This is a genomic window from Treponema sp. (assembly GCF_051883275.1).
GTDB lineage: Bacteria > Spirochaetota > Spirochaetia > Treponematales > Treponemataceae > Treponema_D.
The window spans coordinates 1-57671 of sequence record NZ_JBJETK010000036.1; the positions used below are offsets into that span (position 1 = coordinate 1).

At 43.6% G+C, this 57671-nt stretch carries 52 protein-coding genes (1 of these 52 running past the window's edge); 43 read left to right on the forward strand and 9 right to left on the reverse strand.

Annotated features, from left to right (window positions below; translation table 11 throughout):
• Window positions 1-503: 503 nt before the first annotated feature.
• From ACI4L0_RS05260 to ACI4L0_RS05330, 15 genes are all read left to right on the forward strand, one after another.
• Window positions 504-803: an ArsR/SmtB family transcription factor gene (locus tag ACI4L0_RS05260; protein ID WP_439799116.1), complete on the forward strand. Its 300-nt coding sequence runs from the start codon at window positions 504-506 to the stop codon at window positions 801-803.
• A gap of 1 nt (window position 804) precedes the next feature.
• On the forward strand, window positions 805-1806 hold the full coding sequence (locus tag ACI4L0_RS05265; protein ID WP_439799117.1) for a permease: 1002 nt from the start codon (window positions 805-807) through the stop codon (window positions 1804-1806).
• 93 nt (window positions 1807-1899) lie between these two features.
• Window positions 1900-2097 carry a hypothetical protein gene (locus tag ACI4L0_RS05270; protein WP_439799118.1) on the forward strand — a complete coding sequence of 66 codons (198 nt, stop codon included), beginning with the start codon at window positions 1900-1902 and terminating at the stop codon, window positions 2095-2097.
• 149 nt (window positions 2098-2246) lie between these two features.
• Window positions 2247-3203 (forward strand): COG2958 family protein, encoded by a 957-nt coding sequence (locus tag ACI4L0_RS05275; RefSeq protein ID WP_439799119.1) that lies wholly within the window; start codon window positions 2247-2249, stop codon window positions 3201-3203.
• Between the two features lie 63 nt (window positions 3204-3266).
• Window positions 3267-3524, forward strand: a complete 258-nt coding sequence (locus tag ACI4L0_RS05280) for a thioredoxin family protein (protein WP_439799120.1) — start codon at window positions 3267-3269, stop codon at window positions 3522-3524.
• A gap of 102 nt (window positions 3525-3626) precedes the next feature.
• Window positions 3627-4841 carry an ATP-binding protein gene (locus tag ACI4L0_RS05285; protein WP_439799121.1) on the forward strand — a complete coding sequence of 405 codons (1215 nt, stop codon included), beginning with the start codon at window positions 3627-3629 and terminating at the stop codon, window positions 4839-4841.
• A gap of 5 nt (window positions 4842-4846) precedes the next feature.
• Window positions 4847-5266 carry an arsenate reductase ArsC gene (locus ACI4L0_RS05290; protein WP_439799122.1) on the forward strand — a complete coding sequence of 140 codons (420 nt, stop codon included), beginning with the start codon at window positions 4847-4849 and terminating at the stop codon, window positions 5264-5266.
• A gap of 202 nt (window positions 5267-5468) precedes the next feature.
• Window positions 5469-7235, forward strand: coding sequence for a methyl-accepting chemotaxis protein (locus tag ACI4L0_RS05295; RefSeq protein WP_439799123.1), 1767 nt, complete (start codon window positions 5469-5471; stop codon window positions 7233-7235).
• Window positions 7213-7836, forward strand: a complete 624-nt coding sequence (locus ACI4L0_RS05300) for a chemotaxis protein CheW (RefSeq protein ID WP_439799124.1) — start codon at window positions 7213-7215, stop codon at window positions 7834-7836. Before ACI4L0_RS05295 ends, ACI4L0_RS05300 begins: the two co-directional genes overlap by 23 nt.
• A 31-nt stretch (window positions 7837-7867) precedes the next feature.
• Complete coding sequence (locus tag ACI4L0_RS05305; RefSeq protein ID WP_439799125.1) at window positions 7868-8881, forward strand: chemotaxis protein CheB; 1014 nt, start codon at window positions 7868-7870, stop codon at window positions 8879-8881.
• Entirely contained in the window at window positions 8871-9704 is an 834-nt protein-coding gene (locus ACI4L0_RS05310) for a CheR family methyltransferase (RefSeq protein WP_439799126.1), read from the forward strand. The genes ACI4L0_RS05305 and ACI4L0_RS05310 overlap by 11 nt, the downstream gene beginning before the upstream one ends.
• The gene (locus ACI4L0_RS05315) at window positions 9701-11668 is read left to right on the forward strand and encodes a response regulator (protein ID WP_439799127.1); all 1968 of its coding nucleotides are present in this window, start codon (window positions 9701-9703) and stop codon (window positions 11666-11668) included. The genes ACI4L0_RS05310 and ACI4L0_RS05315 overlap by 4 nt, the downstream gene beginning before the upstream one ends.
• Window positions 11669-11684: 16 nt before the next feature.
• Window positions 11685-13529 carry an adenylate/guanylate cyclase domain-containing protein gene (locus ACI4L0_RS05320; RefSeq protein WP_439799128.1) on the forward strand — a complete coding sequence of 615 codons (1845 nt, stop codon included), beginning with the start codon at window positions 11685-11687 and terminating at the stop codon, window positions 13527-13529.
• 137 nt (window positions 13530-13666) lie between these two features.
• Window positions 13667-14422 (forward strand): VUT family protein, encoded by a 756-nt coding sequence (locus ACI4L0_RS05325; RefSeq protein ID WP_439799129.1) that lies wholly within the window; start codon window positions 13667-13669, stop codon window positions 14420-14422.
• Window positions 14423-14452: 30 nt separating this feature from the next.
• The gene (locus ACI4L0_RS05330) at window positions 14453-15142 is read left to right on the forward strand and encodes an SDR family NAD(P)-dependent oxidoreductase (protein ID WP_439799130.1); all 690 of its coding nucleotides are present in this window, start codon (window positions 14453-14455) and stop codon (window positions 15140-15142) included.
• Between the two features lie 48 nt (window positions 15143-15190).
• Here ACI4L0_RS05330 and ACI4L0_RS05335 read toward each other — a convergent pair whose 3' ends face one another.
• The gene (locus ACI4L0_RS05335) at window positions 15191-16258 is read right to left on the reverse strand and encodes a YeiH family protein (protein WP_439799131.1); all 1068 of its coding nucleotides are present in this window, start codon (window positions 16256-16258) and stop codon (window positions 15191-15193) included.
• A 159-nt stretch (window positions 16259-16417) separates the two neighbouring features.
• Between ACI4L0_RS05335 and ACI4L0_RS05340 the strand changes: the two genes are divergently transcribed.
• Window positions 16418-17341 (forward strand): M15 family metallopeptidase, encoded by a 924-nt coding sequence (locus ACI4L0_RS05340; RefSeq protein WP_439799132.1) that lies wholly within the window; start codon window positions 16418-16420, stop codon window positions 17339-17341.
• A 19-nt stretch (window positions 17342-17360) separates the two neighbouring features.
• Here ACI4L0_RS05340 and ACI4L0_RS05345 read toward each other — a convergent pair whose 3' ends face one another.
• Window positions 17361-19445 carry a [Fe-Fe] hydrogenase large subunit C-terminal domain-containing protein gene (locus ACI4L0_RS05345; RefSeq protein WP_439799133.1) on the reverse strand — a complete coding sequence of 695 codons (2085 nt, stop codon included), beginning with the start codon at window positions 19443-19445 and terminating at the stop codon, window positions 17361-17363.
• A gap of 125 nt (window positions 19446-19570) precedes the next feature.
• Here ACI4L0_RS05345 and ACI4L0_RS05350 point away from each other — a divergent pair, with 125 nt between their 5' ends.
• The gene (locus tag ACI4L0_RS05350; protein ID WP_439799134.1) at window positions 19571-20128 is read left to right on the forward strand and encodes a hypothetical protein; all 558 of its coding nucleotides are present in this window, start codon (window positions 19571-19573) and stop codon (window positions 20126-20128) included.
• Here ACI4L0_RS05350 and ACI4L0_RS05355 read toward each other — a convergent pair.
• A complete protein-coding gene (locus tag ACI4L0_RS05355; protein WP_439799135.1) occupies window positions 20125-20853 on the reverse strand; it encodes an ABC transporter ATP-binding protein in 729 nt (242 codons plus the stop codon). The genes ACI4L0_RS05350 and ACI4L0_RS05355 overlap by 4 nt on opposite strands.
• Before the next feature lie 557 nt (window positions 20854-21410).
• Window positions 21411-22058 carry a hypothetical protein gene (locus ACI4L0_RS05360; RefSeq protein ID WP_439799136.1) on the reverse strand — a complete coding sequence of 216 codons (648 nt, stop codon included), beginning with the start codon at window positions 22056-22058 and terminating at the stop codon, window positions 21411-21413.
• Window positions 22059-22195: 137 nt separating this feature from the next.
• Here ACI4L0_RS05360 and ACI4L0_RS05365 point away from each other — a divergent pair, with 137 nt between their 5' ends.
• The 8 genes from ACI4L0_RS05365 (at window position 22196) to ACI4L0_RS05400 (ending at window position 32738) form a co-directional block, all read left to right on the forward strand.
• Complete coding sequence (locus ACI4L0_RS05365; protein ID WP_439799137.1) at window positions 22196-22591, forward strand: helix-turn-helix domain-containing protein; 396 nt, start codon at window positions 22196-22198, stop codon at window positions 22589-22591.
• A 717-nt stretch (window positions 22592-23308) separates the two neighbouring features.
• The gene (gene gltX / locus ACI4L0_RS05370) at window positions 23309-24889 is read left to right on the forward strand and encodes a glutamate--tRNA ligase (RefSeq protein ID WP_439799138.1); all 1581 of its coding nucleotides are present in this window, start codon (window positions 23309-23311) and stop codon (window positions 24887-24889) included.
• Between the two features lie 328 nt (window positions 24890-25217).
• Window positions 25218-26489 (forward strand): bifunctional glutamate N-acetyltransferase/amino-acid acetyltransferase ArgJ, encoded by a 1272-nt coding sequence (gene argJ, locus ACI4L0_RS05375; protein WP_439799139.1) that lies wholly within the window; start codon window positions 25218-25220, stop codon window positions 26487-26489.
• Window positions 26490-26548: 59 nt separating this feature from the next.
• Window positions 26549-27448, forward strand: a complete 900-nt coding sequence (gene argB / locus ACI4L0_RS05380; RefSeq protein ID WP_439799140.1) for an acetylglutamate kinase — start codon at window positions 26549-26551, stop codon at window positions 27446-27448.
• A 21-nt stretch (window positions 27449-27469) separates the two neighbouring features.
• Window positions 27470-28639, forward strand: coding sequence for an acetylornithine/succinylornithine family transaminase (locus tag ACI4L0_RS05385; RefSeq protein WP_439799141.1), 1170 nt, complete (start codon window positions 27470-27472; stop codon window positions 28637-28639).
• A gap of 97 nt (window positions 28640-28736) precedes the next feature.
• Window positions 28737-30455 carry a DUF5312 family protein gene (locus tag ACI4L0_RS05390; RefSeq protein WP_439799142.1) on the forward strand — a complete coding sequence of 573 codons (1719 nt, stop codon included), beginning with the start codon at window positions 28737-28739 and terminating at the stop codon, window positions 30453-30455.
• Window positions 30452-31225, forward strand: a complete 774-nt coding sequence (locus ACI4L0_RS05395; protein WP_439799143.1) for a polyphenol oxidase family protein — start codon at window positions 30452-30454, stop codon at window positions 31223-31225. The genes ACI4L0_RS05390 and ACI4L0_RS05395 overlap by 4 nt, the downstream gene beginning before the upstream one ends.
• Window positions 31226-31385: 160 nt before the next feature.
• Window positions 31386-32738, forward strand: coding sequence for an argininosuccinate synthase (locus tag ACI4L0_RS05400; RefSeq protein WP_439799144.1), 1353 nt, complete (start codon window positions 31386-31388; stop codon window positions 32736-32738).
• A gap of 96 nt (window positions 32739-32834) precedes the next feature.
• Here the strand turns inward: ACI4L0_RS05400 and ACI4L0_RS05405 are convergent, their stop codons facing one another.
• Together ACI4L0_RS05405 and ACI4L0_RS05410 are read right to left on the reverse strand one after the other, a co-directional pair.
• On the reverse strand, window positions 32835-33716 hold the full coding sequence (locus ACI4L0_RS05405; protein ID WP_439799145.1) for a methyl-accepting chemotaxis protein: 882 nt from the start codon (window positions 33714-33716) through the stop codon (window positions 32835-32837).
• 1 nt (window position 33717) lies between these two features.
• Entirely contained in the window at window positions 33718-34857 is a 1140-nt protein-coding gene (locus ACI4L0_RS05410; protein WP_439799146.1) for an FIST signal transduction protein, read from the reverse strand.
• Window positions 34858-35120: 263 nt separating this feature from the next.
• Here ACI4L0_RS05410 and tpiA point away from each other — a divergent pair, with 263 nt between their 5' ends.
• The 12 genes from tpiA (at window position 35121) to ACI4L0_RS05470 (ending at window position 47788) form a co-directional block, all read left to right on the forward strand.
• Window positions 35121-35870, forward strand: a complete 750-nt coding sequence (tpiA, locus tag ACI4L0_RS05415) for a triose-phosphate isomerase (protein ID WP_439799147.1) — start codon at window positions 35121-35123, stop codon at window positions 35868-35870.
• Window positions 35871-36011: 141 nt separating this feature from the next.
• Window positions 36012-36569 (forward strand): chromate transporter, encoded by a 558-nt coding sequence (locus tag ACI4L0_RS05420; RefSeq protein WP_439799148.1) that lies wholly within the window; start codon window positions 36012-36014, stop codon window positions 36567-36569.
• On the forward strand, window positions 36566-37129 hold the full coding sequence (locus tag ACI4L0_RS05425; RefSeq protein ID WP_439799149.1) for a chromate transporter: 564 nt from the start codon (window positions 36566-36568) through the stop codon (window positions 37127-37129). The genes ACI4L0_RS05420 and ACI4L0_RS05425 overlap by 4 nt, the downstream gene beginning before the upstream one ends.
• A complete protein-coding gene (locus ACI4L0_RS05430) occupies window positions 37130-38461 on the forward strand; it encodes an ASKHA domain-containing protein (RefSeq protein WP_439799150.1) in 1332 nt (443 codons plus the stop codon).
• A 78-nt stretch (window positions 38462-38539) separates the two neighbouring features.
• Window positions 38540-39619: a peptide chain release factor 1 gene (gene prfA, locus ACI4L0_RS05435; protein WP_439799166.1), complete on the forward strand. Its 1080-nt coding sequence runs from the start codon at window positions 38540-38542 to the stop codon at window positions 39617-39619.
• A 10-nt stretch (window positions 39620-39629) separates the two neighbouring features.
• Window positions 39630-40559: a peptide chain release factor N(5)-glutamine methyltransferase gene (prmC, locus tag ACI4L0_RS05440; RefSeq protein ID WP_439799151.1), complete on the forward strand. Its 930-nt coding sequence runs from the start codon at window positions 39630-39632 to the stop codon at window positions 40557-40559.
• Window positions 40537-41868, forward strand: a complete 1332-nt coding sequence (locus ACI4L0_RS05445) for an O-methyltransferase (protein ID WP_439799152.1) — start codon at window positions 40537-40539, stop codon at window positions 41866-41868. Before prmC ends, ACI4L0_RS05445 begins: the two co-directional genes overlap by 23 nt.
• A 76-nt stretch (window positions 41869-41944) precedes the next feature.
• The gene (locus tag ACI4L0_RS05450; protein WP_439799153.1) at window positions 41945-42877 is read left to right on the forward strand and encodes a metal ABC transporter substrate-binding protein; all 933 of its coding nucleotides are present in this window, start codon (window positions 41945-41947) and stop codon (window positions 42875-42877) included.
• A 56-nt stretch (window positions 42878-42933) separates the two neighbouring features.
• The gene (locus ACI4L0_RS05455) at window positions 42934-43710 is read left to right on the forward strand and encodes a metal ABC transporter ATP-binding protein (protein ID WP_439799154.1); all 777 of its coding nucleotides are present in this window, start codon (window positions 42934-42936) and stop codon (window positions 43708-43710) included.
• 7 nt (window positions 43711-43717) lie between these two features.
• Window positions 43718-44563, forward strand: coding sequence for a metal ABC transporter permease (locus ACI4L0_RS05460; protein WP_439799155.1), 846 nt, complete (start codon window positions 43718-43720; stop codon window positions 44561-44563).
• Window position 44564: 1 nt separating this feature from the next.
• Window positions 44565-45212 carry an HAD family hydrolase gene (locus ACI4L0_RS05465; protein ID WP_439799156.1) on the forward strand — a complete coding sequence of 216 codons (648 nt, stop codon included), beginning with the start codon at window positions 44565-44567 and terminating at the stop codon, window positions 45210-45212.
• Window positions 45209-47788, forward strand: coding sequence for an endonuclease MutS2 (locus ACI4L0_RS05470; RefSeq protein WP_439799157.1), 2580 nt, complete (start codon window positions 45209-45211; stop codon window positions 47786-47788). Before ACI4L0_RS05465 ends, ACI4L0_RS05470 begins: the two co-directional genes overlap by 4 nt.
• 50 nt (window positions 47789-47838) lie before the next feature.
• Here ACI4L0_RS05470 and ACI4L0_RS05475 read toward each other — a convergent pair whose 3' ends face one another.
• On the reverse strand, window positions 47839-48309 hold the full coding sequence (locus ACI4L0_RS05475; protein WP_439799158.1) for an arginine repressor: 471 nt from the start codon (window positions 48307-48309) through the stop codon (window positions 47839-47841).
• 119 nt (window positions 48310-48428) lie between these two features.
• Window positions 48429-50867 carry a hypothetical protein gene (locus tag ACI4L0_RS05480; protein ID WP_439799159.1) on the reverse strand — a complete coding sequence of 813 codons (2439 nt, stop codon included), beginning with the start codon at window positions 50865-50867 and terminating at the stop codon, window positions 48429-48431.
• An 88-nt stretch (window positions 50868-50955) separates the two neighbouring features.
• Here ACI4L0_RS05480 and ACI4L0_RS05485 point away from each other — a divergent pair, with 88 nt between their 5' ends.
• The 6 genes from ACI4L0_RS05485 to ACI4L0_RS05510 all read left to right on the forward strand — a co-directional run bounded on the left by ACI4L0_RS05485 (window position 50956) and on the right by ACI4L0_RS05510 (window position 57088).
• Entirely contained in the window at window positions 50956-52545 is a 1590-nt protein-coding gene (locus ACI4L0_RS05485; protein WP_439799160.1) for a glucose-6-phosphate isomerase, read from the forward strand.
• A 417-nt stretch (window positions 52546-52962) separates the two neighbouring features.
• On the forward strand, window positions 52963-53364 hold the full coding sequence (locus tag ACI4L0_RS05490; protein WP_439799167.1) for a rhomboid family intramembrane serine protease: 402 nt from the start codon (window positions 52963-52965) through the stop codon (window positions 53362-53364).
• Between the two features lie 65 nt (window positions 53365-53429).
• Window positions 53430-53696, forward strand: a complete 267-nt coding sequence (locus ACI4L0_RS05495; RefSeq protein ID WP_439799161.1) for a hypothetical protein — start codon at window positions 53430-53432, stop codon at window positions 53694-53696.
• Window positions 53697-54095: 399 nt separating this feature from the next.
• Window positions 54096-54329 (forward strand): hypothetical protein, encoded by a 234-nt coding sequence (locus ACI4L0_RS05500; protein ID WP_439799162.1) that lies wholly within the window; start codon window positions 54096-54098, stop codon window positions 54327-54329.
• A 44-nt stretch (window positions 54330-54373) separates the two neighbouring features.
• On the forward strand, window positions 54374-55057 hold the full coding sequence (locus ACI4L0_RS05505; protein ID WP_439799163.1) for an ISAs1 family transposase: 684 nt from the start codon (window positions 54374-54376) through the stop codon (window positions 55055-55057).
• Window positions 55058-55642: 585 nt separating this feature from the next.
• Window positions 55643-57088: a hypothetical protein gene (locus ACI4L0_RS05510; protein WP_439799164.1), complete on the forward strand. Its 1446-nt coding sequence runs from the start codon at window positions 55643-55645 to the stop codon at window positions 57086-57088.
• Window positions 57089-57247: 159 nt separating this feature from the next.
• On the opposite strand, the gene ACI4L0_RS05515 is transcribed toward ACI4L0_RS05510, so the two are convergent.
• On the reverse strand, window positions 57248-57671 hold the final stretch of the coding sequence (locus ACI4L0_RS05515; RefSeq protein ID WP_439799165.1) for an NADase-type glycan-binding domain-containing protein. Its footprint extends 908 nt past the window's final position; only the last 424 of its 1332 coding nucleotides appear in the window; its start codon lies beyond the right edge, outside the window — the gene reads right to left on this strand; its stop codon occupies window positions 57248-57250.

Here is a 57671-nt window from a genome sequence, read left to right on the forward strand (position 1 = left end):
CGAGTCAGAGTACCACATTTCAGATATTTATATCATGACATCTTGTTTCGGAATCCATGCAGTTACAAGACACAGATGCTGAAACGAGTTCAGCATGACAAGGGTGCACAGACAGCGTGGCGGTGGGCATTGGGTGGGCACAGTCATTCCGAACTTGTTTCTGAATCCATGCGGTTACAAGACACAGATGCTGAACAAGTTCAGCATTGACAGGGGTGGGGCAGACAGCGTGGCGGTGGACATTGGGTGGGCACAGTCATTCCGAACTTGTTTCGGAATCCATGCAGTTACAAGACACGGATGCTGAAACGAGTTCAGCATGACAGTGGGCTTTTCGGCATTACAAAAAGGGTGTATTTATAAAATTCTAAGGGCAGTTTAAAGACAGCATACAAAACATATTGACATTCATCTATGTATTCCGCTATTCTTACCTCAACATATAGACAAACATCTATATATAAACCACCGCAGGACGACACTGCGGTTTTTGAGGTAAAACTATGACGACACAAAATGCGGCGGAACTTTGCCGGGCGTTGGGCGATGAAAACAGGCTTAAAATCATCGAACTTCTGACACAGGGCGAACAGTGCGCGTGCAGGCTTCTTGAAAAATTCAACATAACGCAGCCGACGCTTTCACACCATATAAAAATTCTTTCCGAATGCGGACTTGTAAAAAGCAGGCGCGACGGAAAATGGACTCATTATTCGATAAACTGCGAAACGTTCAGGGAATTCAAGCGGTATTTTGAGGCGGTGGAATGTTGTAGAAATTCTGACTGCCAGTGCGGAGATTGATATGTGGGATTTTATTCAGAACGAGATTTTGGGGATGAAGTGGCTGTATGCGCTTATTCGGCGTGGTGTGGAGGCGGTCGGGCTTTCGGCTGAGTCAAAAATTGGAGGGGCGGCGGCGTTTTTTGTGTTCGACATCATCAAGATTTCGCTACTTTTATGCGTGCTGATTTTTTTGATTTCGTTCATTCAGTCGTTCTTTCCGCCTGAGAAAAGCAGAAAGATTATGGGGAGGTTCGGCGGTATGGGCGCCCGGATTATTGCCGCGCTTTTGGGAACTGTTACGCCGTTCTGCTCGTGTTCGTCAATTCCGATTTTTATGGGGTTTACGGCAGCAGGGCTTCCGTTGGGAGTTACGTTCAGCTTTTTAATTTCATCGCCGATGGTCGATTTGGGTTCGCTTGTGGTTCTGATGAGCGTGTTCGGGTGGAAAACTGCCGTTTTGTATGTCGTGTTCGGGCTTGTGATTGCGGTGGCTGGCGGTTCGCTGATTGAAAGGCTTCATCTTGAGGGCGAGATTGCAGATTTTATTCGGAACGCAGGGAATTGTCCGCAGGCTGAACTTCCAGAGCAGAGCCTTGCGATGAAAGAACGCGTAAAGTCCGCTTTTGACAAAATGCGCGAAACGCTCTGGAAACTTTTTCCGTATATTCTGGCAGGAGTTGCGCTCGGTGCGTTCATTCACAACTGGATTCCTGAGGGGTGGATTTCTGCGGCGCTAGGAAACAAAAATCCGTTCGGCGTACTTCTGGCGGTTGCGTGCGGCATTCCGATGTACGCGGACATTTTCGGCTGCATTCCCATTGCGGAGGCACTTCTTTTTAAGGGCGCGGCGCTTGGCGTGGTCTTAAGTTTTATGATGGCGGTTACGACACTGAGCCTTCCAAGCCTTGTGATGCTTTCAAAGGCAGTAAAGCCGCGGCTGCTTGCGGTTTTTACGGCAATCTGTATTGTGGGAATTGTTGCGGCGGGGTATGTGTTCAATGCGGTGCAAGGGGTGATGTAGAAGGGTAATGTGGGAAATTAAAAATTCGGGAAATCCTGTTTTTATGGTTTTTCGCTAGAATATGATATATTATATATATGACGGAGGTACAATATGTCAGATGCAGCCTTTGAAGATTTTACAAAACAAGTTCTCAATCTTTCTTACGAACAGACACTTACTTTAATGGAAAAAATGCTTGAATCATTAAAGACAAAACGAAGGGAAGAAAATTATCCTGAAATGGAAAAAAATATTGCCAGAAGTTCAATGAACACGATGTGGGAGGAACTGAAAAATGACACATGGTGAAATCTGGACAATAGATTTTGGCATTCCGGCCGGAAGCCTGCCTTCAAAAATTCGTCCTGCGGTTATGTTGTAAAATTAATTGAAAATAAATAGGTTAAACCGACACATAGTTATTTTGACTGTACATTTGGCAGTCTAGGAGATAAAACATGATTCAATTTTTAGAATTTGCAGAAAAAGTACTTGAAACTTCTGAAACACCTTTAATATATCAAGATATATGGAAAAAAGGTATAGAAATGGGTTTGGACAAAGTATTGTCTACAACAGGAAAAACTCCTTGGCAAACTTTAGGTGCAAGGCTTTTTTGCGAAGTGAGAGATAATTCAAATTCAAAATTTACTAAAGTTGGAAAAAGACCTGCCAAATTCTTTTTAAAATCTAAAATGCATCTTCTATCTTCTGAAATGATTGAAAATATTGATAAAGAGGAAAACATTCTAATAAAAAAAGAGAATACCTCATATACAGAAAGACAATTACACCCATTGTTAAATTATTTTGCATATACAAATACTTCATTTAATAATGGGAAAGCGATTCTTACTAAAACTATTTTTCATGAAAAATCAAAAAAAGACGGTTTAAATGAATGGATTCATCCAGATATTGTGGGTGTATATATTCCTATAGAAGATTGGAATTCTGAAATAATTGAATTAAATAAAATCATCAATTCAAACTCAATAGAATTGCTTTCTTTTGAAATGAAAAAAGAAATAAATCGTTCGAATTATAGAGAATATTTTTTTCAGGCAGTATCAAATTCTTCATGGGCAAATGAAGGATATTTAGTTGCTGCTAAAATAACAGATGATGATGAGTTAATGAATGAATTAGAAAGGCTGTCATCTGCTTTTGGCATAGGTATTATAAAATTGGATTTAGATGATATAGATTCTTCCACAGTTCTATTTCATTCTAAAAAGAAAAAAGAATTAGATTGGGAAACAATGAATAAACTTTGTGAAATAAACTCAGATTTTAAGAAATTTATCCAAGATGTAAAAATAGATTTTGATTCAAAAAGGATTCACAAATCTGAATACGATGAAATTTTATCAGAACCAGAAAGTTATATAAATAAAATAAGAAAAAGCACATAACGAGGTTTTAAAACCAATAAAAATCGTTTTTACCTTATTTTGAAATATTCAGGAGCAACAAAAATGCAAATAAACACTATCGAAATCTTAGGGCGGGAAGGCTGTCGGACTTGCAGTACGATGTATCAGACTGTCATCGACATTATGGCAGAAAAGAACATTCCGGCGGACATCCGTCACACAACGGACTTGGAAAAAATTATGTCGCTCGGCGTGATGAGCCTTCCCGGAGTCGTGATTAACGGCAAGGTCGTTTCGTACGGAAAGAAGCTTTCAAAAGAGGAACTGGAACGGCTGATTGACGGCGTGATTGAAGAGTAAAATTACATTGCAATGCAAAAACTTCCGATTTTTACAGACTTTTCGCATTACAATGCGAAAACTTATTGATTTTACAGACTTTTTGCATTACAATGCAAATAAATGGAAAATTCGATAAGCATAACACGGCAGAATGGTCTCAAAAATCTTCTTCTTTTCAAGGACAAGGAAGTTATAAAGGTAATTACCGGAGTAAGAAGGTGCGGAAAGTCCACTCTGCTTGAACAGTTTAAAAATCATCTTCTGGAAAACGGCACAAAAGAAAGCCAGATTGTCTATATCAATTTTGAGGACTACGAAAACCGCCTGCTCTTGGAAACTGATAATTTTTACGCATACATAAAAGCAAGTATTATCGAAAATAAAAGAATGTACCTTCTGTTCGACGAAATTCAGCAGGTCAGGGATTTCCAAAAAGTCGTGGACAGTTTTTACATCAAAAAAAACATAGACATTTATCTTACAGGCTCAAATTCAAACCTGCTTTCCGGGGAACTGGCAACACTTCTTACAGGGCGCTATGTTGAAATAAAAATGCAGCCGTTCAGCATTCGGGAATTTATGGAAGCGGCGAAAATTACCTCAAGACAGGAAGCGTACCGCAAATACATCGAAACAAGTTCGTTTCCTTACACTGTTCAGCTTCTTGAAAATCCCGATGCCGTAAAAATATATCTTGAGGGCGTTTACAATTCGATTATCGTAAAAGACATTCTGAACAGAAAAAAAATCAACGACATAAAAATTCTCACAAGCATTACGCAGTTTGTTTTTGACAACATCGGGCTGGAACTTTCTTCAAAGCGGATTGCAGACACGCTCACTTCAAACGGGCGCAAGATAGATTCACGGACGGTGGAAAACTACATTTCTGCTCTCACCGACACTTTTATCATCTACAAAGCAGAACGCTACAATATCAAAGGAAAGGAATACTTGAAGTCGCTTGAAAAATACTACATCTGCGACCTGGGCTTGAGAAATGCACTTCTCGGGAAAAAAGCGATAGACACAGGGCATATTCTTGAAAACATCGTTTATCTTGAACTTGTACGGCGCGGCTATGCTGTTTATGTTGGAAAAATTGACAGCCTTGAAGTTGATTTTGTCGCCCAGAATGAAGACGGAAACCTGTACATTCAGGTTGCGGCAAGCGTAAGGGATGAAGCAACGCTCCAGAGGGAACTGAAGCCGCTTATGGCAATCCGCGATTCCTACAAAAAAATCATTCTCACTTTGGACGACGACCCCGAAGCCGACTACAACGGCATAAAGCGAATGAACGCAGTAGACTGGCTTTTAGAGGACGGAAAATAAGAACAATGAACTCAAAAGACACCACAACTCCGCCAAAACTAACCGCCGCATTTATCTGTGTTCACAATTCATGCAGAAGCCAGATTGCAGAGGCGCTCGCAAAGCAATTTGCCTCAGACCGCTACGAATTTTATTCTGCCGGAACTGAAACAAAACCGCGCATAAATCAGGATGCAGTCCGTCTTGTAAAAGAACTGTACGGAATTGATATGGAAAAGAACGGTCAGAAAAGCAAGCTTCTTTCCGCGCTTCCACCGGTAGATATTGTGATTACGATGGGCTGTAACGTCCGCTGTCCTTTTTTGCCGTGCAAAACCCGAGAGGACTGGGGACTTGCCGATCCCACAGGCAAGAGCGACGAAAAATTCATCGCGGTAATAAAGGAAATCGAGCGCAAGGTTCGGGAGCGGTTCTGCGAAAACTGACGGCGACTGCGTGTGTTTCAGACCTTGATTTTGCACATTCAGATTATTCAATGGTTTTATAGTTTCTTTTTATTTATTCGTGCGGAGGCTTAATCCCCCCCCCGATTCTTGCGGAGAGGTGTTGATTGAAAAAAATCCGCGCGGCAGATATACTTTATAAATCTATTTATCTATTCTAATACCTACAGGGGATTTGTCGTCTATGAAAAAAAATCACAGCGCGGTGAAAAATCTGTTTCTTATCGGCATTGTTCCGCTTCTTATCGTTGCTCTTTTCTCAAGCCTTTCTTCCCGTTTTATTACTAATTCGCTCATCAATCAGAAAGTCAAGACAGAAGCTTCCAATGGAATTCAAAAGCTTTGCGGCGAAATTATGGCTGTTCTTGCGCCGGACATTGCGAACATCAAGACGCTTGCTTCTCTTGGAAGCCGCTCCGACGATTCCGCCCTTATTCATACGGTGATAAAATCGCTTGATCACAGTCCTTACACTGATTCCGTATATTACGCTACAAAAAAATCACGCTTTGAGGGCGGCGTTTATGCGGACAGTTCAGACTGGATTCCTGACGAGGACTACGAGCCTTCCGAAGAGGACTGGTTCAAGGATATTTCTGCAAGAGGTTCGGGCGGAAATTTTGTCTACCAGGAACCGCTTTATGACGAGGCGACCGGCTTTATCACGCTGACTCTTGCAAAGGCAGTGTTCAGCGCCGGTCAGCTTAAGGGCGTTGTGGGCGCGGATTTTACGATAGATGCTTTCTGCGACCTTGCAAATTCTATGAACATTTCAAAAAACGGCATAGTGCATATAATCAACAGGCAGGGCATTCTTCTTACAAGCACGGAGCGCGAGGAAATCCTAAAGCGCAATTATTTTGACAGGAACAAGATTGCCGGCGGTTCTTTTGACCGCAAGGAGTATCTTGACGGAACTCCAAAGTCGATTATAAAGGGCGACTCCTACTACGCCGTTGCTCCTCTGGGCGATACTCCGTGGTTTGCGGTTGCGCAGGGACCGATGAGCGACTTTACCGGAAAAATCCGCCTGTACAGCCTTCTTATAACTGTCCTTCAGATTGTTCTGTGCGTTGCAAGCGCGGTGTTCATTTCGTACAAGATTAACAAAAATCAGGAAAAGGAGCGCGTTCTTGGCGCAAGGCTCTTTGAGGAAACGCAAAATCTTGTTGTTGCGGCAAAGGAAAATTCCGCTACTTCGCAGGATCAGTCTGCGGCGGTAAAGGAAATTGTTGCCACGATGGAAGACTCCAATGCTCTTTCGGAAAATATTTCTTCAAAAATCAAAGACGTTTCTTCCGTTGCAAGCCGTACTTCTTTGTCCGTAAGCGAAGGCAAGGTGTTCCTCCAGAGCAATGTAGAAAAGCTCCTTGAAATTTCAGACACGAACCGCCGCACTATTGCGGACATTCAGGCTCTTTCTGCAAAGATAGACAGCATCTGGGAAATCGTAACGTTCATTACGAATGTTGCTGACCAGGCAAAAATCATTGCGTTCAACGCAGACCTTGAGGCAAGTTCAGCCGGAGAAGCCGGAAAGAATTTCTACATCGTTTCGTCGGAAATCAGGCGGCTTGCTGACGGAATTATCGAGGGAACGCGCGAAATCAAGGAAAAAATCAGCGAAATACAGCAGTCCTCGGATAATCTCATTCTTGCAAGCGAAAGCGGTACTGAAAAAATCAACGAAGGCTGCAACACTGCAAAAGACCTTGAAAAGAAATTTGAGGACATCCGCATTGCCGCAGAGATTACCGCTGATTCTACCAAGGACATTACGACTATTATCCGCCAGCAGACTGTTTCTTCCGAGCAGATTCTTGTTGCGCTGAAGCAGATTTCCGCCGGCGTTGAAAGTTTTACTTCCGCAACGGAAAACATTTCTTCCTCGTCTGCGAACATCAAGATGATTGCAGAGGATTTGAACAATGAGCAGTCAGGAAATGCCTAGAGTGTCGGGGTTTCTTAAAAAAGCGGAAGAATGTAAGCGCGCAGAAAAAGCTCCTGGAAAGTCAGGAGTTCCACTTCCGGCTTCTGTTCCTTCTTCCCTTTCAGAAAATGCGGACTGTTCCGGCGGCGTCGAAATCACGGAAGTTCCCGAAGTTCCTGATATTCCTGATGTGCCGAAGGAAAAATACATTCTGTTCGAGGTTCTGCCGGGGATTACGTATGCGCTTTTGTCTGCAGACTGCGCTGAAATTCTAAAATCCTGCGCCGTCTATCCGCTTCCGTTCGTTCCGCCTTACGTTGAAGGCATTGTAAACAGGCGCGGAAGTCCGTATACGGTCATAAACGCAGGAAAACTTCTCTGCCCTTCTTCCGCTTGTGATGAGGAACAGAAAAATGTTCTTCTTGTTACGGCAGGTGAAGGTCAGATTGCGCTTGACATTCACAAAATCGCAGACTATGCGGAAATTCCGGCAGACTGCTTTAAGCCGGATGAGTCCGAAAGCTTAAGGCGCGGAACTATTACGGTTGATGAATCGGCTGTTGCCGTTCTTGATATACAGGCGCTTGAGTCAATGCTTGAAAAAGATTTAGCCCGGCAATAGCGTTTTTGGTGTTTTGGTATTTGGAGCGATTATGAGAATTCTGATTGCAGATAATTCTGCGGTAATTCGTACTCTTCTTGAAGAATATTTTGCACAGGACGGCGGAATTACGACTGTTTCGTCTGTTCCGTGCAGTGCCGATGTTGCAGGAATTATCCGCCGCAAGTTACCTGATATTGTGCTTTTCGGTGCGGAAACAGATTTTCCGGGCGGTTTTTCAGAGGCGCAGTCGGCTGCATTTTCGCTTCATATTCCTGTCGTTCTTTTTCTTAAAGACGGCGTCTGCGTTTCTCCTGCTGTTTCTTCCGCGGCGGCGGACTGTATTGTAAAGCCGGATCTTTCTAAAAATCAGGATTCTTTCTTTTTTGAGCTGTGCAGAAAACTAAAGGAAATAAGCAGCCGTTCTTCCGTGCTCAAGCCGCACGGTGAGGAAAAAAACGTTTTGAAAGAAAAGTTTAAGGTTGTGTGCATAGGCGCTTCTACAGGAGGTCCTACTGCGGTTGCGGAAGTTCTTGCCGGTCTTGGCGAAAATTTTTCGCTTCCGGTGCTTTTCGTTCAGCATATTGAAAAAGGCTCGGACATAAAAATGGCGCAGTGGTTCGCCTCTGTCTGCCGGAACATTCGTTTCTGCCTTGCGGAAGACGGAACTGTTCCTGAGCCGGGAACTGTGTATATGGCGCCTGCGGACAGGCATCTTGCCGTTGTTCAGGAAAAGCCGGACTCTTCACCTGTCCTTCGCCTTTCTGACGAACCGGAGGAACTTTTTTTGCGCCCTGCGGTGAACAAGCTTTTCCGCTCCTGCGCAGAAGTTTACCGTTCAGCGTGCCTTGCTGTCATTATGACAGGAATGGGGCGCGACGGTGCAGACGGATGCAGGAAAATCGTTGAGGCCGGCGGTTATACTATTGCGGAAGACAAGTCTACGTGCGCCGTATTCGGAATGCCGGCTGCGGCAATAGAAACTGGCGGTGCTACGGAGGTTCTTCCGCGCGGAGAGATTGCCCAGCAGATTTTGTTTTTGACAGGGAGCTATAATGACCGCTGATGAAAAGACTTTACGGACAATTCTTTCCCGGATTACAGGCTGCTCCGGCATAATTCCTTCAGGAAGCCATCTTGACGGAATAAAAGCGTATATCGAAAAACGCTGCCGTGCGCTGGGCTTTTCATCTGCGGAGGATTTTCTTGCGCTTCTTGAAAAAGACGGCGGAGAATTTACTGCCCTTGTAAATGAAGCTACGATAAACGAAACTTATTTTTTCCGCGAAGAAAAACAGTTCGACCTTCTGCGGGGCTTTTTTACGCAAAAGTTTTTTTGCCGCCGTCCGGTGCGTATATGGTCTGCGGCGTGTTCAAGCGGAGAAGAAGCCTGGTCTCTTGCGCTTCTTGCCCGTTCGTGCGGCACGGAATGTATTGTTCACGGAAGCGACCTGAACACGCAGAAAATAAAAGAAGCGGAAAACGGCGCATACAGTAAAAAATCCCTGCGCGGCATAGACGGAAAGAAATTTCATTTTATGCTTGAACCGTTTATGCGTTCCGACGGAACAATTCATCTTGACAAAGCCGCTTTTCCGAACGTTTCGTTTTCTGCCGTAAACCTGCTTTCTCTTGCAGACGGCGCGCAGACAGTCAACGTTTCTGAAAAGCAGGACATAATTTTTGCGCGTAACGTATTTATTTATTTTTCGCGTGAGGTGCGTGCGCGCATTATTGCGACTCTTGCGGAGCGGCTTTCGGACGAAGGGATTTTGTTCCTTTCGATTGGCGAAATCGCTTCGTTCGATGCGGCTGTTACACCGCCCTGTCTTGAAAAATGCAGCTTCGGGGACATTTATTTTTTCAGAAAGAAAAAGGACTTGCTATGAGCGAAACGATACGGATTTTCAAAGAAAGCTGCGCTAAAAAAACGGCTGAACTTCAGAAACTTCTCCCTGAAATAAAAAAAGACGAGTCAGGAACGCTTCTTCTCCAAAGCCTTAACCTTCTGAAATCAATCAGCCTTGATTGCAGGCTGCTTTCGTTTAATTCGCTTCACCGCCTTTTGGAAGCTGTTTTTGAGATTTTCTATGCGGTTAAGGAAAAGACGATTTTAATGACAGCGGCAACAGAGCAGTTTCTTGGCAGTATGCTCCAGAGCATTGCGGAACTGAATGAGTCCGCCGGAAAAAATACAGATGATGAAACCTGCACTGCGCTTGTAAGAAAATGCAGCCGCTTTCTTTCCGGCGAAATGATTACTGACGGAAAAACTCAGCCGGTGGAAGACGACGTCAATTTGACTGAAAAAGTAAACCAGAATGTTGAAATCAGCATAGAGTCGGTGAATGCGCTTGAGTCTGCCCTTGATTCGCTTGCCGTTCAGAAATCACGGTGCAGGACGCTTGCAGAATCGTTTTCGCCGGACGAAAAAAGCGCACTTTTCCACAGCCAGGATATATTGAAAAAACAGCTTCTTCACGAACTTTACGGAATTGAATACCAGATACGCCAGCTTCAGGATATGGTTTTTGCATTGCGAAGAATTCCTGTTCAGAATGTCCTTGACGGACTTAAAAAACTTTCCGTACCGGGAAAGAACATTGAATTTTCAATAGACCGTTCCGATGTCTGCGTGGACAGGGATTTAATTCTTCCGCTTGAGCACATTCTTGAACTTCTTTTGCAGAATGCCGTTTCGTTCGGCTTAAAGGACTCTGAGCGCGGCGTTATTTCCGTGTCCTGCGAAAAAAACGGAAGCAGTGCTGTCCTTACTTTTAAAGATGACGGCTGTGGAATTGACGTTGAGCTTTTGGAAAAGCAGATTCTTGCCGCGTACCCGGAACGTGCCGCAGAAATTGCGGAGATGGGGCGCGATGAAATCCTTGCGTTTCTTTTTCAGCCGGGATTTACAGGCGAACACGGACTTGATGAAGTCTGGAGCCGTCTTGAAAAAATCAAGGGGCATATAAAAATCGAATCTTCCGTTGCGGAAGGCACGTCGTTCATCCTTCAGTTTCCTCTTTCTATCCGTATGGAACCGGGATTTTTTATTTTTGACTCCGGCGCTTCGTATTTTATTCCGTCGCAGTTTGTCGTTGATACGGTTTACCGTGCGCAGTCTGAATTCAAGACTGACTTTGACAGAACGTACATCACTGTTGACGGTCAGGATATTCCTGTGTACGCGCTTTCTTCCCTGCTTTCTGCAAATCATTCTTCCGCAGGAATTTCTGGAGAGCCGCCTATTGTCATTGTGGAATATCTTGAGCTTCGGCTTGGAATTATCGTTGAGCGGATTACGGGATTTGTTGACGTAACGGTGAAACCGCTTCCGCCGTCATTCAAAAAGTCGCTTGCGCTTCAGGGCGTTGTTCTTAATGAGTCAAATGATTTTGTTCCTGTCCTTTACGTTCCTGATTTAATCAGAAGGTTCCGCGAACTCAGGGGATATAACCTTAAAAAGAAAAAGGTTCTTGCCGGCAAAAAAATGCGGAGCGCCCTTGTGGTCGATTCAAGCAGTGCAACAAGGCAGATTTTATGTTCCGCGTTCAAAAAAGAAGGCTTCCTTGTTGAAGAAGCTTCCGATGGAATTGACGCGCTTGAAAAACTTAAAGTGTCGCCGTTTGAACTTATCGTTTCTGCGCGGAATATGCCGCGTATGGACGGAATTACGCTTCTTGACAACGTAAAGCGTCTTGAAAATGCCCGGAATACTCCGTTTGTTATGCTTCTTCCTGACGATGAATTTTCTGCCCGGAACGAGGCGCTTCAGGCCGGTGCAAAAGCCGTCTTGAGCAAAAAGAAATTCAGCAGAAATGACCTGATGCAGTGCATAAGCACGATTTTATAATTTTACTGGAGATTATATGAAAAGAAGAATTCTGATACTTGAGCAGTCGGATGCCGTTCAGTCTGTTTTTTCAAAACACTTGCAGGAATATGACTGTGCTTTTTTCTCCGACGACGATATTGAATGTGTCGTAAAAAAAATTATTTCGTTTGTTCCTGAACTTGTGCTTGTAAATTCGTTTTTCGGTGTTTCTTCCGGTTTTTCGACTGTCCGAATGCTCAGGGAAATTCCGTATTTTGCTTCCGTAAAAATGCGCGTTTATTCCTGCACCAAAAACTGTTTTGACCGCTACTACGCTGCTTCAAGCGGTGCGGAATTTTTTACCTGCCTTACAGAGCCTTCGCTTGAAAAAAATATCGAGGAACTTCTAAAACTTCCGGAAGAGCCTTCAGTTCAGGAACAGACCGTAAAAAAAGGCTCGGAATTTCTTGAAAAAAATCAAGCGCACTGTGCCGGCGCTGCTGCCTGGTGGGATGACATTTCCAAAAGAGCAGTCCTTGATTCAATTTTTAAGCTGATACAGCCGGACACAAATGTTCCTTCCGCCGCAGAAAAATATCTTAATATGATTGCGCAGATTTGCCGTGCGCCGGCTTCTGCCCTGTTCATAAAAAGTGACGGAAAAATCCGCTGTTTTGCCGTATGCGCACAGCAGGCGGACAAAAAGGAAACTGACGATTTTCTTTCTGTTGCAAAAGCTGACTATGAGGCGGAATGTCTTGACGGAAAAAACTGTGCCGTAGTTCCGGAATTTCTTTCTGCCGATAAAACGTTTGAGCAGTTCTGCACGCCGTCACTTCCGTTTTCCGCCTGCCATTATGCTGTCCTTAAAGATTCGCAGGGAAACAAAATCGGCACTGTTCACAGCGTAGCCTGCTCAAAATTCCGGCGCGAACAGATTACGCTTTTTGATTACGCCGCAAAAAAAGCGGGCGCAATTTTCCAGATGATTCTTGCGTTTGAAAAAAAGATTTTCTTTGAACGGAACATTCGCAAGGCATTCAACCGCTTTGTTCCTGAGCAGATTATTGACGATCTTGTAAAAAGCGCAGGCAACGGAGAAAACGTTTCTGCCGGAGAAAAAAGGCGCGTCGCAGTCCTTTTCAGCGACATCCGCTCCTTCACCAACATAAGCGAAGTGAACAAGCCTGAAGTTCTCGTAGATTTTCTGAACAGGTATTTTACGATTATGGTTGACATAATAAAAAAGTACGGCGGAACAGTTGATAAATTTATCGGTGATGCGATTATGGCGCTGTTCGGCTCTCCTGTAAGCTATGTGGACAATGCGCGCCGTGCAGTTGCCGCAGCGTACGAAATGCGCCGCGCACTTCCGTCAGTGCCGCTTGGAAATCTTGTCCTTCCTGAACAGATGAAATTCAATATCGGAATAGGCATTCACTACGGAGATGTAATTGCCGGTTCAATCGGCTCTAAAGACAAGACTGACTACACTGTTATCGGGGATTCCGTAAACCTTGCTTCCCGGCTTGAAGGTCTTACAAAAACTTATGGAACGCAGGTTCTTGTAAGTGATGCGGTGCGCGCAGAATTTTCAGACGATGAATTTGAGTTCCGCTATCTTGATGACGTAAAAGTAAAGGGAAAAAAGGAATCTGTTGCGATTTTTGCGGTGGACAGAAGCCCTGAAGAATTTTCTGCCGCCTACAAGGATAACTACAAAAAGGGAACTGACCTTTACAAGCAGGGACTGTGGAATCTTGCGCTGCACTATTTTTCTGCCTGCCTTTCTGAATATCCAGACGACAAGGCGAGCGCGCTGATGCTTTCGCGGTGCAATGATTTTATAGAAAATCCGCCTGAAAACTGGGACGGAGCAGTTGCGTTTACGGCAAAATAGCCTGAGCGGAATTCGGGAAACTTTGAATTTCATCTTGCACTAAAAAATCAAAAGCTGTATATTCATTTTTGCGCAGTTTATGATTCCTCATAATTCTCCTGCGCATTATAAATTAAAATTCTTATGGAGGACGCTGTATGCTTTTCTGCCCGGCGTGTTTAAAAAAATTCTTTTTATGGGTGTTCCGCGAGCTTGAGGACTATAAGCTGCTTCTCAGGAATATACCTTCACCTGTTGTTTCAATTTTCATTCTTTCGATTGTATGCGCAAATCTCATGGCAAACAAGGAGCTTGTGAATTTTAAATTCATTGCGCTGGACTGTGGATTTGCATTCAGCTGGATTATGTTTTTGTGCATGGACGTAATCTGCCGGCGGTGGGGAGCGCGCGCTTCGATCAAGGTGTCGCTGCTTGCGCTTGCGATGAATCTTTGTGTATGCGCAATGTTTGCCGTTCTTTCAAAGGCGCCGGGAAAATGGGGCGAATATTATGCCTCTGGAAATTCGATTGTCAATGATGCCCTGAACAGCACCTTTGGAGGCTCCTGGTATGTTGTCCTTGGTTCTTCGGCGGCGTTTGTTTTGTCTTCTGTTGTAAATGCGCTTGTGAATGATGCGCTCGGTGCGGTGGTTCGCAGCAGGGGATTTTTTTCGTTTGCATTTCGCTCTTATATTTCAACGGGCGTGGCGCAGTTCGCTGACAATCTTGTTTTTGCGCTCATTGTTTCAAAAGTTTTTTTCGGCTGGACGTGGACACAGGTTTTTATCTGTTCTGCGATAGCGGCTGTGTTCGAGCTTTTGTGCGAAGTCGCTTTTTCGGGGCTGGGCTACAGGATAGTCTGCAACTGGGAAAAGGAAAATGTCGGGCAGGAATACATCAATGGTCATTCGTGAAAATTCTATTTCAGCAGAGGGAAGGGCAGAATGAAAGTTTTGATTACCGGCACAAGCAGCGGAATCGGCAGAGCCTGCGCGTTGAAATTCCTTGCTGAAAAAAACACTGTCATTGGTCTGGACAAAAATGCCAACACTGTTTCGCGTGAGTTGTCCGCGGAAAATGCTCCGCTTTACACCCATATTGTCTGTGATATTTCGGACAGGGATTCTCTGCCTGAAATTGAAGGCGTTGAAATTCTTGTAAACAATGCCGGAGTTCAGGGCGGATGCAATGTGTGTGCTGATGACATAAAAGTGAATCTTATGGGCACGATTTTTGTCACTGAAAAATACGCATTTCAGCCTGAAATAAAATCTGTTCTGTTCAATGCTTCTGTTTCTGCGCTCACTGGAAATGAGTTTGCCTCTTATGCGGCGTCCAAGGCTGGAGTTGTGGGCTACATGAAAAACTGCGCGATTCGGCTTGCAAATGAATTTCATGCTGTCTGCAATGCGCTGTGCTTCGGCGGTGTGGAAACCGAGCTTAACGGACATGTTATGCGCGATGAGATTCTGTGGAAAAAGATAATGGATGTTACGCCTTTAAAGCGGTGGGCATCTGCGGAAGAAGCTGCTGAATGGATTTATTTTATGTGCGCCGTAAATAAATTCTGCACAGGGCAGGCGATTGAAATTTCAGGCGGCGAAAGAAACTGCGCTGATTTATTTGTCTGGTAAAGTTTAAATCTGCCCCGAAAACCAAAAAGTTCCCGGGGCTTTTTTTTGCTACCATATTCCAAGAATATGCTGCATTCCAAGGCTCACGGCGGTTATGGCAATCCAGCAGCATGCGCCCATTATAAGCGGTTTTCCGCCTGTCTTTATAAGCTTTATTATATCTGTGTTAAGTCCGATTGCGGCCATTGCAAGGACAATAAAGAATTTGCTCATCGTCTTCAGGAATTTAAAAACTGAATCAGCATAAGGCATAAGCCCTTCGCCCAAAAACTGATGGCACAAAGTTGTAAGCACAGATGCCAGAATAAACCACAAAATAAAGAACGGAAAAATCTTTTTAAAGTCAAAGTTCATCTTTGCGGTTTTTCCATCGGAAGATTCCTTTTTTGCCTTTATCATCTGATACAAGGCAAGCACCAGCGTAATCGGAATAATCGCTATTGTCCGGGTAAGCTTTACAGTTACGGCCTTGTCCAGTGTCTGTGAGCCCAGGCTGTACATTGCATCCCATGTGGAAGCCGCCGCCGTTACACTTGAAGTGTCGTTTACAGCAGTGCCTGCAAAAATTCCGAACGCATCGCCCGACACTGTGGAAAATCCCACTAGCTGTCCAAAGTAGGGGAAGATAATCGCCGCAAGCACATTGAAGAAGAAAATTACAGAAATCGACTGTGCGACTTCCTCGTCAGTTGCAGAAATCACAGGGGCAGTGGCAGCAATGGCAGAGCCTCCGCAGATTGAAGAGCCGACGCCGACAAGTGTTGAAATCCTTGAAGGAATTTTCATTGCCTTGCACATTGCGAACGCAACAACAAGCGAAGTAAGTATTGTTGAAAGAATTATCGGAAGCGACTGTGCGCCGGTTTTTGCCACAACTCCAAGATCCAGCCCGAACCCTAAAAGAATCACTGCCCACTGAAGAATTTTCTTTGAGCAGAATTTAATTCCAGCCTCAAACGGTGATTTTTCCTTGATGAAATTTGTGGCGGCCATTCCTATTATGATTGCAAATACAGGCCCGCCCACAACAGGAAAAAGTTTTCCTAAAAACCAGGACGGCACAGCGATTACCAGGGACACAAGCAGCCCCTTAAAAATTTTCTTGAACGATTCCATAAAAAACCTCTGTGGTATTTTTATAGCATATAAATCCCTAAAAGTCGAGTTGCGCGCAGGGTGCCGCTGAAATTACGCCGGATTGCTCCCGGAGAGTTCCTGAAAAATATTTTTAAATTCTCTTGACCTGACGGGTATTTCAAATGCTATAGTTTAAAAATGAAATTTGCTTCCAGTTGTTTTTATCGCTGCTTCTTCACTGCCGCGCTTCTTGCTGTTTTTTCATCCGGCCTTTTTTCTTTTCCGCTTTTCCTCTCAAAGCCGCTTGACGAGCCGGAGCTTCTTTCACTGTTCAGGCAGGCTTATCCCGATGTTCTTTTTAAAAGCGAATACGATGCCTTTACCGGGGACTGGAAAATTTCAGTTTCGCTCGGAAGCCGCTCCGCTGAATTTTTCTGGGCCGACGGAATGTTTCTTCCTGAATCTGAAATAGACAACAGGAGCCGTTACAGCCCTTTTCTTTACAAATACGATTTTGTTCTGCATGACCCCTCGGAGTTCACCGAGGAGGATATCGAGCGAATCAGAAAATTCAGTTCCCCTGAAAACCGAACCAATATAAAGGGAACACCGCCGTTTTTCTATGATTTTATCTATGACTGCAAGACGCGCGATTCCCTGGAGCGGCACATAAAAAGCACAGTGTTCCTTGGAAAAAGGTCGAACACACACGAGCGGCTGAGGGAGCCTCTTGCAAAGGTTGAAGCTGAAATCCGGGCTGCTGCGGAATCCGACACTGAAGTCAGGAATTTCATAGACAGTCTTTTGAGCGCGGACAGCTATTCGTGGCGGAATATAAGTGATTCGGGAAACCGCTCGTTCCATAGTCTGGGGCTTGCAATCGACCTTCTTCCAAAGGGCTGGGGAAGAAAAAATATTTACTGGGCATGGCGGCGCGACATAGACGGCGACAACTGGATGAAGCTTCCGCTTGAGCGAAGGTGGATGCCGCCTGAAAAAGTCATTTCAATTTTTGAAAACAACGGATTTATCTGGGGCGGAAAATGGGCAATCTGGGATAACATGCATTTTGAGTACCGCCCGGAAGTCATTCTTTACAGCAGAAAAGCCTCCGGGAACTAAAAACGCTGGTTTGCTCCGGCTATTTTCCAAGCTCCAGAATGCTTTCCTTTATGGCATTGGTATCTGCAAGCAGCTTTTCTGTGCGCTCCTTTACTGTCTGTGTAATATCGCGCATTGCTCCCACTGCCTGAAGAAGCTGCTTTCCGCCTTCATTCTGCTCGGATATGGCCTTTCTTGCGTTTTCTTCCTGGGTAACAACGGTGTTTGAGTATTGAACTACTTCGCTGAATTCCTTGTGGACTTCTCCTGTGTCCTTGAACGTCAGGTCGATAAGCTGCTTTACCTTTTTCAGCACTTCTGAAATTTTCTGCGCCTCTGAGCCTGAGCTTTCCGCGAGTTTTCTTATTTCGTCGGCTACAACTGCAAATCCGCGTCCTGCGTTTCCTGCGTGCGCCGCTTCGATTGCCGCATTCATGGCAAGAAGATTTGTCTGGCTCGCTATTTTCTGGATGACATCGCTCATCTCGCTCAGGCCGTTTGAGCTTTCCTCTATCTGGGACACAAGGGAAGACACGTTTTCTATGCCGGACATTCCCTTTCTTGCGGCTGTGTCAAGCTGGTTCACAGAGTCCGCGTTCCGCTCCAGCACTGTATTTATTGAGTTGATATTCGCAATCATTTCTTCCACAGCAGAGGATGAAGATGAAACGCTCTGTGTCATGCTTCGGGCCGCTTCTGTGAGAGCCTTGACATCATGCTCGTTTTCCGTGAGCTTCTGCGCGCCCGCTTCCACAACGCTGCGGACAGTCTTCTTGGTTTCGTTTTCATACTGGGAATGCATAATGTCTTTTAGAATGTTTTTATAGTGCATGCAGTTTTCGGGGCGGTTCAGTCCGTTGTGGATTGCAACAGCCATCTGCTCGCAGTTCTTGTAGCCGCATGCGCCGCAGTTCAAAATATCCGCGGAAGTTTTTTTGTACATCTGGCGGTAAATCTGCTGAATTTCTTCCGCTGACGGCTCCTTTATCGTCTTGTGGAAATATTCGCTTCTGTCGATATATGTTCTTTTGTACAGTTCAGGCTGCCAGAAATCATCAATGGCCTTGTTGAGCTTTTTCAGCGCGGCTTTATTGCTGAAGCTCTTTTTCTGCCAGTATTCATGCCGCTGTTTCATGCGGTTTTCAACGTAGGATTCCATTTCGTCCAGGCGCATATTCTGGTTTGAAGTGCCGGCGCCTTCGTTGCATCCGTTTTCACAGTTCAGGCAGTCAATCAGCATAAAGCACGGCTTGTTTTTCTTCAGGTCTTCTTCAATGTGCGCAAGGTAATGGAAAATTTTTGGATTGCCTTCGATTTTGCGTGTTTTTTCAGAAATTCCGGGAACAAAACGCTCCGCTGTCCGCATAAGCCCGCCCGGAATGGAGTAGAGAACTCCGCGCTCTGCCGCAGGATTCTGGTATTCAACTTTGTCAAAGAAATCGAGTGTCAGATTTTTTTCCTTGAGGCGCTGTTCGATTGAGCGCATTGTTACGTTGTAGTCGCAGATTCCGGTTTCGTCGAATTCCCGTCTTTTTGCATAGCACGGAGAAATCGCGGCGATTTTGTGGTTTCTGTAGTTCGGGTAAAACTGGCGTATCATTTTTGCGCAGTGAAGCATGGGGCTGTCAGCCGGCGCAAGGTATTTTATCAGGTTCGGTCGGTAGGTTTCTATAAACGAAACAAGCGCAGGGCAGGGCTGTGAAATCAAAAATTCCGGGCGGGCGCGCTTTATATGTTCAACGTATGATTTTGTTGTAAGCTCCGCTCCGAAGCTCACATCGAACACGGCCTCGACCCCGAGTGATTTTAAAAATCCGTTCAGCTCAAGATCCTTTCCTCGGAAGGACACGGCGGCCGCAGGAGCTACAATCGCCACGATTTTTTCTCCCTTTGCGAGGTCTTCAAAAAACTGGGCTGAATCATCAATGCCTTTTCTTGCTCCGTGTGAGCAGGCTTCAATACAGGCGCCGCAGCCGATGCAGAGCCTGTCGTCAAACGCAACGTGATCTCCTGAGCCGTTGTTGCACATTTTTACAGGGCACACAGAGATGCATCTCTGGCAGTTCACGCATTTTTCTTTTTCCACTGAAATAACAGGGCGGTATTTTTGGCTTCTTTCTATCATACTGCAGTATTATCATAATATAATAAAATTCCTGTTTGTCAACCGTTTGCCGCCTTCCGAATACTTATTTTTCCATGATTTTTCAGAGGCTGACTTTTTGGCTGAAAAATCGTAATATGAATTCAATGAAGCTGAAGTTTTTTGTTTTTCTGCTGCCGGTTTTTCTTTTATGCGCCGCGCCCTGTGCTTTTTTTGCAGAAGAGCCTGAAGTCAGGCACAATCCCTGGTCGCTCATAATCTACCGCCCTGAAAACAGCTGGCATATAAATGAAGTCCGCTGCTACCTGAGGCTTGAAGATGCCCTGACCGGCGAGGACGTTACCTACAAAAACGCAAAGGCGAACTATTCATGGATGAGCGAGCCAAAAAAAGGAATTCCCTACGAGCGCTCCTATTATCTTAGCGGCGGAATGGCGATGCACCTTCTTTTAAAGAGCGGAAAATACAAAATATATTTTTATACCCCAAAGGAAAAGCTTGCGGGGCTTGTGACTGAAAAAGAGCTTGCCCGGAAAGATTGGCGCTCCAATGTTTTTCTGTACGACACGGAAAATCCCGCCCGTGTGATTTTTGTAAGCCCCTGCGCGGACGAAAACGGCTTCTACACCGGCGCATGGAATATCAGCGGCAAGGCTCCGCTGTTCTGGAAATTTACAAAGCCTGTTCCGGCGGAAGCGGATTAGGCGCTTGTGATTTTTCCGTCTGAAATTTTTATTACATGATCCGCCATGGCAACAATCTTTGAGTCATGGGTTGAAAAAATAAAGGTGGTCTTCAGCTCTTGGTTGAGTTTTTTCATAAGCTCAAGAATCTGGTCTCCGTTTTTTGAATCAAGGTTTGCGGTGGGCTCGTCGGCGAGAATCACAGGCGCTTTTGTGACCAAAGCGCGAGCTATTGCAACCCTCTGTCTCTGTCCGCCTGAAAGCTCTGACGGCTTGTGTGTTTTCCATGATGAAAGCCCGACTGTTTCAATAAGAAAATCTATCCATTCGCCCAGCTCCTTTTTTCCCATTGTTTCCGTTGCAAACGAAGGCCCGAGCGTAAGCGGAAGCTCTACGTTTTCCCTTACATTCAGCACCGGAATCAGGTTGAAGGTCTGGAATATAAAGCCCAGGTTTTTTCTTCTGAGCACGGTAAGCTTTTTGTCAAGACCGGCAGAAAGTTTTGTGTCCGCCGAAAGCTTTGTCTTTTCGTATATGTCGTTTCCGTTGAGAAAAAGTGTTCCTGAGGTCGGAAGGTCTATAAGCCCTATTATATTCAAGAGCGTTGATTTTCCTGAGCCTGAAGCGCCGGATATCGCCGCGAATTCGCCTTTCTGTATTGAAAAAGAAGCTTTGTCCACGGCCTTTACAATGACTTTGTCCATCTTGTAATTCTTAGAAATGTCTTTTAGCTCAATCAGATTCATTCCATCAGTATAGCAGAATCTGTCGTTTATTGCTACAAAAATATTCTATAAAAAAAAGGCTGTCAAAAAATTATCAGGCACAGTGCAATTCCGGATTTGCACTGTCATTCCGAATTTTTACTGTCATTCCGAATTATACTGTCATTCCGAATTATACTGTCATTCCGAACTTGTTTCGGAATCTATGTGGTTACAAGACACAGATGCTGAAACGAGTTCAGCATGACAGGTGCTGTGTACTGCATGACGTGTGCTGTGTTCAGCGTGACATAGTTGGGGCTGTCTTTTCCGGATTTGCACTGTCATTCCGGATTTTTACTGTCATTCCGAACTTGTTTCGGAATCTATGTGGTTACAAGACACAGATGCTGAAACGAGTTCAGCATGACGTTCGCTGTGTTCAGCATGACAGGTGCTGTGTACTGCGTGACATTCGCTGGGTTTAGCGTGATAGTGTTTTTATGAAGCAAGTGGGCGGCTTAGATGAGCGGAGGAACAGAACGCCTGCGTCCTGCCGTGGCACGCATGGCCCGGCAGGATGCAGACATCTTTTATTACTAGAAAGTTACGTCAGCTTCTTTTGTAAGTTCTGTTACCTCGTAGATTTTGCTTCCATCGTAAAGTGCTGTTATATTTTGCTCAGGATCATCAGAATCAATTACAACTGTCAAAACACCAGCATTGTTGGTATAAGAATATTCTTTTGCGGCAAGATCAGTCGCGCTTGTATCGGCGCAATAGTCTACCTTGTTGCCAGCTTTGAAAGCCAAAGACTTATTATTGTCTTTGTCTGTAAAGGTGTCCTCAATAGTTTCAATGTCAGAAGTAGTTCCGCGCTCATACACAGCATTCTGCAGGTAATACTTGCCGTCTGCCACGAGGATTTTACCACTGTAAGCTGAACCGTCAGTCTTGCCAGATGGTTCCGAGGTATGTGATCTCAAATTAGTTCCGTCAGAAAAATAATATGTTGTATTGTCGCTATCAGAGAGCACGATGGTGCCAGTAACACTATCATTCTCATCTTTTATAGCAAGACCATCAGCATCAAGCACTTTAACCTCAACAGAAGTTTTAGCTTCCTTTACAGTAGGAACAACAACATCATCATCGTCATCATCGTCTGAAGAGTCGGAACATCCAGCGAATGACAGACCCATAACCATTGCCGCAAGAACGGCGAACCATTTGATTGTCTTTTTCATCTTTTTACTCCTTTTTGATGAAAGTTTATTTTCCACGCTGTGAAACTGTTTTGTTCATGCGTGAAATTTCCTGATATGTCAATCTACATATCTGAATGTATTATATGCAGATTGAGCTATTAAGTCAAGCGAATTATATGTCAGTTGATATAATCAGAAAAATGAATTCATTCAGGGAAAATCTTAGAAGCGAGCTTGATTTTCAGGGGCTTACAGTAAAGGAACTTTCAGCAAAAACTGGAATTGTAAAGGGAACGTTAGACAACTATCTTGGGGCAAGGGCATCTATTCCTCCTGCGGACATTGCTGTAAAAATTGCAGAGGCACTGAATGTTTCTGTGGAATTTCTCGTTACAGGAAAAGAAAGAAAAGAAAATAAAAACGAACTGTATGTTTTTGTTACAGCGGAAGAAAAAACAATCCTGAATGACCTCGGCTCAGTCCCGCAGAATATTCAAAAGACATTTAAATCCCTGCTTCATCAGACCGCAGAATCTATAAAAAGTGTTAAGCCGGATGAGCCGCAGACTTGACTCCCAGAAACTTCCGGGCATTGTATATAATGCATAGATTCCGAAACAAGTTCGGAATGACAGTGCAAAGCCTGAATGACAGTATAAATTCAGCATGACAGCCCTCCTAAAGCCCTGTCATGCAGTACACAGTGCACGTTATGCTGAACTCGTTTCAGCATCTGTGTGTCGTAACTGCATGGATTCCGAAACAAGTTCGGAATGACAACACCCTTGCCATTCCGCTGACTGCACCCTCGCCGTTCCGCTGACTGCACCCTCGCCGTTCCACTGACTGCACCCTCGTCATTCCACTGTCTAAAACCACGTCATGCGGCATTTTCCCCCTTGTCATGCTGAACTCGTTTCAGCATCTGTGTTGTATTAGCGCATGGATTCCGAAATAAATTCGGAATGACAGTGCAAAGCCTGAATGACAGTATAAATTCAGCATGACAGCCCCCTTGCTGAACACAGTGCACGTCATGCTGAACTCGTTTCAGCATCTGTGTGTCGTAACTGCATGGATTCCGAAACAAGTTCGGAATGACAGCACCCTCGCCGTTCCGCTGACTGCACCCTCGTTGTTCCACTGACTGCACCCTCGTCATTCCACTGTCTAAAACCACGTCATGCTGTCAGCAGTGTATGCGGCTGTTATTGTGTAAAAATCCATCTGTCGCTATAATCCTATAGAAATGTTTTTTTACTTTTAATCAGAAAAAAATGAGGTGAAATATGTCAGAAGAAGTCAGAGTCCGGTATGCGCCTTCTCCTACGGGGCTGCAGCATATTGGCGGAGTGCGCACTGCGCTTTTCAACTATCTTTTTGCAAAATCCAGGGGCGGAAAATTTATACTTCGCCTTGAGGACACAGACCGCACAAGGTTTGATGAAAAATACGTGGACAACCTGTATGACACAATGGCATGGCTTGGAATTGACTGGGACGAGGGCGGCTCAAAAGGCGGCGGTTTCGGTCCGTATGTTCAGAGCGAGCGGTTCGAGCTTTACAAGAAATATGCCATGGAGCTTGTGGAAAAAGGCGAGGCGTATTACTGCTTCTGCGACTCCGAGCGTCTTGAGCGGATCCGCAAAATCCAGACTGAAAACAAGATGCCTCCGGGATATGACAGAAACTGCCGCCATCTTACAGAAGACGAAGTGAAGGCGAACCTTGCGGCCGGCAAGCCCTATGTCATACGCCTGAAAGTGCCGCTTGAGGGCGAAACAAAATTCTCTGACCATCTGCTCGGCGATATTGTATGGAAGAATGAGGATATTTCCCCTGACCCTGTTCTGCTTAAAAGCGACGGTTTTCCGACATATCATCTTGCGAATATTGTTGACGACCACCTGATGAAGATAACCCATGTGATGCGCGCCCAGGAATGGATTCCTTCAACTCCGCTCCATGTTCAGATGTACCGTTCGTTCGGCTGGCAGCACCCTGAATTCTGCCACCTGCCTATGGTCAACGGAAGCGACGGCAAAAAGCTTTCAAAGCGGCACGGCTCCACTTCGCTGAATGAATTCCGCGCGAGAGGCTACCTTCCGCAGGCGATTGTAAATTACGTTGCGCTGCTCGGGTGCTCCTACGAGGACGGCCGTGATATATACAGCCTTGAAGAGCTTGCCGCGAACTTTAAGCTTGAGCATCTGAACAAGGCTCCGGCGGTCTTTGACTACAAGAAGCTTGAATGGTACAACGGCCAGTATATCCGCGCGCTCTCTGATGAAGAGCTGTACAAGTGGACTTTGCCGTTTATCACAGGAACAGGTGACGCTTCTCTTGAAATCAATCCTGAAAATCCGCAGCCGAAGCCCAAGGTCGGCCCTGAGTATTCAGGAGTTGCGCTCGGTTCGGACGGAAATCCTGTCTGTGTTGATTCTTCAATGGGAATGTCCAGCCAGGATGTGCAGAAAAAACTGCTTGAGCTTATGCCTCTCATAAAGGAGCGTCTGCACTTTCTTACTGACGCCGCCGAAATGGTTCGCTTTATGTTTACAGAGCCTGCCGTTCCTGCAAAGGAGGACATCATTCCAAAGAAACTGGATGCCCAGAAAACAATGGAAATTCTTGGCAAGGCGAAGTCCTTTGTCTCTGAGATATTCGGAATGACACATGATGATGCTGAGGAGCTTGCAAAGAAATATGCCGAGGAGCTTGGAGTTAAGCTCGGGGACTTTATGATGCCGGTTAGAATGGCAGTCACAGGAAGCCGCATTTCTCCGCCTCTTATCGGCTCGATATGGATTCTTGGCAAGGAAAAGGCTGTCAGCCGTGTTGAAAAGACACTTGCGGCCTTTGCCGGCTAAAGCAGGCTGTCTGTTTCAGTGATTTTTTAGACATCCGTTGAAAGGTTTGGGCGGAAATTCTGCCTGAACCTTTTTTTTCGCGGAAAGACTGTTGGGCACCTCGAAAAACTCGTCTTTGTCGATTTTTTCGAGATGCTGGCGAGTTCTAAGTCGCTATAATATCGCAACTTAGAATATCGCATTTTCAAAGTTATCTCTAAAAACTGAAGTTTTTAGAGATCCCCTTTTTATTTTATAAGCTGATTAAAGACGCTTTGCTGAAAATTTGTTGACATTATACAGAAAAAGTTTATAATTATGCAAAATTACACAAAAGGAGTGTATAAAAATGCAGTTTATTGATGGTGGAGTCACAGCTCCTGCTGGATTTACGGCTAACGGAGTTATGTGCAAAATAAAAGAGAGCAGCACAAAAAACGACCTTGCGCTGGTGTTCAGCGAGCGGATGTGCAATGCCGCCGGAGTTTTTACTCAGAATAAAGTGCAGGCCGAAAGCGTTAAGGTCACAAAGAAGCATATTTCAGACGGAAAGGCGCAGGCTGTTATTGCGAACTCCGGAAACGCAAATGCATGCACCGGGAAACAGGGCGCTGAAACTGCATTGCGCATGGCGGCTCTTGCCGCTGGTGTTCTGGGAATTCAGCCGGAGGACGTTGTTGTCTACTCCACAGGCGTAATAGGCAAGCAGCTTCCCGTTGAAAAAATAGAAAAAAATATCCAGGCTCTGAAGGACGGTCTTTCAAAGGAAGGCCACAAGGAAGCCCGGACTGCGATAATGACAACGGACACGCATTTCAAGGAGTGCGCTGTTGAAACCGTTATAGGCGGAAAGACTGTCAGAATCGGCGCAATGGCGAAAGGCTCGGGAATGATTCACATAAACATGGGGACAATGCTCTGTGTTGTAACAACAGACTGTGCGGTTTCTTCCCTGATGCTGGAAAAGGCTCTGCGCCGCTCTGTTGCCGGAACATTCAACTGTGTGTCGGTTGACGGCGATACTTCTACAAATGACAGCCTTACAGTCCTTGCAAACGGAATGGCAGGAAATCCTGAAATCACCTGCGAGGGAGAGGACTTTGAGCTTTTTTACGAGGCCCTCAATGCTGTTAATATGCAGATGGCAAAAAAGATTGCAGGCGACGGCGAAGGCGCAACAAAACTGATTGAGTGCACTGTCAGCGGCGCAAAGGATGTGGAAACTGCGCGGGGGCTTGCGAAGGCTGTGATAGGCTCAAGTCTTGCAAAGGCGGCTATCTTTGGAAGCGATGCGAATTTCGGGCGGTTTCTGTGCGCCATGGGATATTCCGGATTCGACTTCACCCCGGAAAAAACTTCCATCACGTTTGAGAGCTCGGAAAATTCCATGCGCGCCGGGGCAACTGACTTTATCGGTCCGCAGACAGGAAAAGCCAGCCGCGTAAAGGTCTTTGAAAACGGAGTTCCGCTGGACTTTGACGAGGCCGCCGCAAAAAAAGTTCTTCAGGAGGCTGAAGTGAGAATTCTCATAGAGTGCCGGGACGGAACAGCGTGCGGAACTGCATGGGGCTGTGATTTGACCTATGACTATGTGAAGATAAACGGCGATTATAGAACATAGGAAAGAGCCTGCTGACCGCTTTGGTGTCAGCGGGTCTTCCCGTAAAACGGAGCATAAAATTGAATTCAAACAAACCAGAAAAAGAAACAGATCCCCGGCTTGACAATGCGCACTGGGCAGGTGTCCTTGTGCAGGCTCTTCCATATTTCAAGCACTGGGTTGGAAAAATTGTTGTCGTAAAGTACGGCGGAAATGCCATGCTCAACGAAGATCTTAAAAAGCACGTCATGGAGGATATTGTTCTCCTGAGCACAATCGGAATCCGCGTTGTGCTTGTTCATGGCGGCGGTCCTGAAATTAACAATATGCTTGGAAGAGTCGGAAAGCAGAGCACTTTTGTAAACGGTCTGCGCTACACTGATTCCGAGACAATGGAAATTGTTCAGATGGTTCTGACCGGAAAGCTGAACAAGGATATTGTTGCGCTTCTTCTTGAAAACGGCGGAAGGGCAGTGGGGCTAAGCGGCGTTGACTCGGGGCTTTTAAAGGCTGTGCGAATTCAGAAGGACGGCCAGGATCTTGGATTTGTGGGCGAAGTTACAGAAGTGAACCCTGAGATTATTCTGTCGCTTTTGGAGCAGAATTTCATTCCTGTTGTTTCCACGGTTGCGCTCGGCTGTGACGGCGAGAATGTCCGCTACAACATCAATGCCGATACCGCTGCCGCAAAGATAGCTGTTGCGCTTCAGGCTGAAAAATTCGTGCAGCTTACAAATGTTCCGGGTGTTCTAAAGGATGTGAATGATCCTTCGTCGCTGATACAGCGTATCCATATAAACGATGTTGACCGCTATATCAGCGAGGGCATAATTGCAGGCGGAATGATTCCAAAGATTGAATGTTGCATGCTGGCCCGAAACGGCGGTGTTCCCCGCACCCACATTATAGACGGAAGAGTTCCCCATTCGCTTTTAATAGAAATGTTCAGCGACCGGGGAATTGGAACTATGATTTACTAAGCTGATTATAAGGATAGACCTATGGGAAGCAAAACGATTTTAAATAATTACGGTTCGTTTGATGTTGTATTCAAAAAAGGAAAAGGCTCTGTTTTGACCGATGTCAACGGAAAAAAATACATAGACTTTCTTGCCGGAATCGCAGTGAACTGTCTGGGACATGATTTCAAGCCGCTTGTAAAGGCTGTGTCGGATCAGGCAAGAAAACAGATTCATATCTGCAATTATTTTCTGAGCGATATAGGCGTAAGCTATGCGGAGGAGCTTCTTGCGGCTACCGGATTTGAAGGCGTGTTCTTTGGAAACAGCGGCGCGGAGGCAAATGAAGCTGCGGTGAAGCTTGCACGCAAATTCGGACAGCTGAACGGCGGCTCCAGAAGAAAGACTATTGTGACCCTTGAGCGGTCGTTCCATGGGCGGACAATAGCTACAATCACAGCCACCGGACAGGATGTTTTTCACCCTGAATCATTCGCTCCGTATCTGGAGGGATTTAAGACAATATGCCCCGGCGACTACAAAGCTCTTGGGACTGCCTTTGACGATACCACGGCTGCGCTGATGATGGAGTGCGTTCAGGGCGAAGGCGGCGTGTTCCCTCTGGACAAGGAGTGGGCATGCGCTGCTGCTGAGGCTGCCAGAAAGGCCGGCGCGATTGTTATCTGTGACGAAGTTCAGACTGGAATGGGGCGCACGGGAACTCTTCTTGCCAGTGAGCAGCTTGGAATTCATCCTGAAGTTGTAACGCTCGCAAAAGCTATTGCCGGCGGAGTTCCAATGGGAGCCTGCCTGTACCGCGGAAAGGGAAACGTCCTTGCTGCCGGAGACCACCAGTCTACATTCGGCGGAAATCCTCTTGCATGCCGCGCCGCCAGTGTGGTGCTGCACGAAATTCTAAAAGATGGATTTTTGCAGAGCGTGTCGGAAAAAGGCGAATATATCCGCAGCACTGTAAAAAGCTGGAATCTTCCGTGTGTGGAGGATGTCCGGGGCGCCGGTCTTATGATTGGAATTCAGATTTCAGGAAATCCTGTTGAAGTGGAAAAGCTCTGCCTTGAAGAGGGTGTGCTTTTTTCCACCGCCGGAAAAAATGTTCTTCGGCTGGTTCCGCCTCTGAATATTGGATATAAGGAAATAGACCAGGGGCTTGCTGTTATAAAAAAAGTTCTTGAGAAAACTTCAGTAAACTGAGCGTTTTCAAGCCATCGCTGGATAGTCCACATTCGGGCTGTCCAGTGTTTCTCTTCCCTTTACTTTTCTGCTTTCTTCCCATAGAATAAACAGTATTATGGAAAACAGGAATATATCAGCTAAAAGCAATTTTGAAATTCTGGCATCGAATCTTTCCAAGGAAGAGCGTTCCGATATTCTGAACCAGATTCAGCAGGATAACCTTGAGCTTTCTTTTTCTACAGGGGAATCCGATGACAATCTTGATAAGGAGCGCAAAAAAGAGGAAAAGCTGAATCTTCTGGAAAAATTCAAGCAGGAGCCGCTTCTATACAGGCTGTTTTTGTGGATAAAGTCGCTGCTGCTGAATTCAAGCATTGAAACTATATATAACAATTCGGTTGTGTCTTCATTTTCCAAAAATCTGGATCATGATTTTCCTGATATGATTGACTGCAAGAACAAGTCGTTATTGACAGGATTCTATAATGCCCTTATTGATTTGAAGAAGGCCCAGGAATTTTTCAAGCCGTTTTTTGATTCTCTTGAGGCTGTTCCGGGGATTTTTTATTTTCACCTTGGAGCCTGCGTTATGCCGGAAGTTGTCCAGGAAATAAAATCTTCATGTGATCTGTACAATTATCCTTTTGAAAAGCCGCTGCCGGCTGATATACGGAATATCATTTTTACAAAGCTGAATTCAATTCTTGCCGGGATTTCCTCCGAGGAAAAACTGAAGATGTCTTCGTTTGCAAAGGAATTTGAGCATCTGAAGCTGTTTTCAAAACTTCCGCTTTCTTCCGCCGCGGCGAATTTTTCTTCAGGCTCTTCACACAGCTGTTCTTTTGCTCAGATAAAGGAGGGATTTGACTGCATTGCGCATGTTGTCTCAGGCGGTGTTCCGTGCTCTGACACAACGCTTTCTGTGCTGTTTATGTCGTGCACGCAGAAATCCGATCTGTGGAATTCTGTATCTTCATCATACGAGGAAACGGCAAAAAATGTGAGCGCGGCGATGTCTGAAATTTCCATGGTGAATATGTTTTCTGAAAAAATTCCGCTTGAAAAATTCGGCAAGGTTGTTTTTGGAAATTCGCTTTATGCTCCGATGGGCTTGAGTTTTGCTGACTTGTGGTTTCAGAAATTCAGGGAGCAGTGGAAAGTTGTGCTGGACGGCAGGCTCAGGCAGTGGAACAAGGAATTCAGAAAAGCAGAGGCAAAAAAAATGCTTGCGGTTTCCTTTGGAATTCCTGATTTCCCGAAGTATCCGGCGTGCCCGTGGGAAAAAACAGGCGGAGATTTTATCTGCAAGCATGAGCTTTCGCTGGGCTTTTTGAACTGGTGCCTAAAAACCGAGCTTCCAAAGTACAAGCAGCTTTTGGCGACAATAACGCTTGAGGGCAAATTTTCGATAAAGGAAAACATGTATGAATTTTCCGATATGATTTCAGAGCTGAATTCGTTTCTTGAAAAAAACAATGCCTTTGAAAAGCGGCTTTCGGCTTCAGGAGATTACGGGGCTGAAATTATCCAGTGTGTTTCCTCTGGAAGAAAGCAGGACAGGGAAAAACTTGCCGGGCTTGCAGTAGAAATAGAAGAAAATGCATCGTGGCTCATAGAAACTTTTGCGAAATTTCTTGCGGGCTTTGAAAATCTTTTGCTTGCTCTTCTCGGAGAAAAATCCACGGTTTATTACGGTCCTCTTCTGAATTTGCGCAAGATACAGGGAGCCGACAACAAGGAATTCTGCGAGCTTTTTGAAAAACTCACACGCAGCATAAAATCCGCCCTGGAAGTTTTTCAGGCTATCGGCGAAATGGAAAGCATCTCGGTATGAAATTTTTCACTGGAAAATTCCTGCACAGGGGGAAAGCCCTGGAGTCCGCGCCGCTTTGGGCAATGACTACTATTGAAGCCGGAACAATGCGCTTTAGGTGGAATGAAACGAATGGGCTCAGAGCAGATTTTTTTTCGTCTGTTTTTAAAGACTCAAGGACTGTGGTTCAGCCGGAGCTGATTCATTCCCGGACTGTGTACGAAGTTTCTTCCGCGGATGATATTTTTCTGAAAAAAGGCGATGGTGTGCTCACTTCGAATGCCGCGCTGGTTCCTTCTGTTACGGTTGCTGACTGCATGCCGATTTTTTTGTACGATACAAGCACCGGCATATTCGGTGTTCTTCATTCAGGATGGAAGGGAACCGGAATTGCTTCACGGGCAGTTGAAATGCTTGCCGGCCGCTATGGCTCAAAGCCTGAGGACATCTGCTTTGTTCTGGGGCCTCATATACATTCATGCTGCTATTCGGTGGATGAAGAGCGCGCCCTTTACTTTTCGCGGCAGTTTGGCAGCGGCTGTGTTGCGCCGCTCAAGGAAAATTTGTTTTCCCTCAGTCTTGCAAGGGCGAATCTTTTTCTGCTTGAATCGATGGGTGTTCCTGCTGATAATATTCTTGTAAGCGGTGAATGTACCTGCTGCTTCAGGGAAAACGGAAAATTTAAGTACGGCTCGTTCAGACGGCAGACAGCGGATATTCCGCCTGAAGTTTCCCTTGAGGAGCGCAGCCTCCGTTTTACAGTGCAGGCGGCATTTGTTTTTGCTCAATAGAATTGCACGCCGCGCAAAATTCACTTTGCAAGCGGAAGTTCAATAGTGCGCAGCCTTTAAACCTTTCTTTTTGATATTGCATATTTATTCATTAAAATGTATATTCTATGCATACGGTGATTTTAAAAATTGCCGTAAACTTTTTATGCGAGGCGTTTTTATGGCTGTAAAAGAAAAGGTTTCGGAAGCAGCAAAGGCTGTGAAGTCAACTGCAAAAAGAGCTGCAAGAGTCGCAAAATCTGCGGTTTCAAAAAAAGAAAAGGTCGTTTTGGCTTATTCAGGCGGTCTTGATACAACTGTTATTATTCCATGGCTCAAGGAAAACTATGATTATGATGTTATCGCCGTCTGCATTGATGTCGGTCAGGGAGATGACTGGAAGGCTATAAAAGCCCGCGCTTTGAAAACGGGTGCTTCTGCCTGCTATGTTGTGGATGCCCGCAAGGAATATATTGAAGAATATGTATGGCCTGCGCTCAAGGCAAATGCTGTTTACGAGGATGAATATCTTCTTGGAACATCTACCGCCCGTCCGCTTATCGGAAAAATTCTTGTTGAGTATGCCCGCCAGGAAAAAGCTGTTGCAATCTGCCACGGCGCAACCGGAAAGGGAAATGACCAGGTTCGCTTTGAGCTTGCCATAAAGGCTTTTGCTCCTGATCTGAAGGTTATTGCAGCCTGGCGTGATTCCAAGTGGAACATGGACAGCCGCGAAGCTGAGATCAAGTATCTTGAGGAGCGCGGACTTGAAGTTCCGATGAAAAAAGACCAGTCATACAGCCGCGATGAAAATATCTGGCATCTGAGCCACGAAGGCCTGGAGCTTGAAAAAACTGAAAATGAGCCGAACTACAAGCACATGCTCAAGAATACAGTTGTGCCTGAAGAAGCTCCTGCTGCCGGCGAGTATGTTAAGATTGATTTTGAAAAGGGAATTCCTGTGGCTGTCAACGGAAAAAAGATGGATCCGCTGAAGCTTCTTATCGAGCTGAATAAAATCGGCGGAAGAAACGGAATCGGACTTGTTGATATATGTGAAAACCGCTGTGTCGGAATGAAAAGCCGCGGTGTCTATGAAACTCCGGGCGGAGCGGTGCTTTATTTTGCGCACAGAATGCTTGATCATCTTTGCCTTGACCGCGACACATACCATTACAAGCAGCAGGTTTCAATAAAGATTGCCGAGCTTATATATGACGGAAAATGGTTTACAACATTGTTTGATTCCTGCATGGCATTTGTTGACAAGACAGAGGAAACTGTTACTGGCTGGGTAAAGCTCAAGCTGTGCAAGGGAGCTATCCGCGGAGCCGGTTCTTATTCAAAGTACAGCCTGTACAACGAAAGCATAGCTTCATTCAAAACAGGCGAGCTGTACGACCATAAGGATGCGCAGGGATTTATCACTTTGTTTGGCCTGCCTTTGAAAGTCCGCGCTATGATGGAGCAGGAAGTTGGCGAAGGCCAGGCAGTTCCAAAAAGCAAGCGGCTTAAAAAGCGTCCTACAGAGTAAAGTTTGTAAGACAAGCTAAAAAAATGCAGGGTTCACCCTGCGGCATAGTGCTGATTAATCACCAATGGTTAATCAGCATTTTTTTTGTTGTATTTTTCAGTTTTCCAAATTTTCTTCGAGATACTTGAAAATCTGGTCTATCTGAATTGAGAATGAAATTATATCATTGAACAGAATCAGATTCTGCGAAGCGCTGTCTGCGAATTCCTTGAGCTGCTTTATATTTTGCTTTTTGACGCTCTGGAGAACAGTGCTGATAGTCTGATGGTTGTAGTCAATCAGCTCAATCATGTTCTGTGCAAAGGACGAATTTGACTTTGCCTCTGTTCCCATTTTGTAGACAGTATCTTTTGACTGCCCTGTTGAAGCCACAAGGGAAGTAAGAAGCTCCGAATTCTGGCGGCTCTGCTCTGAAAGAATTTCAAGCTTTGACTGGAGTGCAATTACAGTTTTTGCGATTTCATCTGAAGCTTTTTTTGTGTTCTCGGAAAGTTTCTTTACTTCATTTGCAATTATTCTGAAGCCCACGCCCGCGCTTCCTGCATGCGCCGCTTCTATGGATGCATTGAACGAAAGCAGGTTTGTGCGCTCTGAAATTTCGCTTATGTCATCCATGTGCTTCATTATCTTATGAATCTGCTCTCCGAAATTTTCGATGCTGGACTTGAGATTGCTGTTGTTTTTTTCAACCTTGTCAACGCCCTTTGCAAAGTCCTCAAATGCCTTGAAAACCTGCTCGCTGTCTTCTTCGGTGCGCTTGAAATTCTTGATGAGCTCGCCTGCGTTTTCAGAGAGCTTTTTGTCTGACTCGGAAAGTTCCCTGAGCGCATTGCTTTCTTCGTTGCTTGCGCCGGACTCATCCGACACCCTGTTTATATAATCCTGCGCATCAGAATTTCCTGACGCATTTTTTGCGCAGTATTCCATCAGGAGCTTTGCAAGTTCCTTTCCGCCGTTTATTGCAGTTCTCTTATCCATCTTATTCTCCGATTATGATGCTGACCAGTGTCTGGTTTGAATTTATGCGTCCAATCTGTTCCCCGTAGCTGGAAAATCCTGCGAATTTAAGTCCGTGCGACTCATAAAGGCTGCATATTTTCTGGCAGATATTCTGCTGCTGAAAAATAATCGTGCGCAGAATGCAGTTTATCAATAGAATGCATTTTGGATGCGGAATTTCTTTTAGGGCTGAATTAAGCGACTCTTCTATTTTTTCTTCGATAGGAACAAGCTCCATAAGCTCTACAGTGGAATTCGGAAGAACCCTGGAATACATGTTTATAGTTCCGTCGGGATTGAAACCTGCAATGGAAGAAATAAAAGTGTGTCCCCCGAAAACCCGCCCGAACGGATTTGTGAGAGCCGCGGAGTCCGCCTTTGATTCAGGAATTCCAAGAAGCTGGGCATACCTGGATCTTGGATTTGTGCCGTCCAGTGAAATGATTTTTCTAATCTTTGTGTCTGCCTGGGTTATCTTTGTGCGTTTTCCGGTCGGCTTGAAAATGTTTTCCTTCTGGATAAAGAAAGGAAGCGGCGTTTTTACAAAAAGAATTACAGCTCCGTCCGAAACGACCGTGCCGTTGTAGCTTGCAAAGGTTTTCTTGAATTTAAGGTCATCCCCCGCAGAACCGCCTGCAATCATAAAATTGTCGTTTTTGATGACGGAATAAAAAAACGAAAGAAGCGCCTCTTCGGCATTGCAAAGCCCGTTTACAAATGTAATCGCGAACGCATCTTTGTGCGACATTGAATCTGCGCACTTGATTCCGATTTTTCCTGCGGCATCCTCAAGCCTTTTTTTGTGTACAATCGGAAATTTGTCAACTCCGTCAAGCGCAATCCCTGAAAATCTTGTTTTGCTGCATGAAAGCGCAGTCAGTACAATAGATTTGGTTGTAAACCCTGAATTGGAAATTTCCCCTGATGTTGTAGTACCGATAACCTGGGCGTTGTAAAATTCATTGTGCAGCAAACTGGAAAGCATAGAAAAATCATATTCTGAAGATGCAAAAAAAAGCACTGCATTATATTCCCCGGGGGAATTTTTCAGGTGCTTTATAAGATCCTTTACCGCGCTTTCTGTTTCCGGCTGATCAGTGAAAACAATTTCTTGCTTCATCTTTTGCTCCCGTTTTTTTTTGTTGTAGAAACATTTAAAATAAAAATGGCATTTAAATATTTTTATCCATTATAGCATGTGTCTTTTTATCATGCAAATATTACATTTCCCTCAGGAAAAATATTTTAATTTACGGATTCAAGTAAAACTTTTGTAATATGGGCCGCCTTGAAAATTGCAGGAAACGCCTGTTTGCGGTTATGTTGATTTTAGTTTATCGTTGTTGTAATATTGTTTTCATTATTAATGATAGGAGTTTGATTATGGCACGTACACATTATATCGCCGGAAACTGGAAAATGAACACTTCTAAAGCGGAGGCAGTTAAGCTTGCTTCTGATTTAGTTGCAGCCTTGAAGGGAAAGACAAACAAATTCATGATTGGTGTTCCGTTTGTCTATCTTGATGCCGTTGCACAGGTTGTAAAAGGCTCAAACATCATTCTTGCTGCCCAGGACTGCGCTGCAACTGCAAACGGCGCGCACACTGGCGAAGTTTCTACTGAAATGCTCAAGGACATCGGCGTTCAGTGCGTCATTCTTGGTCATTCAGAGCGCCGCCACGAAATCGGCGAAAGCGACGAACTTATCAACAAAAAGGTTCGCCGCGCTTTGAACGAAGGTCTTGAAGTTGACCTTTGTATCGGAGAACTTCTTGCAGAACGCGAAGCCGGCGAGGCTGAACAGGTATGCGCATTCCAGCTTTCTGCTGACCTTGCAGGCGTAACGGAAGAGCAGATGAAGCGCGTTACGATTGCATACGAGCCGGTTTGGGCTATTGGAACTGGAAAAACTGCAACTCCTGAAGATGCAGAGGCTATCCACAAGTTTATCCGCGGCTACATTGCAAAGCTGTACAATCAGAAAGTTGCTGATGAAATCATCATTCAGTACGGCGGTTCAATGAAAGCTTCTAACGCACCTGAACTGCTTGCCCAGCCTGATATTGACGGCGGCTTGATTGGCGGCGCTTCGCTCAAGGCAGAAACATTCGTGCCGATTTGCGAGTGCTGATAAAGTTCAGTCTTTATATAGCGAAACTTCAAAAAACTGAATTTCAAAAAGCATGTCTTGAATCCAGGGCATGCTTTTTTTATAGAAATTTTTCAGTTTTCACTGATTGCCACTGAATGTTTATTTTACTATTATAACTCTATGGCTTTCCTTAAAGAACTGGCAGTTTTATATACTGTTTTTTTTAAAATCGGATTAGTGACTTTTGGAGGCGGTCTTACAATGCTTCCTATGTTTGAGCGTATTCTTGTAAAAGAAAAAAACTGGGTTTCCATGGATGAAATTCTTGATTACTATTCGATTGCCCAGACAACTCCCGGTATAATTGCTGTGAACGTTGCGACATTTGTGGGACATAAGCGTGCTGGTTCAGTTGGCGGAATTTTTGCAACCCTGGGAATGGTTACGCCTTCTGTCATTATAATAACGCTGATTGCAAAATTTATTTCAAACTTTGAGCAGATTGAGGCGGTTCAGAAAGCCATGAAGGGAATCAATGCTGCCGTTGCTGCCTTGCTTGCCTATGCGGTTTTTAATCTGTGCAAAAGAAATTTGACAAAGCTTCCTGCTGTTCTGCTTTTCTGCGCTTCATTTGCCGCGGTTTATTTTTTGCATGCCCACATAGTTTTGGTTGTCTTGACAGGCGCTTTTATAGGAGCGGTTATTTTTTTTGCTTCTAAGCACGGAGAGCGCAGATGACTCTTTTGCATTTGTTTTTTATTTTCATGTACATCGGTTTTTTTGCAGTCGGAGGCGGTCTTGTTGCGGCTTCGTTTATGCAGAATGTTCTTGTGAATCAGTACGGACTTATCAGCGCGGAAAAATTTTACAGCATGCTTGCCATCAGCGAAAGTACGCCCGGCCCGATTGGAATAAATATTGCAACCTACATCGGAACAGAGCTGTACGGAATTCCCGGAGGAATAATTGCGACGGCAGGTGAAATTCTTCCTTCGATTGTTACGATTATTTTGATTGCAAAGTTTTTTTCAAAATTTCAGGAAATGCCTCTGGTGCAGTCTGTGTTCAAGACATTGCGCCCTGTTACAAGCGGACTTGTCCTGTGCGTGTTTGTCCAGGTTTTTTCAATGTCAATTCTGAATTTGTCTGCTTTAAAAAACGGCGGAATGTTTCTTCAGATTTTTGACTGGCCTGCGGTTCTTATTTTTGCGCTTTCCATGATTGTGCTTTTTAAGACAAAGCTTCATCCTGTTGTTGTTGTCGGCATGGGAGCTGTGCTTGGTATTCTGTTCTATTAAATGAGATGCTCTGTGTGCAGGCACTGCGGACTGTGCGGAAGTTCCGGTGCCGGAAAAAATATTTCAGTTGTTTCAGATTTTCCACCGGTCGAAAATTTTTGCGGTGATTTTTCCCTTCCGCTGAATTTTGCGGGAATCGCATTTGATATCGGAACAACTTCAGTTGCGGCCCGGCTTTTTACCTTGAAGGATGGAATTCCTGTTTCGTTTCTGGGCGAAGAAAACTGCCAGGCTGATTTTGGAAGCGACGTTGTTTCCAGGATTACGTTTTCATGCTCTCCGGGCGGACTTGAAAAATTGCACCGCGCCGTGCTTCACCAGATTGACCGGCTTGCATCCCGTCTTCTTTTTTTGTCCCAGAATTTTTTTACGGAAAACAGACGCGGCCGTCCTTTGCTCAGGCGGATTGTTGTTTCAGGGAACACCGCAATGGAATCTTTTGCTCTTGGAATTTCAGCGGCTTCTCTTTCTCAGTTTCCTTTTTCGCTTCCTGATAAATTCGGTTTTTCTATTCCGGCTGAGCGGCTTGGAAAATTCGATGTGATTCCGCCGGACTGTGAATTTTATTTTTCTCCTGCTGTGGAATCTTTTGTTGGCGGCGATACTGTTTGCGCAATGCTTTCATCCGGCTTTATGGAGCAGAAGGAAAATGCTTTTCTTGTGGATATTGGAACAAACTGCGAGATGTGTGTCCGCTCCGCTGATTCGGGGAAGATTTTCTGCGCCTCTGTTTCAGCAGGGCCTGCGTTTGAAGGCTATGGAATTGAATGTGGAATTCCTGCGCAGAAGGGAGCTATTGCGGAAGTCAGTTTTTCAGGCGATGGAAAAATTAAATGCGGAATTCTTGGAGATGAAAAGGCGGTGGGAATCTGCGGAACTGGAATTGTGAGCGCGGTTTCTGCTTTTTTGGCGAACGGGATAATTGATTCATCCGGCGCATTTTATTCAGTCCGGGAAAAGATAGAACTTCAGGACGGAATTTTTCTTTCCCAAAAGGACATAAGAAATTTTCAGCTTGCAAAATCTGCGGTTGCCACGGGGCTTGAAATTCTTTCTGAAAAATCCGGGTGCAAATCAGGAGTGCTGTATCTTGCAGGAGGATTCGGTTCGCTGCTGCCTGTTAAGGATGCCTGCGCTGTGGGAATGATTCCGGAGTTTCTTTCTTTCCGCTGTGTTTCTTCGGGCAATGCTTCTCTCGGGGGCGCTTCTCTTTTTCTTCTTGATCTAGGGCTTAGAAAAAAGGCTTCGGCGATTGCGGAAAATGCTGTTCATGTTGACCTTGTGCAGAATCATGATTTTCAGGAGCTTTATATAAAGAATTTGAATTTCTGATTTGCTGGCGTTGTTTTGCGCTGTTTTCTGTTCATTGCTTTTTTCATAAAAAGTCAGTATAGTTTATGCACTATGGATTTGTTAAAGAAACTTGAAGATCTCAGCGGCCGCTATGCTGTTGTTTCTGAGCTTATTGCGGATGCTTCACTGGTGAAGGATCAGAAAAAATACAAGGAAACAATGCGGGAGCATCAGCAGCTGACGGAGCTTATGTCGCTGTATGATGAGTATAAAAAACTTCTGCAGGGCATTGAGGATGCCACAGTTCTTATCACGGAAGAAGATGACCGCGACATGAAGGAGCTTGCAAGGGAAGAGCTGAAATCACTTGAAGAAAGAAAGCCGGCGCTGGAGGAAGAAATAAAACTCAAGCTTATTCCTCCTGATCCGCTTGATGAAAAAAATATAATTCTTGAAATCAGAAGCGCGGCCGGCGGTGATGAGGCGAGCCTTTTTGTCCGGGATTTGTGGGAAATGTATATGCATCTTGCAGAGCGCAAATCATGGAAGACTGAAACTATGGAAGCCCAGGAAACTGAAGTGGGCGGATTTAATAAAATTGTAACTTCCATCACGGGAAAATTTGTTTATGGAACTCTGCGCTGGGAAAGCGGTGTTCACCGTGTTCAGCGTGTTCCTGCAACGGAAAGCCAGGGGCGCCTTCAGACTTCCACAGTAACGGTTGCTGTTTTGCCTGAAGCCGAGGAAACTGAAATTGAAATCAAGCCCGAGGATGTCCGTGTTGACGTTATGCGCGCCGGCGGTCCTGGCGGACAGTGTGTAAATACAACTGACTCTGCTGTTCGCCTCACGCACATTCCGACAGGAATTGTTGTTATTCAGCAGGATGAAAAAAGCCAGCATAAAAACAAGGACAAGGCATTCAGGGTTTTGAGAGCACGCCTGTTCGACCTTGAGGAAACCAAGCGGCAGTCAGAGCGCGCTGATGCAAGAAAAAGCATGGTTGGAAGCGGCGCCCGAAGTGAAAAAATACGCACTTATAATTTTCCGCAGGATAGAGTTACCGACCACCGGATAAATTTAAGCCTGCACAATCTTCCGTCCTTCATGATGGGAAACATGGATGAAATGCTTGATGCGCTGAATGTTTATGCAAAAGAGGAGCAGCTGAAGGATAGTTCAGATCTTGTAAGCTGATGCATTGTTTATGACGGTGAGCCAGGCCCGGACATTTGCTTTGTCCGAGTTGAAATCAAGTCCAAGTCCTCTTCTTGATGCTGATGTTATTTTGAAGTGGATTTTAAAATGCGACGAAACTTTTATTCTTTTTCATGGGGAATATGAGCTTTTGCAAAATCAGGAAAATATTTTCCGCGCTTCACTTGCAAAAAGAAAAACAGGACTGCCGGTTGCATATATTACGGGCATAAAGGAATTTTTCGGCTACGAATTTGAAGTTACACAGCAGGTTCTTATTCCAAAGCCCGACACCGAGATTCTTGTGGAAAATGCCGCCGCTTTTATCACTGAAATGTTCAGCCGGTACAGCGGAAAAAAAATTCTTTCGGTGTGCGATATGTGCACTGGAAGCGGCTGTGTTGGAATCAGCATTTTAAAATTCCTGGCTGAAAAAAAAATCATTCCATGCGCTTTTCTTCCTGAAGTTTCATTTGTGGATATAAGCGGGGCTGCTCTTTCTGTTGCAAAAAAAAATTCACAGCGGCTGCTTCCTTTGGATGTTCAGGACAAGACTTCTTTTGTTCAAAGCAATCTTTTTAAATCTTTTGCCGGCAAGGATAAAATTTTTGATGTCATTGTTTCAAATCCGCCTTATGTTCCTTATTCCCAGACAGCCGAGCTTTTGAAGGATGGAAGAAGCGAGCCGGAGATTGCACTGTGCGGTGACATTGACGAAGATGGCCGCCTTACAGAAAAAGACGACGGACTCGAAGTGATCCGCAATTTGATTCGACAGGCTCCTGCTTTTTTGTCGCCGGATGGAATTCTTGTTTTGGAAACAGGCGAATACAATGCTCTTGAGACAGGGCGCATAATGGAAAAATCAGGTTTTAAGAATATAAAAATCTATAAGGATTTGGAAGGTCAGTTTAGAAATGTCAGCGGAAACCTTGGCTGAAATAACAGATGCGGCAAGAAAAAATGGAATTCCCGTTATGCAGGATACTTCTGCGGAATTCATCTGCGCCTTTATAAAATCGCACAAAGTGCATTCCGTGCTGGAAATTGGAACGGCTGTTGCCTGTTCTGCAATTCAGTTTGCGCAGTGCGGAAATTGTGTTTCGGTTACCACTATTGAAATTGACATAGATAGAGTGATTCAGGCGCTTCAGAATGTACGGAAATGCGGCCTGGAAAACCGGATAAAAGTTATACACGCGGATGCTTTGTCCTGCTGCATAGATGAAAAATTTGATTTGATTTTTATCGATGCGGCAAAAGCGCAGTATGAAAAATTCTTTGAGCGGTTCAAGCGCAATCTGAATCCAGATGGAGTTGTTATAAGCGACAATCTTTTTTTTCATGGCATTGTTGAAAATGAAAGCCTGACAAAAAGCTACAGCACTCGGAAGCTTGTCAGGAAAATAAAAAAGTATGTGAATTTCCTTAGGGAGAATACAGAGTTTTCAACGCAGTTTTATAATATAGGAGATGGAATTTCTGTAAGCAGAAAAAAGCCTTCTTTTTTGCATTTTATTTCCTCTGAAAATTTGATTTTTGATGGCGGCTTTTTTCAGGCTTTTAAAGCTGGAGATTCTGGGGTTCTGGAAATTTTTAAGGAAAGTGCTGATAAGGATTTTGCGCTTCGGGTGTTTAGAAATTTCCGCTCGGCGTATTCCTCCGGAATTTTTTTTCTTGAGCCTGCTGAATTTCTTAAAACAGAAAAAGGATTCGGTCAGCTTTTACGTGTGCAGGGGAATTCGTTTTTTCATTTCAGCAGAATGAGCGAGAGCGTTTCACAGAATTGCCTTTGCGACAAATTTGTTTCGCTTCATAAAAAAATTCTGAATTCCAGCGCAGAAAATCTTGCAGGGTATAAGGAAGTTCTGCTTCTTGCTCTCGGCGGAAATTCAAAGCAGAATTCTTCAGTTATAAGAAAAATAAAAAAGCTCCCTGATGGAAATTCTTTTTGCCATGGAAATTTTTCTCTTGAAACTGCATGGGTAGATGAGCATGGAATTTGCTTTTCTTCAGGGTTCTTTTTTTCATGCAGGGGGCCGCGTGAATTTGATGTAGCGCGAACTTTTTTTCTGCTCAGCAAGAATCAAAAAAACTGTCCGCTTATAAAACCAGATGAGTATTTGGCAAAAATGGAAATTGACATGGAATTGCTGAAATCTTTTTTAGAACTTATCGAACTGCTTGAAAATTCTGTCCCTTGTTTTTTTGAAACTTCTGTGAATTTTTTAAGATTGCCTTTGCTCTGAAATTTGACTAAGCGCTGAATCTGGGCCTTTGATTTGATTCTTGTAAATAATGTTTCATTTAGATAGAATAGGGCTTATGAAAGATAAAAATTCCCTGAAGCCGACTTTGGTTTTTACAGTATGTTTTTTTGTATTTGTGATTGCTTTTTTTTCAGTATGGAAAAATTCGCTTGATTCCAAAAGCAGAGAAGATTCCAGTCAAAATGAAAAGTTGAAAATAACAGCGTCGTTTTATCCGATTTACATAATGCTTTTGAATTTAACAGATGGAATGGACAATGTGGAGCTTTCACTTTTGGCGCCTTCTGAAACGGGATGTCTTCATGATTATCAGCTTACAACCAGGGATATGAAGCTGATTGAAAAATGCGACATTCTTGTTGTAAATGGAAGCGGAATGGAAGATTTTATTGAAAAGGCTTTTTCCATGAAAAAAAATTCTCTTGTGGTTGCTTCACAGGGATTTGAGCTTTTTGATGAAAATCCGCATGTATGGGTGAGCATTCAGGGAGCTGTTTATGAAGTTGAAAAAATCACAGAAGGACTGTGCAGCCTTGATTCTCAAAATGCAGAAATCTACAGGAAAAATTCCCTTGCATATATTGAAAAGCTGAAAAAACTTGAAGAGAAAATGCATTTGTCTTTGGATAAATTTGCAGGAAAAAAAATTATAACTTTTCATGAGGCGTTTCCATATTTTGCCAAGGAATTCGGCTTTGAAATTTCAGCTGTAATTGAGCAGGAACCTGGAACCGCCCCCAGCTCCCGGGAGCTTTCACAGATAATTGAAACTGTAAAAAATTCTCTTGCTTCAGACGGAAACGCAGTTCTTTTTGCAGAGCCTCAATATTCTTCAAGCGCCGCTGAAATCATTGCAAGAGAAACAGGGCTTTCTGTTTATGAGCTGGATCCATGTGTTAACGGCGAGATTTCAAAAAATGCTTATATCGATTGTATGGAAAAAAATCTTCAGGTTTTGATAAGCGCATTTTCACAGGAAAAAAACTGATGGCCTGTCTTATTGGAAAGTCGCATGTTTGCTGTACACGCATAGAAAATCTATGTGTGAAAACTGGAACAGAATATATTTTAAAAGATATAAATCTTCATTTGCATTGCGGAGAGCTTACTGCGATTGTCGGAAGAAACGGAGCTGGAAAGACAACTTTTATAAAGGCTTTGCTTGATACAGTTCCTCATTCAGGCAATATTATTTTTGAAGGAGAAAAATGCGCAGGAAAATGCACAAAGGATCACACAAGCGATCATGACAGATTCTGCACATGCCGGAAAAGAATTCCGTATGTCACAACAAAGCCTGTGTTTGGCTATGTTCCGCAGTCTCTTTCTGTTGAGCCGGGAAGTCCTGTCTGTGTTGAAGATCTTGTTCTTGCCTGTGTTTCAAAAAGACCTGTGTGGCTTAGGCATAGAAAGCAGGATGTTGAAACTGCCTCTGAAATTCTTTCAAGAACAAACGCACAGCATCTTTTAAATCGCCGTGTCTGTGATTTGTCTGGCGGAGAACTTCAGCGTGTCATGCTTTCGCTTGCAATAAACCCGGTTCCTGATATTTTGCTTTTGGATGAACCTATAAGCGGCGTTGACCGGCTTGGCTTAAAATCTTTTTATGAGCTTGTGTCTTCAATAAGGCGGGATTTTGATATAACAATTCTTTTGGTGAGCCATGATCTGGATTTGGTTGCCCGGCATGCAGACAGAGTTGTGTTTATCAACAAGGCCAGCGCATCTGTCGGCAGTGTAAAAGATATCTACCGCAAAAAAGAGTTCGTTGAAATTTTTGGACGCATTTTGCTTCCTGATGAATGTGTGAAAACGGAGTAAGAAAGCTATGCATTTGATTTATTCGTTCTTGGATTTTATTTTTCCGTTTGAATGGCTTTCTCCTGTTTTTATGAAGAATGCTCTTCTTGCAGTGCTTGTCTCAGCTCCTCTTTTTGGTGCCTTGGGAACATACGTTGTTTCAAGCCGGATGAGTTTTTTCAGTGATGCAATCGGACATTCTGCGCTGACGGGAATTGCTCTTGGACTTTTTTTGGGAATAAGAAATGTGTATGTTTCCATGATTTTGTTTTCTATGCTGCTTGGTTTTTTAATCATAATTGTAAAGTCAAAAGGAAAATCATCAAGCGATACAATTATCGGAGTTTTTTCTTCAACATCTGTCGCGGTTGGACTTGTGCTTCTGTCTTCAGGAGGAAATTTTTCCAAGTATCAAAAATACATGGTCGGGGATCTTTTGAGCATTCAGCCCTGTGAGATTTTATTTCTGCTTGTCTGCGCGGCGGCTTTAATTCTTGTCTGGATTTTGTTTTACAACAGAATGCTTATAGTATCTCTTCATTCTGCATTTGCAAAAAGCCGGGGGATTAAGGTGCTTGCTGTTGAACTTATTTTTGCTCTGCTCACTGCGGCTATTGTGGCAGCCTGTATTCAGTGGACGGGGCTTTTAGTTATTAACAGCATGCTTGTGCTTCCTGCCGCATCAGCAAGATTTGTCAGCGCAAGCTCAAGACGCTATCTGATTGTCTCTGAATGTATTTCTCTTTTCGGAGGAATTGCAGGGCTTTGTTTTTCATATTATACTGGCTCTGCAAGCGGGGCTTCCATTGTTCTGGCTAATGCCGCGCTTTTCTTTATCTGTCTTGCTGTGTCGTTTTTTAAAAAGAGTAATTGAAATGAAAAAAGCTGTGATTTTTGATTTGGACGGAACTTTGCTTGATACGCTGGAAGACTTGTCGGATTCCTGCAATGAAACGCTCCGCAGAATGAATTTCCCCCTGCGTTCTATTGATGAAGTCAGACAGTTTGTCGGGAACGGAATATCGAGGCTTATGGAGCTTGCAGTTCCGGCTGGAACAAGCAACCTTGAATGTGAAAAATCAATTTCACTTATGAAAAGCATTTATGCTGAAAACTGCAAAAACAAAACCCGCCCGTACAAGGGAATCGAAGAGATGCTTTCGGAATTGCAGTCAATGAAAATAAAAATTGGAATTGCCTCCAACAAGCCGGATGCGCAGGTGAAAAATCTTGCCGCCTGTTATTTTTCTTCAGCGGTGCGTCCTGATGCTGCCGTCGGTGATTGTGCGGAAAGAAAAAGAAAGCCTGCTCCTGATTCTCTTCTGGAAGTTATGCGAGTTCTGAATGTTGACCGCTCTGAAGTGCTTTATGTGGGCGATTCTGATGTTGACATAAAGACTGCGGAAAATGCTTCTGTTCCATGTGTAAGCGTGTCGTGGGGATTTAGAACAAGTGATTTTTTAAATAATGCCGGAGCAAAAAAAATAATTGATTCTCCTATGGAACTTTTGGATTGTCTATGAGCGGCTGTGAAAATATTTTTTTGAAGGGGCAGGTTGCCAGCGATTTTGATTTTTATAAAATACGGGAAACTGTTGCTTCCTATGCTTCAACTGAAGAGGGAAAAAAATTGCTGCTTTCCCGGGAGAGTTCTGCGGATCCTGAGGAAATTTTAAAGCTGAAGCAGCTCGGGCGTGAATGGAGCCTGTATCTGAATTCGCGTTTTCCTTCTGCGCTGAAGCCATGGCCGCCTGTCAGAGAAATTTTTTCTGCGCTGAAAGTTGAAGGCTCTTCGCTTTTGCATGAGCAGATTTTTGCGCTTGGCTTGTTCTGCTTGTATGCGGATGAAACTTCTTCGCTTATAAAGACAGCTGCCCTTGAGCTTGAAATTCCTTCGCTTCTGAATATTGCGAAGTCTTCTCCGTCTATGGAAAATGCCGCAAAACTGATTTTTTCTGTGATTGATGTTTCAACCGGTGAAGTAAAAGATTTGCCGGGACTTAGAGAAATAAGAAAAAGAATTGCATCCCTGCACCGGGAAATTGATTCTGTTTTAAAAAGATATACTTCTGATTCAACGTTGAATTCAGTGCTGCAAAGCAATGTTCCAGTTCTAAAAGCAGACAGGGAACTTCTGGCAGTTCGTGCTGACCACAGTGGCGCAGTGAAGGGAATAGTGCACGAGGTGAGTCCTTCAAGGCAGACGGTTTACATTGAGCCTGAGGAAATTGTAAGGGCAAACAATCAGCTTGTGCAGGAGGAATTCAATCTTCAGGCTGAACTGAAAAAAATCTTCACGGAGATTTCTGAGCGGCTGAGAGAATATTGCAGTGATTTTACAGTATGCCATGATTTGATGCTTCTGCTTGATTCCACCTGCGCTGCTGCCAGATACCAGGCTGCTGTCGGCGGTGTTTTTGCGGCTGAGTGTTCTTGCGAAAATGAACCTCCTCTTATTTTAAATGCCCGGCATCCGCTTCTTGGCTCTGCTGCTGTTCCTGTGACTATACGCTTTATGCCGGAAAAATCAGTGATGATTATCACAGGACCCAACACCGGCGGAAAAACTGTGACACTGAAAACTGTGGCTCTTTTTGCATTGATGAATCAGGCAGGATTTCCTGTTCCTGCGGATGAGGGAACACGTCTTCCTTTTTTCAGTTCTGTTTTTGCGGACATAGGTGATGAGCAGTCAATCGAAGAGTCGCTGAGCACATTTTCCAGCCGCATGAAAAAAATTGCGGTTGCCATTCAGCATGCGGACAGCAGAAGCCTTGTTCTTCTTGATGAGCTTGGAACGGGAACAGATCCGCTTGAAGGCGGCGCGATTGCAATGGCTATTCTGGATTCGCTTCTTGAAAAAAAGGCTTTTGTTCTTGTGACAACTCATCACGGAGTTTTAAAGAATTACGGATACACAAACCCGAGGTGCGTAAATGCTTCTGTTGAATTCAGCGCGCAGTCTCTTCGCCCCACGTATAAGCTTCTGGTTGGAGTTTCGGGAGAAAGCCACGCCATTGATATTGCTTTGAATTCCGGCTTGCCTCAGGAAGTTGTGGTGCAGGCAAAAAAATATATATCGAACCAGCAGGCTGATGTGAGTTCTCTTATAAAGGGTCTTACTGAAAAACATGCAGAGCTTGAAGAGCTTGTGGAAAAACAGAAACAAAAGGAAGCGGAACTTTCTCAAAAGGAATTCAAAATCCATTCAAGGGAAGCCAGAATTCTTCAAAAGGAAGTTGAGCTTGCGCAGGATGAACATTTGCACAGCAGCGCATTTCTAAGAGAAACAAGAAGCAAGCTGGAAAATCTTGTCAGGGTTCTAAGGGAAGGCGAGATTACCCGTGAAAAAACTCTGGGTGTAAAAAAATTTTTATCTGAATTGACAGAGAAAGTCGGTGCGCAGGAAGAAGCAATAGAAGCCAAAAAGGAAAATTTAAAAAACGAGCTTGCCGCGCTGGAGCAAGAGGAACAGAAGATTCTGCAAAATGGAATTCGGATTTCAAAATTAAAAGACAAAAAAAATATTTCAAGCAAAAAAAGCCGCTCAAGAATTTCAAATTCAGAGGCTCTGAAAAACGCAGAGGCATTGAGATTTGAAAATTCATTAAAGAAAAAAAACAGGAATGTTGACTCATTAAAAGAAGGCGATGAAGTTTTTGCAGGCCCTGAAAAGCGCAGCGGTGTTCTTTTGAGAAAAGAAAAGAATGGATTGTGGCAGGTTCAGTTTGGCTCTATGAAAATGAATTTTCCAGAGAACCAGCTTATTCCTGCAAAAAAAGATAATGCGCCTGCGACAGGAAGTGTTTCGTTTGTGATTGAGCGCGATTTTGATTCTGAAAAAAATACGGAAGCTCCTAAATATGAGCTGCGGCTTTTAGGCATGAGATGTGAAAGCGCAATAAAGGAACTTGAGCATCAGATTGATTTATGCGTAACAAGCAATTTCAAGAAATTTTCTGTGATCCACGGAAAGGGAAACGGAATTTTGCAGCAGGCAGTAACTGATTATTTAAAGCAGTGCCAGTGTGTAAAAAATTTTTATTTTGCCAGACCAGAAGAAGGCGGCTCCGGCAAAACGTACGTGGAGCTTATTTAGAAAAATATTTTCTTGCAGCTGAAGGTATTGGCTCTGCGTTTTTTACTGCTTTAAATTTCAAGCTCAGGGATTTTTTCCTTTAGCTTTTCAAGAAATGCTTTTGCATCTGCTCCTTCCCTGAGGCATGCAAAGATGCAGTTTTCACCTGCGATTGTTCCTATGATTTCGTGGAGGTTTAGCGAGTCCAGCGCATTTGCAACACTGTCGCCGTGTCCGCCGAATGTTTTTATTACAATTATATTTCCGCTGGTTTCAATGCTTACATATCCTCTTAGAAAATCTCTTATATAAATCTGCTCGCTTTCTTTTTCAATTTCATCTTCCGGAATTGTATAGGCATAGCCGCTGTGTCCGTCGCTTATCTTGCCCACTTTCATCAGCTTTAAATCTCTGGAAAGTGTTGCCTGAGTAACTTCAAATCCTTCATTCTGCAGATGGCTTAGGAGTTCATCCTGGCTTTCAATTCTGTTTGTCTTTATCAGCCTGCGGATTGTTTTCAGTCTCAAAAGTCTGTCTTTCAAAATACACCTCGGAATATGCATAAGTATGAATAAATATGCATTTTCTGTCAAGGTGCTGATTAATCGCTGAAAATGTTGAATATTTGTTTTTTTTAACTTCCCGTGTTTTTCTGGCGGAATTATATGCCGGCTTCGAACAAAAGCTTTTTGCCTGCGAAAATCTTCAAGGTTTTACCGTTCCATTCAACAGTTCCTGTTTTGTCCTGAAGTTTTTTCATTGCCTTGATTTCTTTTAAATCATTTTCTGAAATTTCAGAGACAGTGAATTCCGCTTTAAAAATCAAAGGTGTTTCCTCAAGATTTTTTCCGCTTTCAAAAAACAACAGAATTGAATTTGCGGCGTTTTGCAGGACTACAGTTGCTGTTGTTCCGCTGGAAGTTTTAAGATAATATGCGGGAAGATAGGAAATATCGTTGAACTGCTCCAGTGTGATTTCTGTGTTCCCGCAGTTCATTTTTGCATCTTTTGGAAGCGCAACAAGATCAAAGTATTCTGTGAATGAATTTTTCAAGTCTGCGCTCAATGTGCTGTAGACTTCGTTATTGTCAAAATCCTGAATTATTTTTTCGTATCTTTCCAGCCGCAGGTCAATAAGCTCCAGAACGCGTTCGTACACAAAATTTCTGTACTCTGTGAGCTCTTCGAATGAAGAAAAATTTGTGGCGAACAAATCCGCGCCATAGGTAGACAGCTGCTTTATTTTTGGGAAATTTATTTTGTTTAAAAATGTTATTGTCGTTATAAAGTCCAGCGCGGAATACCCCCATCTGGTATGCCTTGCATTTTTTTTGAGCTCTTCAAACTGCTCCAAATCCGAGGTGATAAAATCACGGTATTCCTTGTTTCTGTCAATTTTTTCCTGAACAAGACTCCGCTCCTTTATTGAATAAGTTTTTCCCGGCTCAAGTAAAAATTCGCTGTTCTTGAAATCCTTTAAAAGGGGCAGGGCAAATGCTGATATTTTTGGCGGGTTTTCAATTCCGTCCCGGCTCAGAATAAAATTAAAATTGGCGGTTTTCTGCGCAAACGGATTTTTTAAAAGATGCTTTGGCTTTGAATTCGATGATATTTCAAAGTATTCTTCTGTTCCGGAGCCGGTAAATGCAAAAAGACTGTGATTCTTGTTTTTAAAGATAGCCTCTATTGTTTTTCTTAATTCCCCTGTATAGTTTTCTATTGAGGCTTCGTCAAATTCAGCGGTTATAAAATAATTGCGCGGAGTTCCATCAAAGCCCGGGTTTTTTCTTTTGGGATAAGCCCATTTTTCAACTGTAAAAAGCGTGCACGAAAATGTCTGGGTGCCGTCTGAAATTTCAAGGATGCATTTATCCTCGCTCATCAGCGAAACGCCTTTTAAAATGCAGGTTAAATCTTTTTTTGCGCTGTCGTTCAGCACAAGATTTCCTGTGTATGAAAATTCCGCCTCGCTTCCAATTTCAGGCTTTGATGAATCTAAAAAATCTTTTTCATCTATAAAAATTTCCGCCTCATAGAAATTCCATGCGCTGTCAAAAATATTTTTCTCGTAGAATCCTGTGGCGCCGCTGCTGTTTGTTCCTGCGACCCTTAGAACTCTCGCTCCGTTTCCATGTCCGTTTTGCGCTATGCTTATGATTTTTGAAAGCCGGGCATTTCCTTCTATTGGAATTGCCGGCTGTTTGAGCCAGTCTTCTGCTGGAAGCGCCCATGGAGAATAGTTTGAAAAATAACTTTTGCCTTTTTTCTTTTGCTCAAGCTTGTTGTATGTGTACTGAAACCACATCGGATCGCAGCCCATCGTGTCAAAGTCAATCAGCCTTGTGTACATGGTTCCCTTTGCGCCGATCAGAAAAATCGTGTCGGCCGATGCGCTCAAATTTTCAGAGATGAATCTTCCGTTTTCTGGAACTTGAATTTGCCGGCTGAAATCCGCAGGGAGCCCGCTGTCTGTGAACCGTATGTGCTGGCCGTCTGCTGTCAGAAAATAAATGGTTTCAAGCCCCATCGTTCCGTAGTGATGCTCGTTGCCGTAAATATCGCTGTGATAAAGGACATCTTTTCTTCTGCATCCCATTGACCACGCGCGCTTGTCCCTGGTGAATTCGTCCTGCTTTAAAAATCCGTTTCCGCTTTTAGGAAATCCGAATTCTTTTTTCCATACAAACGGAGTTTCGGGAGAATCCTTGCATAAAAAAACTGAATAAAGAATTCCGCTGCTGTCAAAAACATACAGGCTGTCTCCGTCCGCTGAAATTTCTGTGATTCGCTCTGGAACGGGAAACTCCTCTGCGCCTGTTGTGTTTATCTGCGGAACAGGAAGCCCTGTCTTTAAAAACAGCTTCCATTTTTTTTCTTCCGGTTTTTTTGCATATATGCGTCCGTCTACAAGAGTGAATTCAAAATACTTGCAGTACGACTGTGTCATTGTCCTGAAAAAAATTGTATCTGGCAGAAAGCCGCTTGTCTCCTGCGAATTCAGTGTTCCTGGCAGGACTGCAAAAACTGCCGTCAGAATGAGTGTTTTCAGAATAAAACGGGGCTTCATCTTACGCTCCCATAAAAGTTTGGAATTTTCCATAGTTTTGCGGATATAGCGGGGATTCTAGCATATAATTTTTTTTTTTGATATACTCTTGGTCAAATCATTTTTTTAAGAGGCTATTATCATGTCAGATATTGCATGGAACAACTTGGACACACTTGAAAGCTACAAGAAGCTTCAGGCTTTGAAGGGATGTGTTTCGGTGGCAAAGGAGCTTTCGTCTGCGGATGCTGCAAAGCGTGTTGCTGAATATTCAATTCCAATGGCGGACGGTCTTGTCTACAACTACGCGGCAAAGCAGGTGAACAGTCAGGTGATTTCTATTTTCAAGGAGCTTGTAAAGGAAAGCCAGCTTCTGGAAAAATTCGAAGCCTTGTACAACGGCGAGGTTATAAATACCGGGGAAAAGCGCATGGTTCTTCATCAGCTTCTGCGCGGCCAGCTTGGAAAGGATGTTGTTGCAGACGGAGTGAACAAGCGTGAATTCTATATCAATGAGCAGAAGAAAATCGCTTCCTTTGCTGAAAAAGTTCACTCAGGCGCGATTGTAAATGAAAAGGGCGAAAAGTTTACTTCTGTATGCCAGATTGGAATCGGCGGTTCTGACCTCGGTCCGCGTGCTATTTATCTTGCGCTGGAGAATTGGGCACGCCAGACTGGAAAATTCAAGATGGACGCTCACTTTATTTCGAATGTCGATCCTGATGATGCGGCTTCTGTGCTTCAGTCTATAGATCTTTCAAGGACAATTTTCATTCTTGTTTCAAAAAGCGGAACAACACTTGAAACTCTGACAAACGAATCTTTTGTAAAGGATTTCCTGAAGAGCGCAGGCCTTGATCCTAGCCGGCACATGATTGCAGTTACAAGCGAAACTTCGCCGCTCGCAAAAAGCCCGGATTATCTTGAGGCATTCTTTATGGACGACTACATCGGAGGCCGCTATTCATCTTCATCTGGAGTCGGCGGAGCTATTCTGAGCCTTGCATTCGGCGCTGATGTCTTTGCGGAATTCCTTGAGGGCGCGGCGGAAGAAGACAATCTTTCCGTGGAAAAAGATATTCTGAAAAATCCGGCTCTGATGGATGCTCTTATCGGGGTTTATGAGCGCAATGTTCAGGGATATCCTTCAACAGCAGTTCTTCCTTATTCACAGGCTCTTTCAAGATTCCCTGCTCATCTTCAGCAGCTTGACATGGAGTCAAACGGAAAGAGCGTGAACCGCTTCGGCGAAAAACTGAATTATGTTACAGGCCCTGTTATTTTCGGAGAGCCGGGAACAAACGGACAGCATTCTTTCTATCAGCTGCTTCATCAGGGAACAGACATTATTCCTCTTCAGTTTATTGCTTTCAGGGAAAATCAGACTGGAAAGGATGTTGTTATTCAGGATTCAACAAGCCAGAAGAAACTGTGCGCAAACGTGGTGGCACAGATTATTGCTTTTGCCTGCGGAAAGAATGACGAGAACCCGAACAAATTCTTTGCCGGTGAGCGTCCGTCAAGCTTGATTTACGGAAAGCGTGTTTCGCCAAAAACTATAGGTGCGCTTCTGGCTCACTACGAAAATAAAGTTATGTTCCAGGGTTTCCTGTGGAATGTAAACAGCTTTGACCAGGAAGGTGTTCAGCTTGGAAAAACTCTTGCCAAGGCTGTGCTTTCTGGAAAAATGGAGAGCGCGCTTAAAGCCTATGCGGATCTTCTTATAAAGTAGGAATATTTTAGCAAGGCAGTTTGCGAGGAACGGCATATCAATTCTGGCTGGTCTAAGGCTGGTCAGACTTGATATGCTATCTTTGAAGAAATTCCAAATGCTAACGTAAACTAGTGTGTTGCATATCAAGACCACGGCCTTGTAAAAGCCAAAAACGCGCAATGATGTTTATCGGCGGAATTATGACGAAAGGCTATTCCGCAAATTAACAGGGTAAACTTTAATAAGGTTATAATATAATTGCCGTAAGGAGATAAACACATGATTAACTTTATTATGGCACATCCACTTTTTTCAGTTATGATAATCGGCTCGTTTTTGGGAATGATTGTTGCATACATAAATCCATAATTTACACATATTCATTTTTGTGCTGGCAAGGGGTTCCGAATCGGTAATCTCGGAATACACGTATTCATACACGACGGTTGGAACCACTTTATTGGAAACTGCCTCTTCATCATTCCAGCATCATTAATGATTGAAAACCTTTGTCGTAAGACTGGCTGTCCAATCTTATTGATTTTCGTAATTATGATAATCCATTCTTTCATTAGCATTATACCAATTTGGTTCAACGACGACATGACTGTTTGCGGTATGTCTGGAAATGCACTTATGCTTTTGGAAATGGCGTTTGTATGGTTTGGCATGCGTTCAGAAAAGTTTGGAAAGGTGTGGTTTACTGCCGCCATCATAGAATTAATCATAACTATCTATACAGATAAAATGGCTGCAAGCAACTACAAGTTCGGACTCATTTTCGGACTGGCATTCGGTGCTTTATGTGGTTTCGGCCTCCACTCTCTATTCGCTTAGATTGGAAATAACCTACTGTGAAAGGATCGCAGTAGGTTTTATTTTTTTGTATGTTCCGGGATAAAATGATAGATTTTGAAAAAGTTTTTGGATTAAATCATTTTTTTGAGAAAAATACCGAAAACGAAAAACAAACTGACATAGATACATTGGAACAAAGCTTTGCTGTATTGGATAACTCATTTGATAGCCTTTTAGAAGAATTTCTTTTAATACCATTAAATGAATTAAAAGAAAGTATTGAAACTACTAAGGCAGATGTAAAAAGAGCCTTTGCGTCTTTTTTCGATGATTTCAGACAAACTGCCAAATTGCTTGTTTGTTTTTTATAATAAATACAAAATGTCTAAGGATTACATTAATTTGGGCTTTGCGACAACAATCGGGAGAAAGTTTTGTAATGCAAAAGAATCTTATGATTCTGTAATGAAAAAAAGCTGATGGCTTAACAAATAAAAACTTTGAAGAAACTGTAAAATACTTAAACGACGCTTATTTTGCTTATGTTTATTTATTGAGAGGTTTTAATTTAATAATAGATAAGTATAATATTAATCACCCTGATACAACTATAGCTCGGATTGCCGATATTTCAATGCCAGATAACTTGAGCGTATTCAAGAACCAAAATGTCTCAGATTTTGTAAAAGACTTCTTAGAATCTCTATCAGTTTTTACAGGGTAAAACAGCAAAAGGGTATAATATCTAAACTAGAAAAGGAGGTATCGTTATGCAATTTTTCTATTCGAATTGTCTTTTTGAAGCGGTAAGAGCAAAAATCAAGGATTGGAAAAACATTAAAATAATGTTTATACCCAAGAAGTATAACGACTCCGGCAGTTTTCACTTTATGTGGGCGAATGTAAAAACAGATGAATCTTTTGATTTTAAGGCAGAAACAAATGTTACAAACCCTTTTAAAAAAGTTTTATTTAAGGGGTACATACCACGGAAATCAATTTAAAAAAAAGGCTGTTTAAAATTTAAAACCTATGTTAACATTTGAGCATGGGCTGGGAAGAATTAGTAGAATCATCAGATGGCTTGGAAACAAAGGATGTTTATGACGGATATTTCTGTTCCGTAAAGGATGCAGTGGCAATTATCATTTTGGGCAGTCTGTGCGGCCTGCAGAATTTCAAGCAGATTCATGAATGGGCAGCAACGGAGCATATCCGCGCATTTCTTGAGAATGAGTTCAACATCAAAAGGATTCCGTGCTGCTGGTGGCTTCTGAGCCTGACAGCTTTGGTAACACCAGAATCTCTAAATCTCTGCATGAAAAAATGGGTAAGCAGGATAGCACCGGGACTTGCCGAAAAGATTGTGGCAGAAGAAAAGAAACCGAAAAAGAAAACGCAGTTAACTGTCGCGATAGACGGAAAAGAAGTCCGCTCAACAGAAAAAATGGATAAATATGACAGCCCGCTTCACATCGCAAGTGCACAGATTGGGGAACTCGGCCTTGCGCTTGCACAGGAGGCTGTTGACGGCAAGTCAAATGAGATACCGGCAGTCCGGAAACTGATAAAATCGCTTGAAATTTCAGGCTGCATTGTTGCAGCAGACGCCCTTAAGTGTCAGATTGATACGGCACAGGCTGTATTAGACGGGGCATGCCGACTATCTTCTGTCTGCAAAAGACAATCAGCCGAGTCTGAAGGAAGATATAAAAGATTATGTTACGGATGAAAAACTGCGCTCCAAAATGAATACATTCACTTCAAAAAACTGCGGACATGGAAGGACGGAAATCCGGACGTGTATACAACTGATGATGTCAGCTGGCAGCCTGGTGGCAGGGAATGGCCCGGATTAAAATGCATAGGAGCGATTCAAGCTAATTTCAAAAGCAAGAACGGAACGAGTGAAGAATGGCATTATTATATTTCAAGCAGAAAGCAACCGGCAGAAGAACATGCTCCGAAAGTTTGCCCTCAACATAGTAAGAATTCACAAAGCTGCAACATCGTCAAAATCTGCCTTGAACGGAATTATGTTTCAATGCCTTATGAATCCCTCTAAACTTTGTTCGCTTTTACATGAAAATTGATTTCCGTGATCATATTTGTTTATGCCTTGAAACCACTTGAACAATTCGTCATTATCGTTTATTCCCTTTTCAAGAATAAAATCATCTTTCGCCATATGATTCTTTTCCCAGAGTTATAATTTGCAGGATAAAAAATCCATGCTATAATTAAGGAAATACGAAAGAAAAATAAAAACTTTTATATTATGAAACAAAAGTAGAAAATTGAATAGGGAGAAGACTCAATGAAAACAAAGAAAATCATATCCATTCTGGCGTTTTTTTTTATAAGCGTGCTGTGCGTATCATGCGAAAAGAAGCAAATGCAGGAAAAGAATATTAACTCTGACAAAAATTCGGTTATTGAAAAAAATGAGCAGGCAAAAAATGCTGAACCGAGCGACGAGCAGAAGATGTATGATGCGGCAGAGCAATTTTTTGACGAGAAGAAATATGAAGAAGCAATTCAAGAATATATGAAAGTCGTTGATGAAACCGACAGGCTTTTTCAACTTAATGAGGAAAGAAAAGCAAAATTTTCTTCAGAATCAGGTCTGCAGTTTGACTCGAACGGCGAAATAAACCTTCTGTATTACTCGCTTTACAACATTGCATGCTGCCATTCGCTTATGGGAAATTTTGCAGAAACAAAGAAATACCTTATTGCAGCCCTTCATGCAGGCTACCCTCACCTGAATCATATCCTGAACGACTCTGACATGAAGCCGTTCTTCCTGTCAGACAGTTCTTTAAAGTCCGAAATCACAAAAATATATAATCTTGGCAATTCAAAGTCACTTGTAAATGGAAAGAAATTTGAGCAATGGTATATGAATGACTGTCAGGAATACGGCTTTGACGGTGATACTGCTATTACGTATTTAGCATCATCTGACTGGCTGGATCACAAGCTAAAAGGAACTTACGAAGTAAAGAACTATCACATTTTCATGCACTTTTACAAAGCGTCATACCGAAAACCTGATCCGTGGGCATCTCCCCGACCGGGTGCAGCAATGATAACAGTATATACTTCATATTCTGAATATCCCGAAACTGAAGATGTTGATTTTACACTGACTTTACGTTTTCCACTGGGACTAGATGATGGATACAGAGAACTTGAAGAAATTAGTTCCAGCTATATATCAGATTGGCAAGAAAAAGATTATTCGGAAGAGATAGCCAAGCGGATTGAAGAGTATTATTCCGTAAAAAGAAAGATTGAGCGCACAGACGAAGAAATAACGGCTTCTGCTGCAAGGAGAAGACAGCGGGTTCTTGATTATATTGCAAAGGTCGGAGAAAATGACCCGACAGTTTTTATCGTCCCGGAAGGAACAAAGGAACTTGTTGATTGTATCGGCATGGATATACCAGACGGTACCGTTGCTGTCCTGCTTCCGGAAGGTCTTGAGTTTTTTTCAACAAAAATTCCAAGCTCGGTTAAATATATAAACTTTCCGTCAACCTTAAAAATACTGTGTCCGTGGTTTTCATCTGATTCGAAAATTGAACCTTTTGAAATTCCCGAAAACCTTGAAAAACTGACCACCGTATTGTTCTTCTACAATCCCGACGACGACAAAAAATGGGAAGTCTATGTTCCAGGCTACTCAAAAACGCCGCCAGACTGGAATCAGAGCTGGGCTATGTATTGCAATGTTCACTGGGGAGAATATCAAGAGTAATAAACCTGATACCGCCCAAAACAGCTATTATGAAGTATTTTTCTTTGACGATGTCTATGACACAGGAAAAGAAATCATGCCTAATGCTCTTGAAGATATATTCATAACGACAAAACCACTCTCACGCCTTCAGGAATTGTCTGCTGCGAACACACGCCGCTATTTCCATACAGCATCTTTTGGAATATAATCCCAGTCCAGTTCTCCCTGAGGCCTGAATGTTATAAATGAATCCTGTATTTTCCCGTGATATTTTTCTCCGTCAGGGTAGATAAAATCAAATAAACCGCCGCTTATCTTGTATTTTATTACTATGGGATTTTTAAAGCCAACCACATAAGAATAATAGCCGTCTTTATCAGGGTGTTTGTTCATCTCTTTCATAAGAACATAATTTGCGTCAAAATGCTCTGAATCAGAATTGCGTTTCGGAATGTCGTCGCTTATATTGCTAAAACCTCTAGCATATATCAGATCATATCCATCTCTAAGATAGATACAGACTTGATTGTCAAAGAATAACTGTGAAAAAAAACGCTCGTCGCAATATTTTGTAACGCAAACCGTATTGATAGATGATGTG

Bases quoted from the DNA above. Each gene is read 5' to 3' on its own strand.
- ACI4L0_RS05315 (WP_439799127.1), top strand. From the start codon at position 9,701: ATGAGCGAAACGATACGGATTTTCAAAGAAAGCTGCGCTAAAAAAACG.
- ACI4L0_RS05470 (WP_439799157.1), top strand. From the start codon at position 45,209: ATGAGCGGCTGTGAAAATATTTTTTTGAAGGGGCAGGTTGCCAGCGAT.
- ACI4L0_RS05480 (WP_439799159.1), bottom strand. From the start codon at position 50,867: ATGGAAAATTCCAAACTTTTATGGGAGCGTAAGATGAAGCCCCGTTTT.
- ACI4L0_RS05265 (WP_439799117.1), top strand. From the start codon at position 805: ATGTGGGATTTTATTCAGAACGAGATTTTGGGGATGAAGTGGCTGTAT.
- ACI4L0_RS05320 (WP_439799128.1), top strand. From the start codon at position 11,685: ATGAAAAGAAGAATTCTGATACTTGAGCAGTCGGATGCCGTTCAGTCT.
- ACI4L0_RS05360 (WP_439799136.1), bottom strand. From the start codon at position 22,058: ATGAAAAAGACAATCAAATGGTTCGCCGTTCTTGCGGCAATGGTTATG.
- ACI4L0_RS05350 (WP_439799134.1), top strand. From the start codon at position 19,571: ATGAAGCTGAAGTTTTTTGTTTTTCTGCTGCCGGTTTTTCTTTTATGC.
- ACI4L0_RS05260 (WP_439799116.1), top strand. From the start codon at position 504: ATGACGACACAAAATGCGGCGGAACTTTGCCGGGCGTTGGGCGATGAA.
- ACI4L0_RS05365 (WP_439799137.1), top strand. From the start codon at position 22,196: ATGTCAGTTGATATAATCAGAAAAATGAATTCATTCAGGGAAAATCTT.
- ACI4L0_RS05310 (WP_439799126.1), top strand. From the start codon at position 8,871: ATGACCGCTGATGAAAAGACTTTACGGACAATTCTTTCCCGGATTACA.
- ACI4L0_RS05500 (WP_439799162.1), top strand. From the start codon at position 54,096: ATGCAATTTTTCTATTCGAATTGTCTTTTTGAAGCGGTAAGAGCAAAA.
- ACI4L0_RS05405 (WP_439799145.1), bottom strand. From the start codon at position 33,716: ATGGATAAGAGAACTGCAATAAACGGCGGAAAGGAACTTGCAAAGCTC.
- ACI4L0_RS05305 (WP_439799125.1), top strand. From the start codon at position 7,868: ATGAGAATTCTGATTGCAGATAATTCTGCGGTAATTCGTACTCTTCTT.
- ACI4L0_RS05285 (WP_439799121.1), top strand. From the start codon at position 3,627: ATGGAAAATTCGATAAGCATAACACGGCAGAATGGTCTCAAAAATCTT.
- ACI4L0_RS05355 (WP_439799135.1), bottom strand. From the start codon at position 20,853: ATGAATCTGATTGAGCTAAAAGACATTTCTAAGAATTACAAGATGGAC.
- ACI4L0_RS05345 (WP_439799133.1), bottom strand. From the start codon at position 19,445: ATGATAGAAAGAAGCCAAAAATACCGCCCTGTTATTTCAGTGGAAAAA.
- ACI4L0_RS05325 (WP_439799129.1), top strand. From the start codon at position 13,667: ATGCTTTTCTGCCCGGCGTGTTTAAAAAAATTCTTTTTATGGGTGTTC.
- ACI4L0_RS05460 (WP_439799155.1), top strand. From the start codon at position 43,718: ATGCATTTGATTTATTCGTTCTTGGATTTTATTTTTCCGTTTGAATGG.
- ACI4L0_RS05270 (WP_439799118.1), top strand. From the start codon at position 1,900: ATGTCAGATGCAGCCTTTGAAGATTTTACAAAACAAGTTCTCAATCTT.
- tpiA (WP_439799147.1), top strand. From the start codon at position 35,121: ATGGCACGTACACATTATATCGCCGGAAACTGGAAAATGAACACTTCT.
- argJ (WP_439799139.1), top strand. From the start codon at position 25,218: ATGCAGTTTATTGATGGTGGAGTCACAGCTCCTGCTGGATTTACGGCT.
- ACI4L0_RS05300 (WP_439799124.1), top strand. From the start codon at position 7,213: ATGAGCAGTCAGGAAATGCCTAGAGTGTCGGGGTTTCTTAAAAAAGCG.
- ACI4L0_RS05395 (WP_439799143.1), top strand. From the start codon at position 30,452: ATGAAATTTTTCACTGGAAAATTCCTGCACAGGGGGAAAGCCCTGGAG.
- ACI4L0_RS05275 (WP_439799119.1), top strand. From the start codon at position 2,247: ATGATTCAATTTTTAGAATTTGCAGAAAAAGTACTTGAAACTTCTGAA.
- ACI4L0_RS05385 (WP_439799141.1), top strand. From the start codon at position 27,470: ATGGGAAGCAAAACGATTTTAAATAATTACGGTTCGTTTGATGTTGTA.
- ACI4L0_RS05330 (WP_439799130.1), top strand. From the start codon at position 14,453: ATGAAAGTTTTGATTACCGGCACAAGCAGCGGAATCGGCAGAGCCTGC.
- prmC (WP_439799151.1), top strand. From the start codon at position 39,630: ATGACGGTGAGCCAGGCCCGGACATTTGCTTTGTCCGAGTTGAAATCA.
- ACI4L0_RS05420 (WP_439799148.1), top strand. From the start codon at position 36,012: ATGGCTTTCCTTAAAGAACTGGCAGTTTTATATACTGTTTTTTTTAAA.
- ACI4L0_RS05290 (WP_439799122.1), top strand. From the start codon at position 4,847: ATGAACTCAAAAGACACCACAACTCCGCCAAAACTAACCGCCGCATTT.
- ACI4L0_RS05425 (WP_439799149.1), top strand. From the start codon at position 36,566: ATGACTCTTTTGCATTTGTTTTTTATTTTCATGTACATCGGTTTTTTT.
- ACI4L0_RS05505 (WP_439799163.1), top strand. From the start codon at position 54,374: ATGGGCTGGGAAGAATTAGTAGAATCATCAGATGGCTTGGAAACAAAG.
- ACI4L0_RS05340 (WP_439799132.1), top strand. From the start codon at position 16,418: ATGAAATTTGCTTCCAGTTGTTTTTATCGCTGCTTCTTCACTGCCGCG.
- ACI4L0_RS05430 (WP_439799150.1), top strand. From the start codon at position 37,130: ATGAGATGCTCTGTGTGCAGGCACTGCGGACTGTGCGGAAGTTCCGGT.
- ACI4L0_RS05445 (WP_439799152.1), top strand. From the start codon at position 40,537: ATGTCAGCGGAAACCTTGGCTGAAATAACAGATGCGGCAAGAAAAAAT.
- ACI4L0_RS05485 (WP_439799160.1), top strand. From the start codon at position 50,956: ATGTCAGATATTGCATGGAACAACTTGGACACACTTGAAAGCTACAAG.
- ACI4L0_RS05390 (WP_439799142.1), top strand. From the start codon at position 28,737: ATGGAAAACAGGAATATATCAGCTAAAAGCAATTTTGAAATTCTGGCA.
- ACI4L0_RS05400 (WP_439799144.1), top strand. From the start codon at position 31,386: ATGGCTGTAAAAGAAAAGGTTTCGGAAGCAGCAAAGGCTGTGAAGTCA.
- ACI4L0_RS05495 (WP_439799161.1), top strand. From the start codon at position 53,430: ATGATAGATTTTGAAAAAGTTTTTGGATTAAATCATTTTTTTGAGAAA.
- gltX (WP_439799138.1), top strand. From the start codon at position 23,309: ATGTCAGAAGAAGTCAGAGTCCGGTATGCGCCTTCTCCTACGGGGCTG.
- ACI4L0_RS05450 (WP_439799153.1), top strand. From the start codon at position 41,945: ATGAAAGATAAAAATTCCCTGAAGCCGACTTTGGTTTTTACAGTATGT.
- ACI4L0_RS05280 (WP_439799120.1), top strand. From the start codon at position 3,267: ATGCAAATAAACACTATCGAAATCTTAGGGCGGGAAGGCTGTCGGACT.
- ACI4L0_RS05510 (WP_439799164.1), top strand. From the start codon at position 55,643: ATGAAAACAAAGAAAATCATATCCATTCTGGCGTTTTTTTTTATAAGC.
- ACI4L0_RS05410 (WP_439799146.1), bottom strand. From the start codon at position 34,857: ATGAAGCAAGAAATTGTTTTCACTGATCAGCCGGAAACAGAAAGCGCG.
- ACI4L0_RS05335 (WP_439799131.1), bottom strand. From the start codon at position 16,258: ATGGAATCGTTCAAGAAAATTTTTAAGGGGCTGCTTGTGTCCCTGGTA.
- ACI4L0_RS05295 (WP_439799123.1), top strand. From the start codon at position 5,469: ATGAAAAAAAATCACAGCGCGGTGAAAAATCTGTTTCTTATCGGCATT.
- ACI4L0_RS05465 (WP_439799156.1), top strand. From the start codon at position 44,565: ATGAAAAAAGCTGTGATTTTTGATTTGGACGGAACTTTGCTTGATACG.